This window comes from Bacillus sp. BF2-3 (assembly GCF_008368795.1).
GTDB lineage: Bacteria > Bacillota > Bacilli > Bacillales > Bacillaceae_G > Bacillus_A > Bacillus_A cereus.
Genome location: NZ_QOSA01000049.1, coordinates 36,684 through 94,354 on the forward strand (window position 1 = coordinate 36,684; position 57,671 = coordinate 94,354).

A 57,671-nucleotide genomic window follows, 5' to 3' on the forward strand; every position below is an offset into this window, starting at 1 on the left:
CTCCACCATCACCAGTCGGCCCCGTCGGTCCAGTAGCCCCAGTGTCACCAGTCGGCCCCGTAAGTCCAGTAGCCCCAGTGTCACCAGTCGGCCCCGTAGGTCCAGTAGTCCCAGTGCCACCAGTCGGCCCCGTAGGTCCAGTCGGCCCCGTAGGTCCAGTTGGTCCAGTTGGCCCGGTAGGTACAGTCGGCCCCGTAGGTCCAGTCGGTCCAGTCGGCCCGGTCGGCCCAGTCGGAAGGGTAAACGGTGGTATCGGTGGTAATGTTGGTCCTACAAGATTAGGGTCAAATGCACTAGCTGATAAAGATTCATCGGGATTTAATCCATTTGAATAATTATTATTTGACATAAATTCACCTCCATAAAGCGTTCATTATATAGTAGATGCAAAACCGAAAGAAAATGACACGGACATTTGAATTATTGAAAAGAAATCTTAAACTACTTGAACAATTTAAAAAAATGGAAAGTTTAGTATATGTATAACATATGATTGATTTGGAAGAGGGTGATTATGTTGAACAAGCAAGGAATTACAATTAGTTTATGTATGATTGTTCGAGATGAGGAGGAGACAATAGCCCGTTGTTTAGAAACAGTTGAAAAAATTGTGGATGAAATTATAGTAGTTGATACAGGTTCCGTCGATCGAACGAAAGAAATCGTAGAGAAATATACTTCTAACATATATGATTTCCAGTGGATTGATGATTTTGCAGCAGCAAGAAATTTTTCTTTTTCAAAAGCGACGCAAGAGTATATATTGTGGCTAGATGCAGATGATGTCTTATTAGAAGATGCTCAAGAAGCATTGAAACTTTTAAAAAGAGAATTAGATCCTAAAATTGATGCTGTTTCGATGCCTTATCACCTTGCAATGGATTCTAACGGGAAACCTTTATATTGTACAAAAAGAAATCGACTTGTAAAGCGTGAAAAACAATTTCAATGGTTTGGAAAGGTTCATGAGTATTTAGCTATTTCTGGTGAGGTTTTTAGTAGTAATGTTGCTATTACACATAAAAAAGAAAAAAAAGTAACAAATCGTAATTTGAAAATTTTTCAAAATACTGTAGCGGCAGGTGAAGAATTAAGTCCGAGAGATTTATTTTATTACGCAAATGAATCTACGGATAACCAAAAATACGATGATGCAGTTCTTCTATATGAAACATTTCTTAATCAAGACGAAGGATGGTATGAAGAGAAAATTTATGCATGTGGTAAGTTAGGAGATTGCTATGCAAAGCTCGGAATGTGGGAGAAGGCAATCGAATCTTGTGTGAAGTCGTTTCGGTATGACGTCCCTAGAGGAGAGAATTGTACAAGAATAGGATATATATATATGGAACAAGAAAAATATAATGAAGCGATATTTTGGTTTAAACTTGCTACGGAAGTACCAATGGCAACGGAAAGTCCTTTCCATAGTCCAGCTAGCTACACATGGCTACCCTATTTACAAATGTGTATTTGTTATAGCAGGTTAGGGGAGCAGGATAAAGCGTATTATTACAATGAATTAGCAGCTTCTTATGTTCCGAATAATGCTGCAATTGAATATAACCGTAAATATTTTCGGGGAGTTTTTGATAAACCATATAAAGTGTAATAGGTTTCGTTTTTTAGAAATGATTTATCGCTATTCTAACTCTAATAGATTGGTTATATATTAGAGTATCAGTAACGTAACCAATATAAATAAAAGATTTTATACTGCTATTTGCGGGCTAATAATCATTGGGGGATGAACAAAATCTGCACTTTATAGAATTCATATGAGATTTATATTTCTAATTCAATTTGCATAAGGAGTGTGTGAAATGAATCGCGAAAAAAGTTCTTTATATGAAGAAAAATCCGAGCATTATTATAATGCAGCGAATCCGAATTTATTAAAGCATATAAAAAAGGAATGGAAAGAAGTTCTTGATATTGGTTGTTCGAGCGGTGCATTGGGAGCAGCTATTAAAGAAAACGGTACACGTGTATCAGGAATAGAGGCATTTCCAGAGGCGGCAGAAAAAGCGAAAGAAAGACTAGATCATGTTATTTTAGGGGATATAGAAAAAATAGATCTTCCTTATGAGGAGGGGCAATTTGATTGCGTCCTATTTGGGGATGTATTAGAGCATTTATTTGATCCGTGGGCTGTGATTGAAAAGGTTAAGCCATATATAAAGCAAAATGGTGTGATTTTAGCAAGTATACCAAACGTTGCTCATATTTCAGTATTAGCTCCCTTACTTGCTGGAAATTGGACGTATACAGAATATGGTTTATTAGATAAAACACATATTCGTTTCTTTACATTCAATGAAATGCTAAGAATGTTTTTAAAAGCAGGATATTCAATTAGTAAAGTAGATCGTGTATATGTTGATCATAAAATGTATGAGCCGCTTATTGAGGAGTTATATGGAATTTGTAAAAAATATCGTCTTGGAAGTGGCTTCATGGCTGAGACAGTTGTATTTCAGTATATTATTGAAGCTGAAAAATCACAATTATGAGTGCTGCAGACAAAACAATATTATTTGTTACATGTATAAATGATCGGAAATTGTATGCAAACTGCGTGCGACATATATTGCAATTGTTAGTACCGCCAGGGTATATTGTCCAATTTATGCCGATTCGAAATGCGAAAAGTATGACGAGTGGATACAATCAAGCCATTTCGCATCCAGCGAAGTATAAAGTGTATTTACATCAAGATGTTTTTATTATAAATAGGGCTTTTTTATACGGATTACTTCAATTATTTGAGAAACATGAAAACCTTGGGATGATTGGGATGGTTGGAGCGCAATATGTTCCTCCGACTGGCGTATGGAACGAAGGGCGTGGAATTGTAGGGAAAGTCATTGGTTATATGAATGATTTGTTTTATATGGCAAGTTTAGAACAACCGTATCATGAATCAAAAACATTTATTCCTGTAGAATGTATTGATGGTTTATTAATGGCCACACAATATGATGTTCCGTGGCGAGAAGACTTATTTGACGGATTTGATTTTTATGATGTATCTCAATCATTTGAATTTAGAAAAGCAGGATATACAGTTGGTGTACCTGTACAGCGCGATGCTTGGTGTATCCATTATCATTTTGATGTGAATATGACGAACTATGAAAAGTATCGGAAAATATTTGTGGAACAATATATGTCAGATGTAAATAAGGAAGAATAAAAGGGGGGACAAAAATGAAAGATCATACAATATTAGTCGTTGTTTGTGTAAATAATGAGGAGCTTTTCAAACAATGTGAGAGCCAAATAAGAAACATTTTTGTTCCCCCAGGTTATGTCGTGCAAATTTTTCCGATACGAGATGCACAAAGTATGGCAAGTGCATACAACCGAGCCCTTTCATATCCAGCGAAATACAAAGTGTATATACATCAAGATACATATCTTATTAATCGAGACATGTTTTCTGCACTTATATCTCTTTTTAAAGAAAATGAAAAGCTTGGTTTAATAGGAGTCGCTGGGGCTCAGTTTTTACCGAATAACGGGATATGGTGGGAAGGAAAAAATTTAGTAGGGAAAGTGATTGAGTATAGAAGACGGAATTATCAATTATTAAATTTAGATCAGGTTTTTTATGGTAATCAACCATTTTTGTCAGTTCAGGCAATTGATGGCTTATTCATGGCAACGCAGTATGATATTCCGTGGCGAGAAGATTTATTTCAAGGGTTTCACTTTTATGATGTGTCACAGTCTTTAGAGTTTCAAAGGGCTGGTTATTTAATTGGTATCCCAAATCAAGCAAATTTATGGTGTATTCATTACAACGGGGATGAGTTTGATGCGGATACATATGAGAAGTACCGGAAAGTGTTTGTAGAACATTACAAAGATATATTATCTCCATCATAAAGGAGAGATGCAAAGTGAAAGGAATTATTTTAGCAGGTGGTACTGGATCGAGATTATATCCAATAACGAAAGTAACGAATAAACATTTACTTCCTGTTGGTCGGTATCCAATGATTTATCATGCGGTATATAAGCTAAAACAATGCGATATTACAGATATTATGATTATTACAGGTAAAGAGCATATGGGGGATGTTGTTAGCTTTTTAGGGAGTGGTCATGAATTTGGGGTTTCCTTTACGTATCGTGTGCAAGATAAAGCGGGCGGGATCGCACAGGCGTTAGGGCTTTGTGAAGATTTCGTCGGGAATGATCGTATGGTAGTTATATTAGGGGATAATATTTTTTCAGATGATATTCTTCCGTATGTTGAAGAGTTTGCAAATCAAGAAGAAGGTGCGAAAGTGCTATTGCAATCTGTAGAAGATCCCGAAAGATTTGGCGTAGCACATATTCAAAACCGAAAAATAGTTGAAATTGAAGAAAAGCCGAAAGAGCCGAAAAGTTCTTATGCGGTTACGGGAATTTATTTGTATGATTCGAAAGTCTTTTCTTATATTAAAGAATTAAAACCTTCTGCGCGGGGAGAACTTGAAATTACAGATATAAATAATTGGTATTTAAAACGAGGGATACTTACTTATAATGAAATGAGCGGTTGGTGGACTGATGCGGGAACTCATGCTTCGCTTCAAAAGGCGAATACGTTAGCGCGTGATATTAATTTTGGGAAACAGTTTAACGGAGAATAGGTGAGAATATGAAAGTTGTAGAAACAAATTTTACCGATGCAAAATTGTTAGAACCGAGGTTGTTTGGAGACGAGCGTGGCTTTTTTTCAGAGAGTTATAATAAGCAGGTGCTAGAAACATTAGGGATAACGTATTCATTTGTACAGGATAACGTATCTTATTCGGCTAAGGCAGGAACGATTCGGGGACTACACTTTCAAAAAAAACCGAAAGCACAAACGAAACTCATTCAAGTTATGCAAGGGGCAATTTATGATGTTATCGTTGATTTACGAAAAAAATCACCAACATTTAAACAATGGAAAGGATATATTTTAAGTGCAGATAACCATCGGCAATTACTAGTGCCAAAAGGGTTTGCGCATGGATTTTGCACGCTTGTTCCGCATACTATCGTTATGTATAAAGTAGATGAATATTATAGCGCAGAGCATGACTCAGGATTACTTTGGGAAGATAAAGATTTAGCAATTCCTTGGCCAGTAACCGATCCTATATTGTCCGATAAGGATCAGATATTACCATTATTAGAGGAATATGAAGATAGTTTTTAAGTAGGAGCGTTGTTTATGAATATATTAGTAACAGGTGGGGCTGGATTTATTGGAAGTAATTTCGTTCATTACATGCTACAAAGTTATGAAACATATAAAATTATTAATTACGATGCATTAACATATAGCGGGAATTTAAATAACGTAAAATCTCTTCTGGATCACCCGAATTACTCTTTTGTAAAGGGAGAAATTCAAAATGGAGAGCTATTAGAACACGTTATAAAAGAGCGGGACGTACAAGTGATTGTAAATTTTGCAGCTGAATCACATGTGGACCGTAGTATTGAAAATCCGATTCCTTTTTATGATACAAATGTAATTGGGACGGTCACTTTATTAGAACTAGTTAAAAAATATTCGCATATAAAACTTGTGCAAGTATCAACGGATGAAGTGTATGGCTCTTTAGGAAAAACAGGGAAGTTCACAGAGAAAACGCCGTTAGCTCCAAATAGTCCATATTCTTCAAGTAAGGCGAGCGCGGACATGATAGCTCTATCTTACTATAAAACATATCAATTACCGGTTATAGTAACGCGTTGTTCTAACAATTATGGACCGTACCAGTATCCTGAAAAATTAATTCCATTAATGGTTACGAATGCACTAGAAGGAAAAAAACTACCGTTATATGGTGATGGTTTAAATGTAAGAGATTGGTTACATGTAACGGATCATTGCAGTGCGATTGACGTTGTTTTGCATAAGGGACGTGTCGGAGAAGTATATAATATAGGTGGAAATAATGAAAAAACAAATGTAGAAGTTGTGGAACAAATTATTACTCTTTTAGGAAAAACAAAAAAAGACATTGAATATGTTACAGATCGTTTAGGGCACGATCGTCGTTATGCGATTGATGCAGAGAAAATGAAGAATGAATTTGATTGGGAACCGAAATATACGTTTGAACAAGGATTACAAGAGACGGTGAAATGGTATGAAAAGAATAAGGAATGGTGGAAACCACTAAAAGATTAGTAAGGGGCATGTTAAATGAAAGAGAGGGTTATCATAACAGGAGCAAACGGTCAATTAGGAAAGCAACTATTTGAAGAGTTAGACTCTGAAGAATATGATATATATCCATTTGATAAAAAGTTATTAGATGTGACAAATATATCCCGAATACAACAAGTGGTACAAGAAATAAAACCACATATAATTATTCATTGTGCTGCCTATACGAAAGTAGATCATGCGGAGAAAGAACAGGATCTTGCATATAGAATAAATGCAATCGGAGCTCGAAATGTAGCGGTTGCTTCACAATTAGTAGGGGCGAAGCTAGTTTATATTAGTACTGATTATGTATTTCAAGGCGCCAGACCAGATGGATACGACGAATTTCATAGTCCAGCGCCGATAAATATATATGGGGCCTCTAAGTATGCGGGGGAGCAGTTCGTCAAAGAGTTACATAATAAATATTTTATCGTTCGCACATCGTGGCTATATGGTAAATATGGGAATAATTTCGTGAAAACGATGATGCGATTAGGAAAAGAAAGAGATGAAATATCTGTTGTAGCGGATCAAGTTGGCTCTCCTACGTATGTGGCGGATTTGAATATGGTTATTAATAAGCTCATTCATACTTCTTTATACGGTACATACCACGTATCAAACAGAGGCTCATGCTCTTGGTTTGAATTTGCACAAAAGATATTTTCGTACGCCAATATGAAAGTGAATGTATTACCTGTTTCAACGGAAGAATTCGGGGCTGCGGCTGCGAGGCCCAAATATTCTATTTTTCAACATAACATGCTAAGATTAAATGGTTTTTCACAAATGCCGTCTTGGGAAGAAGGATTAGAGCGGTTTTTTATAGAAACCAAAAGTCATTAACAAATTTCTGTTAATGACTTTTTTGTTTGCCTTTAAGCGGTTTTATGGTACTATAATTATAGTATCAGGTACTAATAACAAGTATAAGTATTTCTGGGAGGATATATCATGGAACTATTACAAGGGAAAACATTTGTTGTTATGGGCGTTGCGAACCAAAGAAGTATTGCATGGGGAATAGCTCGCTCTTTGCATAATGCAGGTGCAAAATTAATATTCACATATGCAGGAGAACGTTTAGAAAGAAACGTTCGTGAATTAGCGGACACATTAGAAGGACAAGAATCACTTGTATTACCTTGTGATGTAACGAATGATGAGGAACTTACAGCTTGCTTTGAAACAATTAAACAAGAAGTAGGTACTATTCACGGTGTAGCACATTGTATTGCTTTTGCAAATCGCGATGACTTAAAAGGTGAATTTGTAGATACTTCTCGCGATGGATTTTTACTTGCACAAAATATTAGTGCATTCTCTTTAACAGCTGTAGCAAGAGAAGCAAAAAAAGTAATGACAGAAGGCGGAAATATTTTAACGTTAACATACCTTGGCGGCGAGCGCGTTGTGAAAAATTATAACGTTATGGGTGTTGCGAAAGCTTCATTAGAAGCGAGCGTGAAATATTTAGCGAACGATTTAGGTCAACACGGTATTCGTGTTAACGCTATTTCTGCAGGACCAATTCGTACGTTATCTGCAAAAGGTGTAGGCGATTTCAACTCAATCTTAAGAGAAATTGAGGAGCGCGCACCACTTCGTCGTACAACAACGCAAGAAGAAGTTGGCGATACAGCAGTATTCCTATTCAGTGATTTAGCTCGCGGTGTAACAGGAGAAAACATTCACGTTGATTCAGGGTATCATATCCTAGGATAAATATAATATTAAATTTTAAAGGACAATCTCTAAATGATGAGATTGTCCTTTTTATTTGTTCTGAGAAAGAACGATTTTTAACGAAAGTTCTTATCAGGTGATGAATATAACTATAATAGTACACGATTTATTTAGCTACGTATGGAAGTGGGAGGGACGAGTGTGAAGAATAAAAATAAAAGTTCAACAGTTGGAAAACCGTTGTTATATATCACGCAAGTAAGTTTAGAACTTGCTGCACCGAAAATAAAAAGGATTATCCTGACAAACTTTGAAAATGAAGATCAAAAAGAAAAAAGTAACATACAGGAAAATGTTGTAAGTAGTGCTGTGGAAGAGGTAATAGAACAAGAACAACAAGAAGAACAGCAAGTGGAAGGGAAAATAGAAGAAGAGGAAAAAGAAGAGCATGCAGAACAAGAAGAGCAAGAACAAGAACCAGTAAGAACCGTCCCACATAATAAATCATTTAAGGATATGAATAATGATGAAAAAATTCATTTTTTACTAAACCGCCCTCATTATATTCCGAAAGTAAGGTGCAGAATAAAAACAGCTACAGTTTCTTATGTTGGATCGATCATATCGTATCGTAATGGCATTGTATCTATTATGCCGCAAAATAGTATGAGAGATATTAGGTTGTCTATAGATGATATCCAATCGATTAGTATGGCCGGCTTTTAAATATGTAAAGGTGGTAGAAACTTTCTACCACCCCAATAGTTTTTTAGTTTACTTCACTTATTAGATAGTAACGTCGCGTAAGCATTGAATCGCACAGAAACAGCTTAAATCAACAGTAATGCAAGTAGATGTTGATACTAGTCTTGCATTTGGTACAGCTAAAAACGTACAAATTGGGTCATCAGTAGGTGGTACAGGAGAGCTATCACCTAATACTACACTTAATACACGTAGTACAGCACAGCTATCATCATCTACACTTTCCACACGGAAAATGGGAGATCTGCAGCTAGTAAGGCTTGAAGATGGTGCAAATGCTTCAAAAGGATCTCCAGTTTTTGTGTATAAAATAAAAGGGCGTGTATTCGCTACTGATGCAGTATTGTGTGCACCTAAGAATGGGATTTCACAACCAGATCCACATGTTGTTGTAGAACAATCTTGTAATTCATTGATGAATTTTACAACGTCAACTACACAATGAGAAGAGCCATGGTGTTTATTTTCGTTACAACTCATTAATGTCACTCCTTATCTTCTTGTTTGTATTTACATTAATAAGATATTGGAGTCGAGGAGATTTGGTCACAATCTCAAGACCTTTTTTTTTAAATAGGCGAAAGAGGATAAGGGAAGGTGGAATTATGCTGTTTACAAGCTGGCTTTTATTTTTTATTTTTGCGTTAGCTGCTTTTAGGCTCACTCGTTTAATTGTTTATGATAAAATTACAGCTTTTTTGCGAAGACCATTTATTGATGAATTAGAGATTACGGAGCCGGATGGAAGTGTATCAACGTTTACAAAAGTGAAAGGTAATGGATTAAGAAAGTGGATTGGCGAATTGTTAAGCTGTTATTGGTGTACAGGTGTATGGGTTAGTGCTTTTTTATTAGTCTTATATAATTGGATCCCTATCGTTGCGGAACCGTTACTTGCATTATTAGCTATTGCAGGAGCGGCAGCCATCATTGAAACAATTACAGGATATTTTATGGGAGAATAATATATTTTCATAATACGAGAAAAAGCGGAGTTTAAAAGAATGAGGGAACGGAAATAAAGAGTTGTTCATATAGTAAATAGACAGAATTGACAGTAGAGGAGATGTTTGCTGTGAGCAATAATCCAAGGCAAAATTCATATGACCTGCAGCAGTGGTATCATATACAGCAACAACACCAAGCACAACAACAGGCATATCAAGAACAATTACAACAACAAGGATTTGTGAAGAAAAAGGGATGCAATTGTGGGAAAAAGAAGAACACAATAAAACAATATGAAGAATGAAACACTCATGCTACTGTGAGTGTTTTTTATTATATATAAAAAGCGGTATTTCTGTATTAGAAATACCGCTTTTTACTAGCTAATTTGTGCAACTGTTAATGCTGCAGCACGAATGTCTACAGTTCCAATTAACTGAACTGGCACAATTTGAATTAAGTCACCAGGATTTAAGTTAATAAGAATAACACCGCTGGATACGTCTACTTCACCAGTACCAATAACGTTAGAACGAACTGCTGTACCTGATCCAGGAATAATATTAGCTGGTGTATTTAATGATAAGAAGAAACGACCAGCTTCTGGTGCAACAGGTGAGTTATCAAGACTAATTGTTAATGTATAACTGATTTGATAAATACCAGCTCGTAGAATTCGAATGCCATCTCCGACACTTACTGTATCATTTATTACAGGAACAGTAATATTTGGGTTTGGACTTACGCTAGGTAATAATAGTGGTGTAAATAGTGAAGCAAACTGAGGTGCAGACGCGTTGAAAGCAAAACCAAAGGCAGGTAGTGTACTAGCTGGCTTCGCCTCGCAATCGATTTTAGTAAATTCGCAATCAGAAGAGAACATGTTTTTCACTCCTTTATCTGTTTCTACTTTCAGTTAATGAAAAGGACAGGTTCTATGTTCTAGACAAGTTCCCAATTTTAAGAAATTTACATAAGAATACTCGTTAAGCATGGATTGGGTGGATCTGCCACCCAATCCATGCTTAACTCATTATTTAGTTTTAAATAGAAACATCGCGTAAGCATTGAATAGCGCCCAAGTTTAAGAAATTTACATAAGAATACTCGTTAAGCATGGATTGGGTGGCAGAATTATCTGCCACCCAATCCATGCTTAACTCATTATTTAGTTTTAAATAGAAACATCGCGTAAGCATTGAATAGCGCAGAAGCAACTTAAATCAACAGTAATGCAAGTGGAGGTTGATATTAGTCTTGCATTTGGTACAGCTAAAAACGTACAGATTGGGTCGTCACCAGGTGGTACAGCGGTACCATCACCTAAAACTACAGTTAATACACGCAATACAGCACAGTCATCATCATCTATACTTTCTACGCGGAAAATGGGAGAACGGCAACTAGTAAGGCTTGAAGATGGTGCAAATGCTTCAAAAGGTTCTCCAGTTTTTGTGTATAAAATAAAAGGACGTGTATTCGCTACTGATGCATTGTTATGTGCACCTAAAAATGGAACTTCGCAACCAGATCCACATGTTGTCGTTGCACATTCTTGTAGTTCATGTATAAAACGAACAACATTCGATACACAGTTGAAATCACACTCATGTTGATGATCTTCATTACAATTGCAGCTCATTATGTTCACTCCTTCTCGTGAGTTCTGACATACACTATTACAATATGAGTGGAATATGGCTGATATTACGTTAATTCTCACGATAAAAACAAGGAATTTATATAGGAGGGATGTACATAACGTGATATAAAAAAAGACATCCTTATTTAGTGGATGTCTTTTCAGGTAAATCTTTTCGCACAGTATATAAAAAACGAGATATATCTAATTTCTTTCCTCTGAAAAATTGCGGAGAAGAAATATAAAGTTCTTCTTTCGCACGTGTAATGGCGACATACAGTAATCGGCGTTCTTCTTCTAACGCTTCAGAAGTTTCCGTAACACGATCATTTGCATCTTTTAAAGAAGAAGTATGAGGCAGGATTCCATCACTTGCTCCAAGTAAAAAGACACATGGAAATTCAAGGCCTTTTGCGTTATGGATTGACATAAGTGAAACGGCATCTTTTTGCGGCATTGTTTTTAATGCTTCCATTTCTTTTTGACCTTGAATCGCCTCGTCGATAAATTGTAAATAAGCTGGAATATCGGTGAAACGAGTTGCAGACTCCATTAATTCTTCCAACATTTCTTCTTGTATGTCTTTATGCATCGTAAAGGAAGAACGATCGTTACTTTGTAAGTACTCTAAATATTTTCCTTTACCATGAATGATTTCTTTTAATGCTTTTTTCGGTTCTAATTCTTTAATAAACTTAATAAAATCGATGCGCTCATTTACCTTTTTCACTTGAAAAGGTTTTAAGCTTGGATTTAATAGTAAGAAATGAAGAAGAGAAGGGAAGCGTCCCTCACCATATTTCCATTGTTCACGTTCAATAAATGAAATACAATCATCACGTCCGATATACATCGTCGGCAATATGTTTGAAAGTGATTCTAGTCGAAACGGCTCAATCACGAGTCTTAAATGATCTAATACAGGCTTGATTAAAGAATGTTCATAAAATGATTGGCTCGCCCCGTGTTTAATAAACGGGATTTTATGAATGGTAAGCTGATCAAGTAACGAACGACTTACAGAATGTGTACGATACAGTAAACAAAAATCTTTAAAGTTACGTTCACCACTCTCTACTTTTTCTTGAATAAGCTGCAAAATTTGATTTGCTTCGTCAAGAGTCGTAGCAGGTCTTGCATAAAAAGGTTGTACACCTTCCTCACGAACAGAGTATAGCTCTTTATCAAAACGTTCTTGATTTAATTTTATAACTTCATTTCCAAGCCCGACGATAAAGGGATTGGATCGATAATTCGTATTTAGTGCAATGATTGTTGTGTTATCAAATTCTTTTGGAAAAGATAAAATAATTTGGTGACTTGCCCCTCGCCAACCATAAATTGCTTGATCATCATCACCTGCGATGAACAAATTATTTCTTGGCGTGGCTAACAATTTTACAATTTCATATTGTGCATAGGATGTATCTTGAAACTCATCGACTTCAATGTAGTGAAACCGTTGTTGTAATTGAGTTAGTAAAGGAGCATTATTTTCTAACATATAATATGTTTCCAATAAGATGTCATCGAAATCAATATAATTGTATCTTTGTTTTACCTCTTCAAAACGTTCGTATACTTCTTTAAATTCTTGTTCGACTGGTGTTTTCGCTTTTACATCTTTCGGACGATTTAATTTGTTTTTCTCAAGTGAAATCATCGCGAGCATCGTTTCCGCATCATAATCGTCTTTTAAACGCAATTCTTTTAAGATTTTCTTTATCATAATTTGTTTATGTTTTTCATTTGCTAAAATTTGCTGATTATACCCTTGGCTACGAAGCAATTTTAAGAAAACAGAGTGGAATGTACCAGCAACTACGTAGCTACTTGCTGCATGATTCATGCCTGGTAACTTCGCAACACGACTTCGTATTTCTTCAGCTGCTTTTTGTGTAAATGTAAGTAATAAAATATTTCGTGGATGAACTTGTTTTACATTTACTAAATAACCAACGCGAGTTGTTAAAACAGATGTTTTCCCGCTTCCAGCACCAGCTAGTGTAAGAACAGGACCTTCTGTTGTGCGCACGGCTTCTAATTGTTTTTCGTTTAAAAAAACATTTTGTTGTTCAAGAGCGCGGAAATAAGCCGCATCTACATCTTCTTCCATAATTAAATGGGTAGATGTTTTCGGAATATGATATGTCGCACGCGGAATATCAGCGTGTGTTAACGATTTTTGTGAAAATTTTTCTTGTGTCATATGTTCACCTTCAAAACTATAGCATCAACATTTAACTTTAGCGGAAGAAAAAGAAAATAGCAATGTAAAAAAACAGGAGGGGTTACCTCCTGTTTTCAAATTACAATTTTTTTATCATTACGACGTGCGGGATATTTGCTTCCATAAATACATCAGAACTTGTTACATATCCAAGTTTTTTATAGAAATCTTCAGCATGTGTTTGAGCGTGAAGTTTCAATTTTGGTAGCGAATTTTCTTTTGCATACGCTTCAAGAGAATCCATAACAATTTTTCCAATCCCTTTTTTGCGATGGGAATTTAGCACGCAAATGCGTTCCATTTTTCCTATACCATCAAGGATGCGAAAACGTCCAGCACCAACTGGAACATCATTGTCATATATAACAACGTGTGTTGAAGTTTCTTCAAACTCATCGTACTCTTCTTCAGCAGAGACACGTTGTTCATTTACAAACACTTGTTTACGTACAGAGAATGCATCTCTTAGTTGTTCGTCCGTTTGTACAATCTGTGCGTGCAAATTAGTTGTTCCCCTTTCCAAGACGGAATGTTTCGTGTACAGTCCATGTTCCATTTTCTAATTGATATAGAAGATGGAAACGATCAATTGGTTGTTCGTAATAGAAATCTTTCATACGTAATCGGCCCAACACATCAGCATGCTCTGCATCTGATAAGCCTTGTCCGATTGTTAAATGAGGTACGAAAGCATATTCGCGTTCTTGCGTGAATAACCCGCTATGCATTTCTTCATTTAAGAAAGTAAGTTCAGGTGTTTTTTCTACTTTAAAGTAAAGGACGTTATTAACAGGTGCGAAAGAACCAACTTTCCCAACATGAAGGGTGAAAGGGTTCGTTTTACTTGCGATTGTATGTAACTCGTTTACAATCGACTCTAATTGTTCATCTTGCGTCTCAAAGGGTGTTTTCAATGTAATATGTGGCGGAACTAATGCGTAGTGCGGGTCATAACGTTTACGCAATCCGTTCGCTTTATCTTGAATCATTTTAGATGGAAAAATTACAATGCCTAATTTCATGTTCCAATTCCTCCCTTTGTAAGTCTAGTTAGATTTTGAGATAAATAAATCTCTTTATCTATTATATCAAATTATTCTGAATACTGCTCTCTATTATTTCATTGATAGAATATGAGAGAAGGCTTTCGGTAAATCAGTCTGCCAATATTTCCAAGTATGATTGCCTTCAAATTCCTCGTAATGCGTGATGAAGTTTCTATCTGTAAGAAGCGTATTTAACTCACGGTTCGGCCCTACGAAATCAGATACTTGTCCATCAGTACGCTTTACAGCCGTTTCTTCTGTACCGATGACGTGATACAGTTCTAACGCCTGTGGATCTTTGAATTCTTTTGCTAAGTTCATCACTGTCTCATCCACAAATGGTGATTGCATAACGACTTTACCGAATGTATGCGGATACATAAGTGCAGTCATAAAGGAAACTGTTCCGCCAAGAGAATCACCAATTAAAACACGACCTTTTCCCATTTGATACGTTGGATAATTTTCATCAATATATGGTGCAAGTTCATGAGCAAGGAAACGAATATATGCAGCATTTTTCACTTCATTTGGGAAATATTTTTCTTTACGATCATGTACATTTTTATATGGAATACCGACAATAATTGTACGGTCAATTTCTTCGGTTTCACGAAGGCGCTCAATTACACGGTGCGCTTTACCGAGCTGAAAATAATCTCTACCATCTTGTGCAATTACAACTGTATGTTTGTGCAGTGGTGTGTAATTTACTGGTAAATAAACGAGAAGTGTAACATCTTCTTGAAGTGATGCGCTATAAAATGAAATTTCTTCAATTCTCCCTATTGTTTGACTCATGTAGATCCCCCTAAATAAAAATTTACTGTAACGATTGTAAGAGCGACGCTTGTAGTGAAAAGGAAAGAAATATTCACTAATTGGTGCCTTAATTTCTATTTTACCATAATGGTACGAAGAATCTAAAAAATTAGTATTTAAGTTACGAAAGAAAACGGATATAATGAAGTGGGATTTTTGACAGGTGAGAGGGGAGACAGGATTTGAAACAAGAAAAATCAATCGCACTACCATTGGCTATTTCTATAATTGCCATTTCTTTTGCAGCAGTTTTTGTAAAGATGTCCTCAGCACCATCTTCAATATTAAGTATGTACCGCTTATGGATTATCGTACTTATTATGCTGCCTATCGTATGGAAAAAAAGAGAGGAATTTAATAGGATTCAAATGAAAGATTGGGGCTTTTTAATTGGATCTGGTTTCTTTTTAGCACTTCATTTTCTTTTATGGTTTGAATCTTTAAAGCATACAACAGTTGCTAGTTCAACAATTATTTTGGCGCTTCAACCAATCGTATCTTTAGTTGGAGGTTTTTTTCTATTTAAAGAAAGAACAACATATTCAGCCATTGCAACGATGGGAATCGCTATTTTGGGAGTAATGTGCATTGGTTGGGGAGATTTAGGTTTAAGTAAGCAAGCAATTTATGGTGACATATTATCCTTTCTAAGTGTAATAGCGGTTGTCGGTTATTTATTTATCGGGCAAACGACAGTGAAGAAAGTATCGCACTGGATTTATAGCTTTACAGTCTTTGCGTTCGCAGGTCTTTTTATGGGGATTTATAATGTCATATTACAAGTACCCTTTACAGGTTATACGAAGTGGGATTGGACTGTTTTTCTTTTACTTGCGGTTGTGCCGACAGTGTCACATGTAATTAATAACTGGCTATTAAATTATGTAAATGCAACGACAATTTCAATGAGTATTTTAGGAGAACCTGTTGGAGCATCTATACTTGCGTTCTTCTTACTTGGAGAAAAATTAAATGCAATGCAAATTATCGGTAGCATGCTCGTATTGTTTGGTGTATCTGTTTTCTTACTACAGCAACAAAAGCGAACAGCAAAAAATGTCGTAAACGAGCCGGTGTATACACAGGAATTATAGTGTTAGGGGAGAAAAGAGAAGTTGTGATACTTCTCTTTTTGTTTTATAGAAATACGGGTGTAGAAGGGGGAGGAAAATGGAATTTCCATCAAAAAAAGATGTATGGTTACATCCAATTTTTTTTATTGTTGCAGGCGTCTGTTTTGCTCCTATATTTGCAGGGAGAGAATATTTCCTTTTGCTTTTTACAATTCCATTAGCAATGTTGTTTAGTTGGAGTTGATTTTTGGCAAAATATATTGCCAGGAAAGAAACAATTACGATTAGATCGGGTCTCGTTACAAAACGTATATTTATACGAGATATAAAACAAATTTCAAATACGAAAAATCCAATAGCAGCTCATGCATTATCATTTGAACGACTTGAAATTGTTTACGATACACATAAAAACAGAAATTATTTCTCCAAGAAATAAAGAACAATTTATTAACCTTGTAAAAAGTAAAAACTCAAATATTGAAACAAAGTAAAAGAGTGGCTACGAAGCCACTCTTTTACTTTGGGTTTGTCATATAAGGTTGTACGTGAATGACACATAGGTCACGGAATTTGCCTTCAGCAGTTGTGACAATTACGACTGCTTTACCTGCACTTTTTCCAGTAATCGTCACGGTGTCACCTTTTGGATATATGGTGATGATATCAGAATTCATATTTGACCAAATAAGCTCTTTATTCGTTGCTTGTATTGGCAAAGTAGAAGCTGCTAACACAATGTTTTGTCCCGTTTTTATTTTTAATTTATGTTTTTCCATATGAACACCGATGACTGAAATAACAGAAGGAGCAATTGAAATTTTAGGCGGGTTAGGTTGCATGTTTAAACAAGACGCAGAAGTATTTGTGATAGGTGAAAATTTTCGTGTTTGTTGTTGCTGGAAAGCTGCTAACATGTTGGAGTCCCCTTTCTGTATAAGTGCTGATACTCATACTATAAAGGAGTAGTGTTATGTTAAATTTAACGAAACATAAAGAATTTGTTAAATTTGATAAGAAGATTGTCGAACTGTAAAAAATCTCTGCTGTTACGATAACAGCAGAGATTTTTTTATAAATTATGACGATGTTGTTTTTCGAAATCCTCAAATTGCTCTTCAACTTCTTTTGAAGGTTGTGTTAGTAAACTAACAATTACGATGGCTAGTAAACTAATAGCGAAACCTGGAATCATTTCATATAAGAAATCTTTTAAGAATTTGAATTGAGTCCATATAATAACAGTAGCGGCACCAGAAATCATACCAGCAAGCGCGCCCCATTTCGTCATACGTTTCCAATATAAGCTTAATAAAATAGCAGGTCCGAATGAAGAACCAAAACCAGCCCAAGCGTATCCAACAAGAGCTAAAATCGTATCATTTTGTTTAAACGCTAAAGCGCACCCAACTAATGCAATAACAAGTACAGCCATACGACCGACAAATACAAGTTCTTTATCAGATGCAGAACGTTTGAAGAATGTACGATATAAGTCTTCCGTTACGGCACTAGAAGTAACGAGTAACTGAGAGGAGATTGTACTCATAATCGCTGCTAAAATTGCGGCTAATAAAAATCCAGTAATAAGTGGGTGGAATAAAATTTTCCCAAGTTCAAGGAAAATTGTTTCTGGGTTAGATAATGTTAACTCTTGTTGTGAATAGTAAGCAATACCAATAAGACCAGTAAACATAGCTCCGACAACAGAGAAAATCATCCAGCTCATACCAATTCTTCGTGCGCTTTTAAGTTCTTTTACAGAAGCGATTGCCATAAAGCGTACGATAATATGAGGTTGTCCGACATAACCAAGGCCCCATGCGAATAGAGAAATCATTCCTAAAGTAGAGGCACCTTTAAAAATATCTAGACGTGTTGGATCTACAGATCGAATTGTATCAAATGCAGGTCCAAGTCCGTTCGAATTCATAATTGTTACGATAGGAACAAGAATAAGAGCAACTACCATAATGATTCCTTGCACGAAGTCTGTCCAACTTACTGCTAAGAAACCACCAAATAATGTGTAAGCTACAACAACGCCTGCTACAATGAATAATCCAACATGATAGTTCATGCCAAATGAATTTTCAAATAATACAGCGCCTGAAACTAATCCTGAAGCTACATAGAAAGTAAAGAAAATCATAATAACAAGTCCAGATACTAAACGTAGCATATGAGATTTGTCGTGGAAACGGTGTTCCAAAAATTCTGGGATAGTAATAGAGTTATTTGCAATTTCTGAGTAGGTACGTAAGCGAGGAGCGACATAAAGCCAGTTTGCGTATGCGCCTAGTGTTAGGCCGATCGCAATCCAACTACTACTTAATCCAACGCTAAACATTGCACCGGGTAATCCCATTAAAAGCCAACCACTCATATCGGATGCTCCAGCACTTAATGCTGTTACTGCGGGGCCTAGTGTACGCCCGCCAAGCATATAATCTGTTAAGTTGGACGTTCGTTTGTAGGCGAAATAGCCAATTACTAACATCCCGAGCATGTAGATAGAGATCGAAGTTAAAGTTAACATCTGCGTACTCATGTAGTTCCCCTTCCTTTTGTCATGTCTTTTGATGCGTTATGCATATTTATAATCTATCATGATTATTCTGAAAAATCCATATAGAAATATGAATTTTCAGAAATGTAAGCATTTTTTGATGTCATTTTACTTTTTTAATATATAATATTCATACAAAAAACCTTATTTTTAATAGAGTATTTATTATATTTACATAAAAAGAGGTTGTTTTGTCAATATAATATTGAAAGGAAAGAAAAATAAAATTTTTAAAAAAGTATTGACTTGTGAAAAAAGTCAGGTCTATAATGAGTGCAACTTAAAAAAATGCAAGCGTTGATGAAGAAGAGTACACATGATGAACATGTCAGAGAGCTGATGGTTGGTGCGAATCAGTATGGAATTGATGTGGAATGGGCTTCGGAGCTTCCAAACCGAAACGAAAGAAGTAGGCTTTGGCGACATGATCTCATCGATACAAGAGACACGTATTGTTTTTGATACGGTAAAGTGCGTTACATTTGTAACGAATTAAGGTGGCACCACGGGAGTACCCGTCCTTTCTATAGGATGAGTACTCCCTTTTTGTGTATAAAAAATTAAATAAATGAAATCGTTTAAGTAAGAAGAGTACGTATATTGGAGACGTTACAGAGAGCCGGGAATAGGTGGGAGCCCGGTACGGTGCCATATACGGAATGGGCTTACGAGAGGTATGCTGAACAATTGTTTTCAGTAGGCAACCCGGGTTCCGCCGTTACAAGGATAAGGTATAAATTTTGTACCTGAACAAAGCGGGATGCTTTTGCATCCAACACGAGGTGGTACCGCGGTATATTTATCGTCCTCTACATATTTTCGATATGTAGAGGACTTTTTTATTTTTCAGAGCGAGGTGAAGGACATGATGACGAAAGAAGAATTTATAAAACAAAAAAGAGAGAGAAAGACATTTTTAGTAATCGATGAAGAAGAAGGAGATAGCATTACGCCAATTTCTTTATATAGACGTATGAAAGGGAAGAAGAAATTCTTATTAGAAAGTTCACAGCTTCATCAAGATAAAGGGCGTTATTCTTACTTAGGATGTAATCCTTATGGAGAAGTGAAAAGCGTGGGTACGGAAGTGGAACGAACGATTTTCGGCCGGGCAGAAAAGTTACAAGGTAACGTACTACAAGTGTTAGAAGAAGTAATTGCACCATCACAAGTAGACAGTCCATTTCCATTTTGCGGAGGAGCAGTTGGTTATATTGGATATGATGTCATTCGGCAGTATGAAAACATTGGAGCGGATTTACACGACCCATTAAATATTCCGGAAGTACACCTCTTACTATATCGTGAGTTTATCGTTTACGATCATTTACGCCAAAAGTTGTCGTTTGTATATGTATGCAGGGAAGATGATTCAGCAGATTATGAGGAAGTATACGAAAGGCTACGAGTATACAAAGAGGAAGTGCTACAAGGAGAAGAAACTGAAGTAAATGCAATACAATCCACATTATCATTCACTTCTTCTATAACGGAAAAAGAGTTTTGTGGGATGGTAGAAATGGCGAAAGAACATATAAGAGCCGGAGACATATTCCAAGTCGTACTGTCACAGCGTTTACAAAGTGAATGTATTGGTGATCCATTCGCGTTATACCGAAAACTTCGAATTGCAAATCCATCACCATATATGTTCTATATCGATTTTCAAGATTATGTTGTACTCGGTTCTTCGCCGGAAAGTTTGCTATCAGTAAGGGAGGATAAAGTAATGACGAATCCAATTGCTGGTACAAGACCGAGAGGGAAAACGAAGAGGGAAGATGAGGAAATCGCAAAAGAACTGTTAGACAATGAGAAAGAGCGAGCAGAGCATATGATGCTTGTAGATCTTGGGCGAAACGATATTGGTAGAGTGAGCGAAATCGGCTCGGTTACGATAGATAAATATATGAAAGTAGAAAAATACTCTCACGTTATGCACATTGTATCTGAAGTTTACGGAACATTGCGAAAACAAATGAGCGGATTTGATGCATTAGCGTATTGCCTACCAGCAGGAACGGTTTCTGGGGCTCCGAAAATTAGAGCGATGGAAATTATAAATGAGCTAGAGAATGAAAAAAGAAATGTATACGCGGGTGCAGTTGGATACGTTAGTTTTTCAGGAAATCTTGATATGGCGCTCGCTATTCGAACGATGGTCGTAAAGGATGAAAAAGCATATGTTCAGGCAGGAGCGGGAATTGTTTATGATTCAGACCCAGTAGCTGAATATGAAGAAACGTTAAATAAAGCGAGAGCGCTTTTGGAGGTAATGAAATGATTGTACTTATCGATAATTACGATTCGTTCACATATAACTTGTACCAACTGTTAGGCGAACATGAAGAAGAAATTGTAGTTGTAAGAAATGATGAAATAACGATAGAACAGTTAGAAGAGATGAATCCAAGAGGAATTGTACTTTCACCAGGACCAGGAAAACCAGAGGGTGCTGGCATTTGTATCGACGTCATCCGTCATTTTTATAAGAACGTTCCCATATTAGGGATTTGTCTTGGCCACCAAGCGATCATAGCTGCATTTGGAGGAGACATTGTTAGAGCAGAACGTATTAGACACGGAAAAACATCGCGTGTGAAACATAACGGAACGTCAATCTTTTCATATGTGATGCAGCCGCTAACAGCAATGCGCTATCATTCTCTTGTTGCAGAGCAAACAAGCTTGCCAGAGTGTTTTGACATACTAGCGACAGCGATGGACGATGGAGAAATTATGGCAGTTCGTCACAATTATTATCCGCTCTTCGGATTACAGTTTCATCCGGAATCAATCGCAACAGAAGAAGGCGGAAAGTTAATACTTGCCTTTTTAACAGAAGTAAAAGGGGAGGAAAGAGTATGAATAACTATCTTCGTAAATTAGTGGAGGGTCAACATTTAACAGAAGAGGAAATGTATAAAGCAGGACTACTTTTATTAAGTGAAAACATATTAGAAAGTGAAATTGCAGCTTTCTTAGTCTTACTGAAAGCGAAAGGTGAAACGGCAGAAGAAATATACGGTCTCGTTCGAGCTCTTCGCGAAAAGGCATTGCCGTTTTCGAACCATATACAAGGAGCAATGGACAATTGCGGGACGGGTGGTGACGGTGCTCAAACGTTTAATATTAGCACAACATCAGCATTCGTACTGGCAGGAGCAGGTGTAAAGGTTGCAAAACATGGTAATCGTGCTGTTTCTAGTAAAACAGGAAGTGCAGACTTATTAGAAGAACTGGGTGTAAATATTAGTAGTACGCCAAACGAAATTGATTATTTACTAGAGCATGTGGGCATTGCATTTTTATTTGCACCAGCGATGCATCCAGCACTAAGGCGCATTATGAAAATAAGAAAAGAGTTAAACGTGCCGACGATCTTTAATTTAATTGGTCCTTTAACAAATCCGGTAAATTTAGAAACACAATTTGTCGGTATTTATAAACGAGATATGTTATTACCAGTTGCGCAAGTATTACAAAAGTTAGGCCGGAAACAAGCGCTTGTCGTAAATGGAAGTGGTTTTTTAGATGAAGCATCATTACAAGGGGAAAATCACGTAGTCCTTTTAAAAGATAATGAAATAGTGGAAATGAGTATTGATCCAGAAAAGTATGGTTTTTCAAGAGTGAAAAATGAAGAAATTAGAGGGGGGAATTCAAAAGAAAATGCAAAGATTACGCTTGAAGTATTGAGAGGAGAAAAGAGTGTTTATCGCGATACAGTTTTATTAAATGCAGGTCTAGCTCTTTTCGCAAATGGAAAAACGGAAACGATTGAAGAAGGAATTAAACTCGCGGCACATAGCATTGACTCTGGAAAAGCATTAGCCAAATTAAACTTATTAATTGTAGCAAGCAACGAAAAATTAGAAAGGGTGAACTAAAGTGGGGACGATTTTAGATAAAATTGTAGAACAGAAGAAAAAGGAAGTTGCGGAGTTATATGAAATATATACACCAGTAAAAACAAAAAGAAAGACACATTCACTTGTAGAAGCGTTACAGCAGTTTACTGTCATTGCAGAAGTAAAGCGAGCATCACCATCAAAAGGAGATATCAATTTACACGTTGACGTACGAAAACAAGTGGGAACATATGAGAAATGTGGTGCAGGAGCAGTATCTGTTTTAACAGATGGTCAATTTTTTAAAGGATCGTTTCACGATTTACAAACAGCAAGAGAAGAAAGTAACATTCCGCTTTTATGTAAAGATTTCATAATCGATAAGACTCAAATCGATAGAGCGTATGAAGCGGGAGCAGATATTATTTTACTAATCGTAGCAGCGTTAACGAAAGAGAAGTTAAAAGAGTTGTATAGCTACGTGTTAGAAAAAGGATTGGAAGCGATTGTTGAAGTTCATGATGAACAGGAATTAGAAACTGCGATTGTATTAAATCCGCACGTTATTGGCATTAATAATCGTAATTTAAAAACGTTCGAAGTAGATTTAAGCCAAACTGAAAAGCTTGGAAAAAGATTGAATGAGGAGAAACTACTTTGGATTAGTGAAAGTGGCATTCATTCAAAAGAGGATATTATTCGTGTTAAAAGAGCTGGAGCCAAAGGTGTATTAGTTGGAGAGGCGCTTATGACATCATCTTCTATTAGTAGTTTTTTTGAAGATTGTAAGGTGAATATATGAAAGTGAAAATTTGCGGCATCACTGATGTGGAAACAGCGAAAAGTGTGTGTGAATACGGAGCAGATGCACTCGGATTTGTTTTTGCAGAAAGTAAACGGAAAATCACTCCAAAGAGAGCGAAAGAAATCATTCAGGAGCTTCCAGCCAACGTGTTAAAAATCGGTGTTTTCGTAAATGAATCAGTAGAAGTGATCCAGAAAATTGCAGATGAGTGCGGGTTAACACATGTACAACTACATGGGGATGAAGACAATTATCAAATTAGAAGATTGAATATTCCGTCTATAAAATCGCTGGGAGTAACTTCAGAGAGTGATATGGAAAACGCTCAAAGGTATGAAACGGATTATATATTATTTGATAGCCCGAAAGAAAAGTTTCATGGAGGAAATGGAAAGACATTTTCATGGGAACTACTTGGGCATATGCCAAAAGAATTGCGAAAGAAAATGATATTAGCTGGTGGATTAAACGCTCTTAATATAGAAGAAGCAATTCGAACTGTTCAGCCATACATGGTCGATGTGAGCAGTGGAGTAGAGACAGAAGGAAAGAAAGATGTAGAGAAAATAAAACAATTTATTATAAAAGCGAAGGAGTGTTCCAAATGAACTACGCATATCCAGATGAAAAAGGACATTACGGTATATACGGAGGACGATATGTTCCAGAAACGTTAATGCAATCTGTACTAGAACTAGAAGAAGCATATAAAGAAGCGATGCAAGATGAAGCATTTCAAAAGGAATTAAATCATTATTTAAAAACGTACGTCGGAAGAGAAACACCGCTATATTATGCTGAAAATATGACGAAGTATTGCGGTGGTGCAAAGATTTATTTAAAACGTGAAGATTTGAATCATACAGGAGCTCATAAAATTAACAATACAATCGGTCAGGCACTACTTGCAGTGCGAATGGGCAAGAAAAAAGTTGTCGCTGAAACAGGAGCTGGACAACACGGAGTTGCAACAGCTACTGTATGTGCTCTTCTCGGATTAGAATGCGTCATTTTTATGGGAGAAGAAGATGTAAGACGTCAAAAATTAAATGTGTTCCGAATGGAATTACTCGGAGCGAAAGTAGAAAGTGTAGCGGCAGGTAGCGGTACATTAAAAGATGCGGTAAACGAGGCGCTTCGTTACTGGGTTTCACATGTGCATGATACGCACTACATTATGGGATCTGTTCTCGGACCACATCCATTCCCGCAAATTGTCCGTGATTTCCAAAGTGTAATTGGAAATGAAACGAAAAAACAATATGAGGCGTTAGAAGGAAAGTTACCAGAAGCAGTCGTTGCTTGTATTGGCGGTGGTAGTAATGCGATGGGGATGTTTTATCCGTTCGTACACGATGAAGAAGTTGCTCTTTACGGCGTAGAAGCAGCTGGAAAAGGCGTTCATACAGAAAAGCATGCAGCAACTTTAACGAAAGGAAGCGTTGGCGTTCTCCACGGATCAATGATGTATCTTCTGCAAAACGAAGAAGGACAAATTCAAGAAGCACACTCTATTTCAGCAGGACTTGATTATCCAGGTGTTGGTCCAGAACATAGCTTGCTAAAAGATATTGGCCGCGTTTCCTATCATTCGATAACAGACGAAGAAGCATTAGAAGCATTTCAATTATTAACGAAAAAAGAAGGCATTATCCCGGCGTTAGAAAGCTCGCATGCTGTCGCATACGCATTAAAATTAGCGCCGCAAATGAAGAAAGATGAAGGGCTTGTCATTTGTTTATCTGGCCGCGGTGATAAAGATGTAGAGAGTATAAAACGTTATATGGAAGAGGTGTAAAAAATGGGAGTAGAAAAAATTAAAGCAGCGTTTGAAAATGGCAAGAAAGCATTTATTCCGTACGTAATGGGCGGAGATGGTGGCCTTGAAAAATTAAAAGAAAGAATTCGTTTTCTTGATGAAGCAGGAGCAAGCATCGTTGAAATTGGTATTCCGTTTTCAGATCCAGTCGCAGATGGCCCAACGATTCAAAGAGCAGGGAAACGAGCGCTAGATAGCGGCGTAACATTAAAAGGCATTTTTCAAGCGTTAGCAGAGGTAAGGAAAGAAGTACAAATGCCTTTTGTTCTTATGACATATTTAAATCCGGTACTTGCATTCGGAAAAGAGAGATTCATTGAGAACTGTATAGAAGCAGGTGTAGACGGCATCATCGTTCCAGACTTACCGTATGAAGAACAAAATATTATTGCGCCGTTACTTCGAGAGGTAAACATTGCGCTCATCCCACTGGTTACCGTAACGAGTCCTATTGAAAGAATTGAAAAAATTACGAGTGAATCAAAAGGGTTCGTTTATGCTGTTACAGTAGCGGGCGTAACGGGAGTACGTCAAAACTTTAAAGAGGAGATTCATAGTTACTTAGAAAAAGTAAAATCACACGTCAACTTACCAGTAGTCGCTGGATTCGGCATCTCAACAAAAGAACATGTAGAAGAAATGGTTACAATATGCGACGGAGTTGTCGTTGGAAGTAAGGTCATTGAGCTTTTAGAAAATGAAAAGCGAGAAGAAATATGTGAATTAATATATGCAACAAAACAAAAAGAAGAGGCATAGTCTCTTCTTTTTGTTTTGCGTAATAAATGTTAAAATATACAGAAAATACATATAAATTAGAGGGGGAGAAGGCATGCTAAGACGTAAATTACTATATCTATTTTTAACTGTACCGTTATACGCTTGGCTCATTAGCATGACGAAAATAGAGTTAATGGCTCTATTTTTAGGGTATGTATTCATCTTTTCCAACTTAAATCGCATTCAAGAACAGTCTATTTTAGAAATATGTCTATTTTCGATTAGTATAGAATTATTTAGTATCGTTTCGATTGTATTATTAAACGAATTATTTCTACGGATTCATTCATTTACATTAATGAAATTTTGGAATATTATATTGCAAGCAATATGTACTTACATTGTGTTTGTTGTGTTGAAAGAAATAGTTGGAAAGCAGACAGTTTTTCAGGATAATAGAAAATGGGAGTGAATGAAAAGGAGCCGTTTGGTTCCTTTTTTGAATCTGTTTTAAAAACAATTGAAAATTATAGCATCTGTTATATAATAGTTAAAAATTGTATTTTAAACGAAATGAGATGATAACATGGCCATATTGTTGGCACTTATCCCAATTATGATGATTTTCATTTGTTTATTTTTATTTAAACAAACGTCATTAAGGTCCTCGTTAATTTCTTATGCTGTGTCTGTTGGAATCGTTTTACTCTCGCCAACGTTTCAATTAGGGATAAGTGAAACTGTACACGCAACGATTAAAGGATGGTTAATTTGTTTTATTGTCGGGTACGTTTTATTTTTCGGTATTTTTTTATTTCACCTCATGAACAAAATGGGGTACATCGATCAAGTGGCACGTTTTCTAGAAGCAGTGACGCAAGATCGCTTATTACAAATGCTGCTTATGTGTTTTGGCATTTGCCCGCTTATTGAATCAGTAAGTGGATTCGGTATCGGCTTCATGGTTGCAGCACCTATTTTTCTTTCACTAGGATATAAACCATTTCAAGCTGTACTACTCTCATTCATCGGCTTACTAGCTAGTTCATGGGGCGCAATGGCAACTGGTACGATTATCGGTTCGCAGCTAATAAATATGCCTCTTACAACACTTGGCACAAATACAGCGCTACTAAGTATTCCGATGTTTGCTTACTTCGTTATTCTTTCTTTACACGTTGTTGGCGGCTGGCAAGCGGTTATAGAAAAGTGGAAAGAAGGAGTAGGATTCTTTCTATTATTTTCTCTCGGAATCTATCTTTCTAACGCATACGTAAGTGTTGAACTAGCCGGGATATTAAGTTCTATCGTTACGATTACATTTGGCTTTCTTATCATTAAATTAAAAGGAAAAAGTGGGCAAAATCTTATAACAGAGCATGCGGCTGCAACGGAGAGAGAAGTATCCATTATAAAAATTATTAGCCCTTATATATTTCTAACAGTTTGTATTTTACTTTCTCGCCTCGTTCCAGCATTACATGATTTGTTCAGATCATATGCGGTTCTTGATTTGAAATCATACTCTTACAAACTAGAGTTACTATATTCACCAGGATTTTGGCTCGGTATGACTTGCTTATTTACTATTATTTTCTTCCGCATCCCGTCTAATATTATTAAACAATCACTCTCACAAACGATCAAACAATGGATTCCTTTTGCGATTACGACGACAATGTTTATCGCCATTTCAGAACTAATGGGTGCATCAGGCATGCATTCATTACTCGCAAAGACAGCTGGTGATACATTTGGAACATTTTTCGTTTTCGTTGCGCCGTTTATTGGCGCTATTGGTGGATTTTTAACAGGTAGTAACGCAGGATCAAATGCAATGTTTATAAAACTACAAATGCAAACCGCACAAAACGTAGCACTCCCGTGGCAATATGTCACAACACTTCAAAACACCGCATCATCAGTAGCGACAATCGCTTGTCCATCACGGATTACACTAGGTGCTTACTTATGTAATATCCCTTACCGTGAAAATGAACTATTAAAGAAGACGACGTTAATGATCTTTGGTGCGGTTTTGCTTGTAGTGGTAGAGGTTATTGTTTGGTATATGTTGAGAAATTAAAAATCCTCCTAACATAGGAGGATTTTTTTTATGAATGGATAATGATTTAAATATGAATAGCTTCTACTCAATGAATAGGAGATGAAATGTATGCCCCTAAAAAACTACGGTGTATTAAAAGGTACAGTTATACAATCAAAGATGGGAAAAGGGAAAACTCCTCATTATCAAGTTCATTTACAAGATGAAGCAGAAGTAGATTATCGCATTGCAATTAACGTAAAGTCGCAAAGTTATCCGTCAGAAGTTTTATATTTTGCGAGCGACAATATTCGGTCAGAGGCGATTCATATTTTACCGACATTACCATTCGGTTTTACAGAAATAAAAAACAATGAACCGAAAGTAGCTTTAGATTATATAAGAGGAAATCTATTTGACTCAAATCAAATGATTCCTTTACCTCCCGAAAAAGCAGGAGCAGATAATGATTTAAATGAAAAAATAGAACGTTATATAAAACGAGCGATAGAAGAAAAAGCAATTATTTACGCGTTTGGCGAAAGATGGGGACCAGAAGAAAATACACCAGATTCCTATTTTCATTTCAAACCGGGAAACGGTATACATGATATTCATATGAATCAAGGGAATGTAGAAAAATGGCAAGGTGATGATGGAATATGGCAAGATGGAGGGATACTCATTCACTTTGAAAAGGAAGAAGAATGGATTGGTATCTTTCTTGCATTCCAATCACAGTCATGGTGTACCGATGAAGAAGGGCATGCTCGTGTTCCGGTTGAACATTGTGATTATAAGAGGAATAATTAATAAGAAGAGGGCGTTCAAAAAGAACGTCCTCTTCTTATTTTATAAAACGAAAAACTAACAAGTGTAGAAATACAAGAGAAAAGCAGTGCTACACTAGAAAACGCAATGAGATACATATTATATTTCATAACCTGTCCAATTAGCTGGTTACTGTCGTATTGAAACAGTCCCGCTATGATGTTGAATAAAAATAAAACGATAAACATGACGATAACTCCGTCTATTGATCCTTTAATGTCTGGTTTACTTAAAGCGATATGTGCGGAAATGCAAATGGCGATAAATAAAAATAACCAAAAGGAAGGATTCAATAAATTGCCGATTGTAAATAAGTTTTTCAATAATACAAACGTCGACAAGAGCATGTTTTGAATCATTTCTACATTAATAGAAGTAGAAGCAATCGTTTTTTCGAGAGTTGTATTAAATAAAAAATATGATTCTGGTACGAAATAGCGCATTAAAAGGATTAATGCAGTAATACCAGAAATAATAGGCCCAATGCCGATAAAGAAATTCCCAATTCGTTGATACACACTTTTTTGATTGTATTGATGTTGTACGTAACCTAAAGCCCCTTGACTTGTATCTGTCGGGAAGAACTGCGTTGCTACAATCTTATGACGGAACAGCACGCACATAATGGCATGTCCAAGTTCGTGAATAGGAACACCAATCCAAGCCGTTAATAGGAATCCTTTTCTTCCGAAAGCTCTCGACCAATACATCCGTGTGAGAGATTCTAAATAGCCTAATAGAAATCCAATTACAATGATAACGCCAATTAAAGATAATAATTGGATTACGCTTGTAAGGAGTATTTGAAAAATTGAGTTTACCAATTCCATTGCCAGTCATCCAATCTGTTAAAAATATTATTTATTCTGTTTCATAATAGCATTTTTTTTCAAGATTACTAGCACATATATTTTTTTTCGGAAGAAGGATTTCAGAATCTTTTTCTTGTAGTCATGTTTTATGTCCAAAGTCATATATTGAACTTGTAACACCCTATAAGGTATATGCTTAAGGAGGGATAAGAGAATGAAATGTCCGTCATGTCATACAGAAAATTCAGCGGAGGCAAAGTTTTGCGGGAATTGTGGACATTCGTTAACGGAAGAAGTAGTGGCAAGTAGTGGCCAAGAAGAAGGGCCGGAACAAGCACGTGCGGCACAAGCAAAGGAAGCTCGGCCAAATGAAACGGTAGAGCAAGCGAAACGGTTCGCGAGCGGCTATTTTCAATTTTTTAAACATGCATTACAAGCACCGACAGCGATTATGAAAAGCGGCGCTATTGAAGTGCGAAATGGAATTGTAAGTCTTGTTCTTATTTGTTTTTTAGGAGCATGTATTTTTTATAGAATGATGAGTGCAGCATCAGCAGTTACGAGAACATTTGCACCAGATATATCTACTCCCACGTTTTTTGGAGAATCTATAACGGTCTTTTTCTTTTTATTAATTTTAACTTTATTTGTCGGATTTATTATTTTTGTAAGTGGTAAGATGATGAAATCGTCTTTTTCGTTTCTTGAAGTATTTGGTATATGGGGAACGATAGCGACGCCGACTATTGTCATATTAGTCCTTTCTTTTCTTTTTAGTTTCTTATTAATCTTTTTCTTACCTATATTATTATCCGTAGCTGCAACTTATATAGGGATTAGTATAACTGTAGCCGTATTAAAGCTAGACAATGGCGGATTAGATCTCGTTTACACACTTATTATTGCAAATGTTTTAATTGGAATTGCAACGTTCATTGTACTTTGGTCTTACATTAGTACGATAATTCAAGCCTTAACAAAGGGAATAACTGGCTTCTAATGAAAAGGTGGTTGACTGAATGAATGTATGTACAAAGTGCGGAGCTCAGTTTGAAGATGGTGTGCAATTTTGTCAAAACTGCGGGTCGAAGAGGGGACGTCCTGTAGTAAAGAAGAACATGAGCGGTGGTGCAAAAGTTGGCATTACACTGTTAGCGCTATTTGTTATAGTGATTATTGGATTGTATTTGTGCGGATCGTCGTATTATACGCAGCTGGCACAAGTAGACCGGATGATTACGATTTTACAAGAGCAAGACGGAGAGAAATTAGCTGAGATCGTTACGGCAGATGATCCATCGGTTATGATAACGAGAGAGAGTGTAACGCCCCTATTTTCATATATAAAAGAAAATCCATCTTACGTAAATGAATTAAAAGGATATTTGAGACAAGGTGAAAAACAACGGGACGGAATAGAAAGAGCTGATTTTTCATTAACGAAAGACGGAAAGTATTTCTTTATATTTGATCGATATAAATTGAAAGCGAAGACGTACTATACAACTTTGCTTACAAATGAAAAAGGCGTATCGTTAAAAATGAACGGAAAAGAAATTGATAAGACAGATGACAAAAAGTTTGAGAAGCAATATGGGCCATTTCTTCCGGGAAATCAAGTGTTTCAATCAGATTATAAAAATGACTATGTAAAATTATCTCGTGAGGAAAAGGTTGTACTTATGAAACAGAGCCAAAATAACGTAACGATAGATTTAACGTTGCAAGGTCAATATATTACAGTTCAAACGAACGCGCCGGGTGCAACATTGTACGTAAATCAAAAACCGGTTACAGCGCTGGCAGGAGAAGAAATTACATGGGGGCCAGTAGCGACTGATGGAAGTGCGACGATTTATTTAGAACGAAATGGAGAAAGCGGACGGGAAACGACACAAGTAGAGACGGTAACGGCACTTTCGTCTTATAATCTTCCATTCCAAAAGAAAAGTACAGAAAAAACAGTTGTTTATAATGTTACTCCAACGCCCGCGACTGGGTATGTATATAATGGTTTCATCTTTCCTGATAGTGATATTCGAAAATTAACGAGCGCAGATTTAACATATTTATCGAAAGAGCAGTTGAAAATTGCTAGAAATGAAATATATGCAAGGCATGGACATATTTTTCAAACGAAAGATATGCAAGCGTATTTTGCAAAACAGTCTTGGTATAGAGAAAATCCTTATTTTAAAGGAAAGTTAACAGATATCGAAACTTATAATATTGAACTAATCAAATCAAGAGAATAGAACACAGGAAAAAAGGTACAGTGCATAACTGTACCTTTTTATGGTTTTTTATCTGAACCAGGATCCCTTGAGAAAAAGATATGAAAGAGAAATGTGACTTTACTTGCTCCTCCTGATGTACTTGCTTGCACATCAGATAAACCATTAGATGTTAAAACACCTTCAGAATGAGGGGGTACGACTATTTTGAGATTATCATCTGATTCTGATGATGCAGTAACTGTTATTGTATCATCAGATAAGTTCAAAATTTTTACAGTGCCGATTGGTAAGATGGACTTGCCAGCGTGTGATGCTGAAGCGAAGCGAGAGCCTTTCCAAATCGTTTGTGGGAAAGTCTCATCATTAGATAACCAAGCACGAGCACTATAGATGGTTGCGTTAATAGAGAATTCTTGATCAAGCGACAAGGCGGGTTTTGGTTCTTTCGGTTCCTCTGGAGTTTGAGCGAGAAGGCCGGCGCACATGTATGTTTCACCTACTTTCAATTGTTACTGTTATAGCATATTAAACATATTGTTTATAAGACACGACAGTTACCTATTCAAGCATAGGTTTGTGCACAAAATTTGAAGATGAAATTCTCTTTCTTTACAATGGAAGTAGGTGTTATTTCTATAAAATATGGAAAACGTAAAGAGTATGTAAAAAAGAAGGAGTGGTAAAGTGAACTATGTCATTATTGGCGGAGATGCAGCTGGTATGAGTGCAGCGATGCAAATTGTTAGAAACGATGAAAATGCAAATGTTGTAACTTTAGAAAAAGGTGAAATTTATTCATACGCTCAGTGTGGATTACCGTATGTCATTAGTGGTGCTATCGCTTCAACTGAAAAGTTAATCGCGCGTAACGTAAAGACGTTTCGTGAGAAATATGGAATTGATGCGAAAGTGCGTCATGAAGTAACGAAAGTAGATACGGAAAAGAAAATGGTGTACGCAGAGCATACGAAGACGAAAGATGTCTTTGAATTTCCGTACGATCGATTATTAATTGCGACTGGAGTGCGTCCTGTTATGCCAGAATGGGAAGGACGGGAATTACAAGGCGTTCATCTTTTAAAAACAATTCCTGATGCTGAGCGCATATTAAAAACGCTAGAAACGAATAAAGTTGAAGATGTAACGATTATTGGCGGTGGCGCAATCGGACTTGAGATGGCAGAAACATTCGTCGAACTTGGTAAGAAAGTAAGAATGATTGAGCGAAATGATCATATCGGTACGATTTACGATGCAGATATGGCAGAGTACATACATAAAGAAGCAGATAAGCATCATATTGAAATTTTAACGAATGAAAATGTAAAAGCGTTTAAAGGGAATGAACGAGTAGAAGCAATTGAAACGGATAAAGGTACGTATAAAGCAGATCTTGTTTTAGTGTCGGTAGGAGTGAAGCCAAATACTGATTTTCTTGAAGGGACAAATATACGTAAGAATCATAAAGGGGCAATTGAAGTAAATGCATATATGCAAACGAATGTGCAAGACGTATATGCAGCTGGTGATTGCGCAACACATTACCACGTTATAAAGGAAATTCATGATCATATCCCGCTCGGAACGACTGCCAATAAACAAGGGCGACTTGCTGGACTGAATATGCTTGATAAACGAAGAGCCTTTAAAGGTACGTTAGGTACAGGTATTATTAAATTTATGGATTTGACGCTTGCAAGAACAGGATTAAATGAAAAAGAAGCGAAAGGGCTACACATCCCGTATAAAACAGTCAAAGTAGATTCGACTAATATGGCGGGCTATTATCCAAATGCAAAACCACTTTACTTGAAATTACTATACCGTTCTGACACGAAACAATTATTAGGCGGACAAGTAATTGGAGAAGAAGGTGTAGATAAACGGATTGATGTAATCGCAATGGCACTCTTCAATAAAATGAGCATTCACGATTTAGAAGATGTCGACTTAAGTTATGCCCCACCATATAACAGCGTTTGGGATCCAATTCAGCAAGCGGCAAGGAGAGCAGAATAGCACTTTTTAAAGTGCTATTTTTTTTACAATGAGGGAGTAAATAAAGTTTCACTTTATTTTGAATATACCGTTTCCCCTTGAAAACATATTACGTATCGCTTATATTTTCATATAGTATTTATTTTTTAAACGAAGCAATGAACGAACCAGGGGGCGCAGTATGGCAATTAACATGAAAACAATCGAAGAATGGATTGCTGAATCAAATGCAAGACATGAAGAAGACTTTGGACACGTTGTGGAAGAAATGAAAGAAGTATGTGTCGGACTTGATAACGCGACATTAATTTATACGAAAAATGTATTTTGTTTCGGTAAAAAAGTAGAAGTATTTTTCTTCTTCCAAGACCATGTCGTGATTGGACAAGAAAAAGACGAATATGTTGAGATTGAAAAATTAAAGTATGATGCCATTACAAATAGTAACTTAAAAACAAATGACAAAAATACTACGTTAGAATTAAAGTTTGCTAACGGACAATCTATCAATTTAGATAGTTTAAATGATAACTACGGTACGAAAAATTGGTTATTTGCTAGACAAATTAAGAGTATTTTTAAGTTAATCTAGTAAAAAAGCACGCCGTCCATCGGCGTGCTTTTAACTATGCAAAGCCCCTTTTAACCAATTCCGCGCCCGATATGCCCCAACTGGAACTTGAATAAGAGATGTTTCATTCCCAGCATCAATACCGTACAATTGATCACATGAATTTGTATCAAAACTTAGTAACGGATGCCCGCCCATCCCCATCGCGGTCGCTGCAAAAACGAGTTTATGAACAAGTATACCTGCTTCCATTTGATGAATACGGTACCCTCTATAGCCTAATGCATTTGTATAATAATCTTTCTTTCCGACTACATGTAGGCAAAGTGATACTTGAAAAAGGTTTACGTTATCCATCGTCATACTAGATTGAAGAGGATAACGAAGGTCCCCATATCGAAGTGGTTGTATGGAATGCGTTTTACTGTTATAAGTGTAAGCGCCGTTTTTTATATCTTTTACATTATAGAAACATCCATATAATGAGACGCGCGCATTTTCATTTATATACTTACCATCAAGGTCGTTGGAATAAGGGAGGGAGAGGGTCGCTTCTTGTAGTAAAGTAGCGAGCTCGGCTGCATCCCATTTCGTTAAAGTAAAGTCAGCATCAGGGGAATACCGTTTTCTGCAAAGTTGCAAGAAATCATAAGATAAACGCTCTACTTTCGGCAGTTGTACAGCATGCTCATGATATTGATAGTGCTCTTCATGAGCTAGTGTTTGGAAGTGTGCTGTCGATTCGATCATAGAAGCTTCATTTATTTTTGTTATCATCGGATATTCATCTACATGTTTTGAGCGAACGAAATGTTCATGTGCGAGCGGCGGAATTTGTTGCAACAACTCATGAGAAGTAACTGTTTTATTTTCATGGTAATCATTGTGAAACCAATTAGTTTCTGGCTCTGTACTTAAAGGAATAACGGCATACACACTTTCTTCACCTTCTGACAATCCGAGTAAATGGTTCAGTGCACGGTCTAGAAATTGAAAGTATACGCCGTTCGTATAACCGAACTGTTTGGCACATTCAAGTAATTGTCCAATGAGAACCCCGCTATCTAATCCTTGAAGGCGATATGAAAAGTTATTGTATTTAAAGAAGTTTTTCCAAAACATAGTGGATACGAATGCGGCACCGAAACAATCCTGTATATTACAGCGATTACCGAGTGCGTCTGCTAAATAAGAATCGAAATTTCCTTCGCGAAGTAAAATAAGCCGGTGATGCGCGGCGTCATAATGGTAAATGCCGTCTGGATAATCGTCAATCTTTAAATAGATATACAATTCATTCGGATATAAAGCACCGCCTGAAGGAATGGATCTACGTAATACATTTCTCTCGCTATTTAGCTGACATAATTGTGTTACACCAAATGAATACCAAAGGTAGTGACCAATCTCATTTAGAGTAGGTGTAGTAGAAGAGTTCGATAAAGATAACGGGATTTCTAAGGAGAGCGGGATGGTAGGTACATTTCGATATAATTTATAAGGAAGCGGTGCGTCTTTCCAGTCCACCTCATGATTCGGCATAATTTCATCGATAGAGAAATGGAGATGATGTAAAAAAGTATTTAGCTGCATGAAATCCCTCCTTTACTATGGAAACGGATGTGGATGTGGATTTAATCTTTCATTTGTTAAAGGTTCGTCTGTATATCCAAGTGTCATCGGTACGGTATATATCCGGTCCAGTCCTGTAACCCGAGTAAGATGGTGTCCGAACGTCATCGGTAACATACCTGGAATAATAACTTTTACACAGTGTAGTCCGTTCTTTTCTATAAGGGGAACGGTTTGATCTACAACGATTACTTCAAGGTCAGATTGATGCAAACGATTTAAAAGTTGGTGGAGATCGGATGTTAAATCCATATCAAATGATTGTGATACATTTATTTCTTGGAACGTTTGCACCGGTGCATCTTCTCGTAAAAGGAAGTGAAGACGTTCTTCCGTTTCTTTCAATCCGTACAGCATACTATGGTCTTCCATTTTATTAACGAAATAAGGATCTTGTAAGCACTTTTCGTAGTATTCTCTTTTGTGCTCGAGCTCATCGTCTGTTATAAGTAACATGCCTGCTATTTCTTGAATGGCACTTTTTAAAGCTCGAATAGGATCTAAATGAGCGCCTCCTGCACAAACAACGTTCATTCCATTTTCACGCGTATTTTTTGCAATTACCCATAAGCTAGGGATGCCGTGTTCCATCGTCGCGTTAAAAGCGTGTAATTCATATCCGGTAATCGTACGTAACCGCTGAATCATTAATTGTAATTCTGTATCATTTGCTGAACTCAGATCAAGGCGGGGAAGAGGTAATTCTGCATACCAAGTGAGTAAGAAGGCATCACGCTCTACAATTTCTAAAATGCCGTGAAAAATCGCTTCTTCTAAACTACCGCCAATTGCACATCCATTTGATGTTTCATATACGAAAGCGTCTCGATGACCGAGGCTATAATAAGCAATTGATTCAGGAACTAAAAGCGGTCTGTTTTGTGATAAAGAATATCCCCATACCCAGTTTTGCTCATAATCAGGATCAAACGGTTTAAATGGAAAATTATCACGATTGTAATGTTCATTTGTATGTACACCGAGCGAGAGGGGATTTAGTGCGTGTTCTTCTAAATCATGAAAACTACCATGCACATTTGTCTTTTTCCCGCGAGGCGACATCCCGCAATATCGTTCTAAACCTTCTAAAATAGCAGTTGCTTCACTCACTGCAAATGAATGAGTTCGGCCTGCAACACCTTCATTTCCGAACATTAATGGCATGTTTATAATGACGTCAGCGAATGGTAATAATGAATGCTGCATTTTGCCGTTCAACATACCGACCCGATAATCTAAATAGTCTCTCGTTAAAAATGTGTTTAATTCATGAATGGAACGGCAGCGATACGTTTCGGTGCTTACTTTTAAACTCGGTTGTAAAGAAATTTCCGCCGCATCCGCAGTATCATTAGGTAAATTACTACATACAGGACAGAGAGGATCTGGAAGAAAAGAATGCCGCGTACATTGTAATGTTTGTAAGTTTAGTAAAATAAGTTCATTTTCTAAAGAAGAATGGTTATGAGTTAATATTTTTTCTGTTTCTGCGCAAATAAGATGGCACATTTGTAACATTCCATTTTGGGTGGCACGTACATCACGCCTCGTTACATCATCTGCTTTAAAGGCATATTTCCGCTGTAGTTCCCACATTTCTTTTTGGTCAAAGCCAGCGATAAAACGGCGTCCATCAGAACAATGGGAACATCCGGGCGTAAGAGGATGAACGTAAGGACCGATAATACCTTCGCCAAATGAAGTAAAACCACGTAGCCATGGAATATGATTTGACCGAAAAATTAGCTCAGCGTCATGATGAATAGTAGAAGGAGATCCGTCATGTAATACGAGAGCGAGATGAATATTTTCAGGAAGTACTTCTGGAAGGGTATGCTGACGAATGATGGAATATTGTTTGCATAATTGATCATGTACATAGTCTGCAAGAAGGCCATCTCCTATAAGCAATATATTTTGAGTCATAGACCGTCCTCCTTTGCAATTAATACCCCATACACACCGTCTAAGTTTTCTTTCAAAAATGGTTCGATTGCTAAATCAAACACGAAGGGATAAAAATTATGTTCTTCTAAATGCTGTAAGGCAAGCTGTAAAGATTGCACACTTGGAATTTCTTCTTCCGCTTGTATTTCCACTCTAAAAGAATCCGTGTCATATAAAATAATAGATGATTCAGGCAAGATATTAGCTCTGTAAGGAGTCTCTTCACTTTGAATGTGGAGCAGTGATAGTTGTAGTGCGTTCCGTAAGGCTAACGTCATATTAATATTAGATGCACCGTACCATCTATCATTTATACCAACCCAAATGACTGGAAAACTGAGAATCTCTTCACTCATTGCAATTTTAGGTGTTTCATGAATTGTAGCAAGAGCATCGTAATAAAATCTACAATGTTTATCGTGAATATCAGTTAAATCAATCGTTGTAAGTTCTTCTAGCATATGTGACTGCCGCTCATACAGTTTATTGTTTAAATGTTGTTGTAGTGCCCGGTAAAATCCTTCTGTCATCGTTTCTCCAGCACCGATACCGATATCGTTATGTTCAGGAATAAGGCGGTGAATGATTTCTGCTACATATGTTTCAATTCCTGTTAAACCGGCTTCTCGGCGTGCTTCATTATGAGTCAATCCACTGCAAGTCATAAGAGGCAGAAGGGGAGCTGGGCCATCTGATAGTGGAGTGGCTACTTGAATATAGCACTGTGATAACGGTAATTGATATGAATCTTGTTCATCCCATACATGGAATATACCGGCTTCTTTAGAAGTTAATGAGTCGAAAAAGCGGAATATATCAGTTGAAGTATGTTGGCCATACCGATGCTCAAGTTTTTCAGAAAGATTTTCTATCGTATCAATTGTAAAACTTTCATCAGTTGCAAGAGGGTGTTTTATAAAAGGATGCCACGTTCCTTCAAGTGTTTCATAGTTTAATAAAAAGAATTGTGCTTCTTTTTCACGATAAGAATCATCCGCGACATGTTTAAACAATTCAAAAACGATTACATTTGCTAACATGGCAGATGTAATTTGTGAGAAGGAATCCGATGAATTTTCATTTTGCAAAGTCGTTTCATGTAGCCGATGCCATGCGGATTCCCAGCATTCATCACGATTTTCCATTACGACAGGTCCAGCTATACCGAGTGTTGATAAACAAATAGCTGGTATAAAATTCTTTTTCGTTTCTCTACAAATAGTGTGAACTGTTTTTAAACCGTCAATGTCTCCATTTTGAGAAACATATAAAATCCAATCAAAAGGTTCGAATACTTCATGTAAGGGACGGTCAATTGTAGTATCGATTTCTTGAAGGAGTACACTGTTATCAACTTCATATGCACGTTCTATTAGCTCATGTATTCTGTCATAGTTTGTTTCATCTCGATCTGTAACGAGGTAATGAAATGTAGGTAAACCAGATTCTAATAAAGAAGAAACTAAGGAAGTGAGCATATCCCCAGAACCAAGTACAAGGACATTTGCTCCGCGGTACGTTTCGAATTTTAAAGCACCTGAATGAGAATCGGCTTCTAAAAATTCAATTTGCGAAGCATATCTGTCGAGTAATGTACTGTTTAATTCATGAGGTGCATCTTGATTTGCATCACGCACGAAACCATTTTCATATAAAATCTCTCCAATTTCAAATACACGGTTTTGATAGGGGAGAGGGAGGCCATCGGTTATTTCTGCTAAAGAATAATTCCCGTTAAACATTGGCATTAATTTTTCAATCCAGTCATAAATTCCATCACCGTCCATGCGAAATGAACTGGCGTTATTTCGAAAATAGACACCCCCGTTTGAATCGGGGAGGAAGAAAGTATCCTTATTTACTTTAAGTTTTGCATGAATTGGAAGGTTATTCATTTTAATCCTCCTTACGTTTAGGCATACATTATTACCTTATGTCATGAAATTTGTCCCGTATGAACACAATAAAAAAGGCTGTAGAATGAATCATTCTACAGCCTTTAATAGATTTTTAATCTATCAACCTTCTAATAATAATGACTTTGGATCTTCAAGCATATCTTTAACAGCAACAAGGAAGCTAACTGCTTCTTTACCATCAACAATACGGTGATCGTAAGATAAAGCAATGTACATCATTGGGCGGTTTTCCATACGCTCGTTATCAATTGCAACTGGGCGTACTTGGATTTTATGCATTCCTAAAATACCAACTTGAGGGCTATTTAGGATCGGTGTTGACATTAGAGAACCGAATACACCACCGTTTGTAATTGTAAATGTACCACCTTGTAGTTCTTTTAATGAAAGTTTGTTATCGCGTGCTTTTTTACCTAATTCACGAATTTCGCTTTCGATTTCAGCGAAGTTTAATTGGTTAGCATCGCGTACAACTGGAACAACTAATCCATCTGGAGCTGCTACTGCAATACCGATATCATAGAATTTTTTAATGATAAGCTCGTCACCTTGAATTTCAGCATTTAATAATGGGAATTGTTTTAATGCTGCAACAACTGCTTTTGTGAAGAATGACATGAAGCCAAGACGTACATCATGTTTTTTCTCGAAAGCATCTTTGCGTTCTTTACGTAATTCCATGATCGCACTCATATCAACTTCGTTAAATGTTGTTAACATTGCAGATGTTTGTTGAACTTCTACAAGACGTTTTGCAATTGTTTGACGGCGGCGGGACATTTTCACGCGCTCAACTGGTTTTTCGAATTCCGTTTTTGCAACTGGAGCAGGAGCTGGACTCTTTGGAGCAGCTGGTGCTTCTTTTGGTGCTGCAGCATGAGCTTGTACATCATGTGGTCTCACGCGTCCAAGTGGATCTGTACTACGTACGTCGTTTAAGTCGATTCCTAATTCACGAGCCATCTTTCTAGCAGCTGGTGATGCGATAGGACGGTTTGTATTTGGTAACCCTTGTAGTGTTGTAGTTTGCTCAGCACTTGGTGCCGCAGCTTTCGGTGCTTCAGCTGTTTCTTGTTTTGGTTGCTCAGCAGCCGGTGCAGGTGTACTTACTGCAACTGGTGCTCCATTAGCATCTAAAATTGCGATAGTTGCGCCAACTTCAACTGTATCCCCAGGTTCGCCTAGTAACTTCGATACAATACCTGAATCTTCTGCAATGATTTCTACATTGACTTTATCAGTTTCAAGCTCAACAACGCTGCCACCTTTCTCAACTTTGTCGCCTACGTTGATAAGCCATTGTGAAATAGTTCCTTCAGTAATAGATTCTGCAAGCTCAGGTACTTTAATTTCGATCATTTTAAATGTCCTCCCCTTATTTGCCTAACGGTGTGTTTTTTCTTCTTTTGTCTTCGGTAATCTCCATTTGTTAGCCTGGCCTTGGGCAGATATTCTGCCCAAGGAACAAGCTAGAAACCTTCATTGTTACTTTTTAGTTGCTGTAAACTTCAATTTCTTGTTTATCTTGACGGAAGTTATACTTCACATCTAAAGCATGTGCAACAATTAGCTCTTGCTCAGCTTTGTGAGCGAATGGATCGCCGCCAGATGGACTAGAGCGATCAGGACGTCCAATGTAGCCTGTTTTCACTTTATCTCCAGCAAGTTCGAACAGAATTGGAGCCATGTAATGCCATGCGCCCATATTACGAGGTTCTTCTTGAACCCAAATGATTTCTTCTAAGTTTTTAAAGCGTTTAATAATAGATTGAACTTTCTCAGCAGGGAATGGGTACAATTGCTCAATACGAACGACATGAACTTCGTCTAAGTTGTACTCATGTTTACCCGACTCGATTTCTGCTGCTAAGTCAATCGCCATTTTACCTGTGCTTAAAACAAGACGTTTTACTTTATTTGGTTCCATGCCAAGGTTTTCTTGTTCTAAAGCAGGTTGGAAACGTCCTTCGCTTAACTGACTAGCAGTTGAAAGCGTAAGTGGGTGACGTAATAAACTCTTCGGCGTCATCAATACTAATGGTCGAACAGCTTCTGTTCCTAAGATAGATGCTTGACGACGCAGGATATGGAAGTATTGAGCCGCGCTCGTTAAGTTTGCAACTGTCCAGTTATTCTCAGCAGCTAACTGTAAGAAACGCTCTGGACGTGCACTAGAGTGCTCTGGTCCTTGACCTTCATAACCGTGTGGTAATAGAAGAACTAAGCCAGATTTTTGACCCCATTTTGCTCTTCCAGCTGAAACATATTGATCAAATAATGCTTGCGCAGTATTTGAGAAGTCACCATATTGCGCTTCCCACATAACAAGAGTTTCTGGAGCGAATACGTTATAACCATATTCGTAACCAACAACAGCAGCCTCTGATAACGGACTGTTATGAACAGAGAACGATGCATTAATGTTTGGTAAGCGATGTAACGGTGAATATGTTTCATTTGTATCAGTATCGTGTAATACGATATGACGGTGTGCGAATGTACCACGCTGTGAATCTTGACCAGTTAAACGAATTGGCGTACCTTCTTGTAAAATAGAAGCGAATGCTAACGATTCAGCAAGTGCCCATTCAATTTTACCGTTCTCTTCAAGAGCATCTTTACGGCGCTCAAGAATTTTCTTCACTTTCGGATATACGTTAAATCCTTCTGGCCAAGATAGTAGACCTTCATTAATTGCACGAAGTGAGTCAATCTCAACACCAGTATCAATTGGTTGAATACCTTTTGCAACAACATCTGGTACTTTAACGTGAATTGTTGCGTCGCTCGTATCAGCTGGTGGTACTTGTGCATAGTCGGATTTTAATTGCTCTTGTGTAAACTGTGTAATTGTTTCAACCTCATCTGCATTTAGAACACCAGCAGCTTGTAATTGATCTGCATAAATTGCCCTTACAGTTGGATGGTTTTTAATTTTTTTGTACACTTGTGGTTGCGTAACTGCTGGATCATCCATTTCGTTATGACCGTAGCGGCGGTAACCAATTAAATCGATTAAGAAATCTTTTTTGAACAACATGCGATATTGAATCGCAAGGTTAGCAGCTGCAAGACAAGCTTCCGGATCATCAGCGTTCACGTGAACAATCGGAATATCGAAACCTTTTGCAAGGTCACTAGAATATTTCGTAGAACGAGAATCATAGCTATCAGTCGTAAAACCAACTGCATTGTTTGCGATAACATGAATCGTTCCGCCTGTTTGATACGCGTCCAATCTGCTTAAGTTGAGTGTCTCAGATACAATACCTTGACCAGGGAATGCAGCATCACCATGAACTAAAATTACGAATGATTTTGAAGTATCTTGATCTGGAAGACCAGATTTTTTACGATTCTCTTGAGCAGCACGTGCGAAACCTTCTACTACAGGATTCACGAACTCAAGATGACTCGGGTTATTTGCTAATGTCACGCGAGTGCTAACTTCTTCGTTACTAACGACTTGTTCTCTACCTAGGTGGTATTTCACATCGCCAGTCCAGCCAGAATTAGCCACTGCGCCTTCTATTTTTGCATGTTTGAACTCAGCAAACATGTGGCTATATGGTTTTTCTAATACGTGAGCAAGTACGCTTAGGCGACCGCGGTGAGCCATACCAATCATGACATCCTCAACGCCGTTTTTAGCACCTTCTAGAACAATTTCATCTAAAACAGGTACAAGCATATCAACGCCCTCGATAGAGAAACGTTTTTGCCCAACGAATGTTTTATGCAAGAATTGCTCGAAACCTTCAACAGCTGTTAAACGTTTTAAAAGAGCAGTTCGTTTTTTATTTGATAGTGGTTGACGCAATGAATTTGATTCCACCATTTGATGCAACCACGCGCGTTCTTCACTATCTTGTATATGAGAAAATTCATAAGCTAAAGATTTTGTATAAACGTCTTTTAATCTATGAATTACATCAAGTGCAGTGTGAATACCTTCTGGTGCATCTGGCCATACTGTTTTCGCTGGAATCGCTTTCAAGTCAGCATCGCTCAGTTCGTTCAATGCTTTCTCAAGAAGAGATTGTCCATTTGCAGCATCTTCCATCGGGTTGATGTGAGCCAACGTGTGCCCGAAAGAACGAATCTGCTCAACAAGTTGAACGACTTTAAGAATTTTTTCAATGTTACCTGTGTTTTGAGGAGAAAAATGTGTTGCTGTGTTGTCCCCTGTTACGACATCATCTTGAAACGAAGGAGCTCCAAAAATTTCAAAAAGCTCTTGTAATTCCGGATCAACAGAACCTGCTCCAGTTACGTAAAGATCATACTGTTCAATAACATAACCAAGGTTCGGACCGTGGAACTTGGCCCAAGGGTTTGTCGTTGTATTCTTCCTCGTCATTTGTTTAAACCTCCCAATGCATATAATCCTTTTCCATACAAAGGTGCATTTTGCTCTTTTTCAATAAGTAATGAATCAATAATCAATGTAAATGTTTTCTTTACTCTTATGTTATTACAATAATTTACATAATACCAAACACTATTACTTATCTGTTTTGTAAAAAAACATTCACAATAACTTATCACCCAAGTTAATCTTTCATGTTATAAAGTAATTTTACAGAAAAATGGGGTGGATATATTTGGTATGCCTATACTAATAGCTATAATTGTTGCATTTAAATATAGGTATAATAGTTAGAATGTTTCGATAAAATTAGTTTGAATTATGTATATTGAAATAATAAGCGCTTTCATAGATATTATACAACAATATAACGGAATATAGTATAAAAAATAAAAAATTATGAATTTATCGTAAACTTTATTTAGATAGTGTTAAATATTGAAAGGAAAGTGAAGGATTTCTACAAAAAAAGTTGCTAAACATAAAAAATGCTCCATAAACAGTTAGTTTCTATAAATATGACGAAAAACACCGTAAAACCAATAACACATTTCATCTAATAAAGAAGAGAATGAAATATTTTAAAAGGATAAAACAAATATGAAGATATTAAATTTTAAAAAAGGTGAGGAGGAAATATAGTAACGATTACATACAGTGTTCCATGTTTTATTACAAAATAGACGTGCTCAAATCGAACAAGTTTCTTCTATATAAATAGAGTGAAAAATGATTGGAATAAATGTAAAGGAACCTTGACGTAAAGTTTACTTTACATATATACTCGATATATGGAAGGAGGGAGAAATTTCCTTGGAAAATAAAATGGTCGAATACCGAAAAAAATTTGGACTATCTCAAGAAAAGTTGGCTGAGAAACTTGGAGTTTCCAGACAAACCATCATTTCAATTGAAAAAGGGAAATACGATCCATCACTTCCGCTAGCCTTTGAAATAGCAAAAACATTTCAAACAACGATAGAACATGTATTTATTTATGAAGGAAAAGAAGAGGTGGAATAGGGATGAATTATTCACAAAAGTACTTTGTAATTATGGGGATTATTTTTCTATTTATGAGTGGATTTATGATATTAACAGGTATAATGACGCATTCTGCACCGCCAAGTCCTACTTATACGTTACTTGCAATGATGGTTATGTGTTTCTGCCTTAGTTACTTACACCCGCAATTTAAAGAAAAAGATGAGCGAATGAAACTCATTCGTTATAAAGGAATGTTCTTCAGCTTTTTTGCGTTAACGGCATATTATCTTCTTTTCTCTATCAGCTTAAACTTAAAAATACTTACACTATCTGCTACTGAATTATTGAATATACTTATGGCACTTACGATGAGTACCGTCTTTATCTCATTTGTTGTTTTGGCAAAAAGATATTAAGATGGAAGAGAGAAAGGAAGATTAACATATGCAAATGATGTATGCTTTTGGCATTGGGCTTGTATTATTTTTAGCAGTATTCTTATTTATTCGTAAAGACGTTCAAGGCGGAACGTTAACGAAACGAGGATTTTATAAAATGATCGGCTGTTTAGTTGTTATGTTTATAGCGATTATTGTAATGATTGTTTTAATAAGTCGGTCACTATAGAATGTAAAAACGGAACCTTACTTCGGTAAGGTTTTTTCTTTATTGTTAAACCCGAAAATTACCACTAAATCCATTTACTATAAATGACTTGTATTATACAATCCAATGAAATGATAGATAAGGAGTGTAGTATATGAATAAAAAAACTATCTTCTATTTATTAACTTGTCTACTACTTGTAGCTAGTACTACTTATATAATATGTAACAAACGAGAACAAGTGCCACCTATGTTAGTATGGGACGAACAAGAATACTATGTTACGAATGAATCTGCCAAAATAGAAGAAGTTGGGCAAAAACTTGGCGAAGTAACAAAGAAAATCAAACGAAGTAAAAGACCTACTAAAAATAAAGAATCTAATACATTACAAGAGAAAACAGAAGTATTCACAATGATTGAGGAAGAAAAAAGTGATTACCCGCCTTTAATCATAAAGGAAGCTTATAGTGATAAATATAGGGTAGTGAGGCCGATTTTGAAGCAAGTATTATGATGAAAAGGAGATTCATATGCAGACAGTAATTTCGTATCCGTGGGTGTTAAGAAAAATATTTGTCTTTTTCCTCCTATCGGTGCTGTTTACATTTTGATGAATAGAGGAGCGATACAAAAGAGAGATTTTATATTTATTATTTGCTGCTATGAATATATCACTTTGGTTATTGCTTATGATTTTTGATTGGAGTATGTGGATGGTAGTAGGGCATTATTTGTTTGGAGCAGTTGTTATTGTTTTTTCGAATATGAATAAGAGCTAAGCCAGCAACCTTAAAGTTGCTGGTTTTTATTTTGCTATTTATAATGAAGAAACAAATTTTTAATAGAGAGTAGTGGGCGTTATGAGATGGAAAGAAGGAACGTTTGAAAAAATAGACACGAATAACTCATCTGTTGAGCAACTTATAAACACGTTTAAGGAACAAAACTTAATTGGTGGAGCAATAATAAGCTGTTTTAAAGTGCATAACGAAAATTTTTTTAAAGAAATACCACATTCGAAAGATGGACATGAGCACTTCTTTAGAAGAATCTTCAACTCTTTAGATATAATCAATAACTTAGAAGAGTTAAAAATACATACATCAGACAAATATAAGTTTCGTTTTAAAGAGCAGCTGGTAGTTATGCTTGATGGTAGCATTGCTGCGCAAATTTTGTGGGGCGGAGCATATGAAGGGTTTAAGGAACGACCAGTTATCGCAAAACAATTAGCAGTCAATGTATGTCAATATATGTTCCAAGATCGATACGAAGATATTAAAGTGTTCGAAAGCTATCGCCCTTGGACAGATTGGTTTTACGATGTTGCGTGGGATGTTACTTGGATGGTGTTAGATAGTAGGGAACAGAAAATGTGGTTCATTTGTGCTACGGATACAGATTGATAGAAGAGGGACCTTGTAGGAATGCTGCAAGGTCCTTTATCTTTTGGGAATTAATAGAAAACGAATCATATAAATGCTATACTAAAAAATGTTTGTAATGTCAGTTTCATAATATTGTATGATGCTGACTTACTAGAAAAGATAAGAGGAGAATGAGCGTGCAAAAGATAAAGAGATTATTGCTATTAATGATGGTAGTAGGATTAACAGCAGGTGTTTTAGCAGGGTGTGCAAATCCGAAAGATACTACAGAAGAATTTTTAACAGCGATACAAAAAGGTGATGTAGAAAAAGCTCGTACATTTGTTGAGAGTGACAAGGAATTTAATAAACTAAATGAAAAAACAGATGATGCTGAGGCAAAAGCAATGCTAAGTGCAATTACAAAGAACTTTAAATTTGAAAAGCTAGAAGAAGTATCGAAAAAGGATGACAAAGCAGAAGTGAAAGTGAAAATTACATCTGCTGATCTATCCGTTGCTGTAACAAAAGCAGTGGGAGAAGTTATGCCAATGGCCTTCGCTAGCGCATTTAGTGAAGACAAAGAACAATCTGAAAAAGCAATCGAAAAAACAATGACCTCAACCATCATCAAAAACTTAGCAGATAAAGATGCAGCAATGGCAACTCGCGAAGTTACCTTGAACTTAAAGAAAGACAAAGATGGTGACTATAAAATCGTTGCTGACGATAACTTGAAAGAAGTATTGTTTGCCAATGCAAAGTCTTTGGAGAAGATGTTTGGTGGGAAGTAATTGAATTAGATAGAAAAGAGACACTATATCACGTAGAAGGTTGATATGGTGTCTCTTTTTTATATGACCCCGGAGAGGCTCGAACTCACGACCTCCACCCTGTCAAGGTGGCGCTCTCCCTGCTGAGCTACGGGATCCCAACTATAAATGTTACCATCAGCAATGTGTTTTCATTTCATTCGTGTAATCGGAGGATTTGTATAATCTGTTGAATATTGTAACATTTGATGTATTCCTATAATAGCAACAAACTTTAGTAGTGTAAAGATGTAATTTTCTGAATATTATTATTCCAATTTTTATATAAAAAAATAAGCTCCGAAGAGCTTATTTTAATAATAATATTACCGCAATTATTAATGATATTATCAAAAATACAATCATAAATAATGGAGCTTGTTCATGAATTATCTTCCTGTAAGTGTCATTGAAGCTGTATAAATTGTATCTACAGAACCGTCAACATTTTTAATTTCAACTTTGTAACGATATTCCCCGTTTTCTGAAAGTTGTCCACCCCAACCAGTGGTATTGTAAAATTCTTCGTTTGTTCCAGCTGGTAATTCGGAGCCAAAATTGAAGTCAGTTTCATAGTAACCCCAGCCACTTGTCCATTTCTTTTCAATAGTTACACGATAGCGCACATCTTCAGCTCTATCATTTGTGATTTTTGCAATCATATTTTGGCCGTAGCTGTACTCTGTAGCGTGTAATTGAATTGTGAAACCATTCAACGTTTCGCTAGGACCACAAATATAACGACAGAACTCGCTTGCTCCGTCAGCATGTGCCTTCGGTGTATCAATGTTCATAGCTGTTAAACCGCCTAAAGCTAAAGCTCCTGTTAATAATACTTTACCAAATGCCTTCACTTGAAATTCCCCCTAAGTATATTCTCAATTCGTTCGATAGATATCACATTAAGTAGTTTTATAACATTAATCTAATCGAACACTTTTTTCCTCGAGTGTATTCGCTATGAATCTTTCATCTTGTAGTAATCTAACCTCTACATAAAATTTCATAGTTTTGATTTCATATATGTATCATGATTTACATAGAACAAATCTGTTAATACGTTTTGGTTATTTGCTTATCCCACTACTCTTTATTACCTTTTATTGGTAAAACGTTGGTTTTATTATATACCATTATTATCTATTTACAAGAGAAAACAATACTGTATGCAAAAATGCATAATAAAAAACACTACTTGTATTCTGAATTACAGAATACAAGTAGTGTTGGGTTTCAATTAATATTTAATTGGAACCTAATGCTAATTTTTTATGTTTAACAGTATACATATATCACTGTTTTTTTAGTCATAATTGATAAAATTTGTTCAGGGGACGCTCTTCCTGTTGAGCTATGGGATCTTTAAAAGGGAAAGTATAAGCGATTATGAGAGTAATGTATGAAGGGATAATGATGAGAAACGAATTTAGTAGAAAGTAGTCTTTGGATGTAGAGGTTATATTATTTCCGATACCAATCCAAAGGACCTTCATCACTCAAATCAACAAGAAAAGGGAACAAGAAGTGTAAAGGTAAGCTTATAAGTTCTGGCATAGCGTTCACTGTTTTCTTTGATAGATATTGCCTCCCAAAACAATACGGACAATCTTTTTCAAATGTCACGAGTATTGACCATACATCTTTTACTTTCCACTTCGTTTTACAATACGTACAACGCGCCATTGAGTTCCTCCTCAGTTTAAGGTGTTTTCTAATATATTCTACTTTATTGTACGAAAGTCATTTGAATTTGATGTGGTAAAATGCAAAACAAGCCTAACCTCGTTCTACATTCAGGGAGGGGTTAAGCTTGTTTTAATTCCGTTCAATGTCTCTTTGTATCAGGCTGTTTATACATTGCCTAGATAGCTTCGTGTTAAATTCGGGAGAATAATTTTTCCATCTTTACTGTATTTTTCGAATAGCTCTGATAGGAGAAAAATAAAGTTTTTATACTGTTCGTCATTTTCTTTCGGAGCATAAGATGCTGATAAATTCCTTCCCAAAAACCCTTCATAATCAAAAAGTAAATCATTTTGATATTCTTTAAAATCATACTTTCCATCTTTAAAAAAGTTGTTAAATACTTCTGGAGTTTCATCTATTCCACCGCTAAAGCCTTTAAAGTTTGGACAGGTTTTCTGGCAAATTTCTGCATTCTCTTTAATAAGTGGACTAGTTAAATCTCTACTATTCCAAACAAGTGCAACATTTGCTTTTTGTTTTAAAATTCGTTGGCATTCGATTTTGAAAGCCTCTTTATCAAACCAATGAAATGCTTGGGCAACAGTTACTAAATCTACACTATTTTCTTTTAAAGTGGTATTTTCAGCAGTTGCTTTTATGGATTGAAAACGAGAATATAGTTTTAATGATTGCTCAGCCATCTTTCTCATATCATCATTTGGCTCAACTCCAATAACATGTAAACCACTTTCAAGCAGCTGGTGGCTAAATATCCCCGTACCTGAACCAATATCAGCCACAATCCGATTCCCTTTCAGTTGGTTAGCTGAAAGCAAGTAATCAATATATTCATTAGGATAACTAGGGCGATATTTTGCATATATATCGGCCCTGTCAGTAAAATTTTCTGTTGTTTTCACAGTACTACCTTCTTTCTTACGATATGATGTACAGAAATAGAAATTAAATATGAATTCAGGCATCAGTCTTTAAGTCTACAACTTAAGAATCCAGCTAAATAGAGGGCCTCAGTTTCTTTATTCAAATATCCTTTATCCGTTTAGTATACTATTTTAGATAATATCTTCCAAAAGACTAGAATGGCTTACTCAATTATGTTTTAAAGTGTATACTTTTATGGATTTATTTAATAATTTATGAGCGATTGTATGTCGTATTACGTTTACGTAGGTAAGAGATTTTTATTTTTGCTATTTAAATTGGCCAATATATCCTTTTTACAATTTACTGAAAATCATGTATAACAGAGATACATGATTATTTTATCTCGCTATTTGCGGGCAGTAAGATCCCTTACCTCGAAATTCAGCAAAAGTAAAGAAGTTAGGTTCGGGTCGGAATGCCCGTAAAAGTCCGATTCGTGAGGGTTGATGAAAGTTTCACTTTATAAATATTCAGAAGTAGAGGGAGAAAAGTTGTAATGGTAAGAAAAACGTTCAAGATGCGCGTGTCTAAAAATAGAACGATTTCGATTAATGGATCGATTCTTGATGTGGATGTTACACATGATGAATTTTTACAAGAGTTTGTTGAGTGGGTTGATTCTAAAGGTTGGTCGTTTATGGGAATAACAGATGAGATTACGCCCGAGGAAGCTAGTCAAAAGTTAATAGATTCGTTGATTGATGAGAAGGATAAGAAAGAGTAATTCCTTCTTATTTTTATTGTATATTTATGTTCTTTATCGTAAAAGTATGATATAGTAAAAAATAGTGAAATTTCTTCCAATATAATACAAATTACATATGATTGGTAGATTTATTATTTTGTTAAGGAGTAAATGGAAAAGGGAGAGTCATATGGTAAATTTTAAGAAATTTTTGGTTTTTATTACAGTTATTTGTTCGTTTTTTTTGACGCCCATAACATTGCGTGCTGAGACGAATATTGGAGTAAATCCAGAACAAGTTGCACCACCACCTGCGGAAGGACCGAATGTTTTTAGTCAGTTTGCAACGACAATTGATGCGAAAACAGGAGATGTTTTGTATGATAAAAACGCATATCACCGAGCATATCCTGCTAGTACGACGAAGGTGTTAACAGCGATTTTACTCATGGAGCATACAAAGCCAGAGGATCAATTTACATTTTCACAATTAGCATTAGATCAAGAGAAGAGTAATTATCAAATTGAGTTTCAACCTGGAGAGACAATTAATAGAAATACTGCGCTTATGATTTTAATGGTGCTGAGTGCGAATGATGTGTCGTATGCGATTGCGGAGCGGATTGGCGGGAGTGTTGGGAATTTCGCTAATATGATGAATGAGAAAGCGAAGCAATTAGGAGCGAAAGATAGCCACTTTGTAACACCGAATGGATTGCATGATCCGAACCATTATACGACGCCGTATGATATGGCTATGATTACGAAGGGTGTGCAAAAGTATCCTGAAATTTTACAAGCGATGAATACGAAAAGAACGACAGTTACGACGTCTAGGCAGACGGTGTCTATTTTTAATAAATCTAATTTTTTTGAAAATCCATATAGCATTGGCGGTAAGACAGGGTTTACGAATGAAGCACGTAATACACTTGTTTTATTAAATGAGAAAGATGGAAATCGTATTATAAGCGTAGTAATGGCTTCTCAAAGACCTGAAATTTATGAAGATTTGAAGCAGATGGCGGAATATTCTTTCGGTCAATTTACGAAGCAAATGGTGCTTGATAAACATAATTGGCATCAAAAAACAACATATTTAAATAAAGATGTTAATTCTGAGTTGGAACAAAGTGCGGAGCTTATGCTTAAGAAAGATGAAGGGAAAAATGTGAAAACTATTTTCCGGGCGGCTTCATTAGATAAAGAATCTTTATATCATAAAGGAATACATCGTGGTGAGGTAGTTGGTGCAGTTGATATTACGAAAAATAATCAAACAATTGCGACGGTAAATGTTCTTTCAACAGAAGATGTCACTTTTACGATGCCTAAAAAAGATACAACTATGCCTGAAGTAAAAGACTCAAATGTGAAAGTAATAAGTGTTGGGATAGGTGCGATTATATTATTTGGAGCAATTTTATATGTAGTGTTGCGCCGAAATACAAAAGGAATGAAATCAGAAGGTAAATAAATTACTAATAAAAAGACTGTGTAAAATTTTGGCACAGTCTTTTTTCTATATTTTAAATAACTAATAATTGTAAATTTTCTTATTGCAATAACTTAAAGTTCGTTATATCATTTACTTGTGTTCTTGTTAAAGAACAAAGTGGATATTGCATACTTCAAATAATATAAAACAACGGAGAGGGAGAGAGACGATGAAATTAATATGGAAGATAATTAGCAACGCGATCTCATTTGTTTTATTTGCATTGATGGTTTTTTTAGCTTTTGTAGTTATTTCTTCAAAAGCAAGCGGTGGTGATCCGACAGTGATGGGATATCAATTTAAGAGCGTTCTTTCAGGATCAATGGAGCCGACGTTTTTAACAGGATCAATCATTGCAATAGAACCAAACAAAGATGGTTCTAAATATCAAAAAGGTGATGTTATTACCTTTAAAGAGAAAGATCAAAAAATTATCACTCACCGTATTATCGGTGTGAAAGATACAAATGGAAAAGTAATGTATGAAACAAAAGGGGATAACAACAACGGACCAGATTTAGAGCCAGTACTTGCAGAAAATGTAGTTGGAAAGTATGCAGATATTACAGTTCCGTATGTTGGTTATTTACTGAATTATGCGAATTCAAAAGCGGGAGCAGCATTGCTTCTTATTATTCCAGGAGTCTTTTTGCTTGGTTATTCCGCTATTTCTATTTTTGGTGCTATTCGTAGCATTGACGGAGAAAAGAAAGATAAAAAAGTAGAACAATCCGTCTAGTTCGTTTGGTTATACTTTCCGTTTAGGAAGTTAACAAATATATATTAAGGGGATATGGACATGACTTTAAAGAAAAAATTAGGAATGGGTATTACATCAGCAGTATTAGGAGCAGCTTTAGTTGGTGGAGGAACATTTGCATTTTTCAGTGATAAAGAAGTGTCAAACAATACATTTGCGGCTGGAACACTGGATTTAGCATTAAATCCATCAACAGTTGTTAACGTATCGAATTTAAAACCTGGGGATACAATTGAAAAAGAATTTAAACTAGAAAATAAAGGTTCTTTAGATATTAAAAAGGTTCTACTGAAAACAGATTATAATGTAGAAGATGTAAAGAAAGATAATAAAGATGATTTTGGTAAACATATTAAAGTAACATTCTTAAAAAATGTAGATAAGCATGAGACAATTGTGAAACAAACTACTTTAGATAAATTAAAAGGTGACACACTTACAGCTGTAGATAATGATTTATCGGCTTGGTTCTGGGATGAAAAAGGTATTTCAGCAGGTAAATCTGATAAATTCAAAGTGAAATTTGAGTTCGTTGATAATGGAAAAGATCAAAATCAATTCCAAGGCGATAAGTTACAATTAAATTGGACGTTTGATGCACAACAAACAGCAGGTGAAGAAAGATAATAATAAAAAGGGCTATCACATGGATAGCCCTTTTTCTATTTTTCTAGTATTTGTCTATCAATTTTAATAGTTCTTTACTATAATATAGATAATGTTCTGTATAAAGAACGTAATGTTCGATGGGAGAGATTAAGATGCTGAAAAGACCGCGTAATTTTAAAAAGATGCTTATATTGCCGTGTATGTGTTCTATTACGTTTTATTTAGGATCTCAAATTATGACGCATACAGAAGCGGCGTTCATTCATGAAACGAAAGTAGAAGCGACGCTTTCTACAGCAATTATATTTCCGAAAACAGTTAATACGTTAAAAGAGCAATCTGAGAAACATAAACAGTTTATTGAGCGTGAGTATGGAACGATGAAGGGGAAATCGAAAGCAACTTCTATTGAAGAAATAAAACAGGCGATTTCTGTATGGCAACAAGGGCGTGAGAAAATTGTTGCTGAGAAGGAAGCTCTGCAAAATGTATATACTGAAATAGAAGCTCCTTACAATCAAATACAAGAAGAATTAAAGGTAAATAAAGATGAGTCGATGCAGCAAGTGTCCATATATGTAAATGAAGGCTTTCGCAGTATCAAAGAGAAGCGTGACTATATTGAGAAAGAAATTAGCTTGAAAGCTATTGATGAGCAAATTCAGGCTCTTCAGCAACAATTAAACGTTGCAATTGAAGCGGAAGGACAAAAGAAAGCAGAGGAACAGAAGAAAGTAGAAGAACAAAAGAAAGCCGAAGAACAAAAGAAAGCAGAGGAACAGAAGAAAGTAGAAGAACAAAAGAAAGCCGAAGAAAAAAAGAAAGTAGAAGAACAGAAGAAAGCCGAAGAACAAAAGAAAGCCGAAGAACAAAAGAAAGCCGAAGAACAGAAGGAAGTAGAAGAACAGAAGAAAGTAGAAGAACAGAAAAAAGTAGAAGAGCAAAAGAAAGTGGAAGAACAGAAAAAGCTAGAAGAGCAGAAGAAAGCGGAGTAACTGCTTTAGTGAAACAGCCAGAAAACAAGAATGTGGTGTAAGAGAGAGTGAACGAATAAGCAAGACTAGTAATATTTATACGAGTGTGAGGGAACGTTAGCCCTCACCTCTTTGTTTTTCTTTTTTCTTATAGTATTAAATGATTTGAGTGTGAAAAAAGTTATAAATTATCATTGTTTTTTCCGAAAAGTCTAAAAAATATTGAGAAATAAAAATAACTGAAAATATTAATAAATATGTGTTGTGTTTATATAGAGTTGTTCGTTATAATGAACATAAGGTTTTTAAAAAAGAACGCATATTAGCTAAGCTAATATAGTTTTCTTTACATCTCTTATTGAAAAATAAGTGATAAAAATATAAAAAAAAGCTAGGGGGAATTGATTGTGAGTCTGAAAAAGAAATTAGGTATGGGAGTTGCATCAGCAGCATTGGGGTTAGCTTTAATTGGTGGAGGAACATTTGCATTCTTTAGCGATAAAGAAGTATCAAACAATACATTTGCAGCTGGGACGTTAGACCTTACATTAAACCCTAAGACGCTTGTAGATATTAAAGATTTAAAACCAGGGGATTCTGTTAAGAAAGAGTTCTTATTACAAAACAGCGGTTCGTTAACTATTAAAGACGTTAAATTAGCAACAAAGTATACTGTTAAAGATGCAAAAGGTGATAATGCTGGTGAAGACTTTGGTAAGCACGTTAAAGTAAAATTCCTTTGGAACTGGGATAAACAAAGTGAGCCTGTATATGAAACAACTTTAGCAGACTTACAAAAAGTTGATCCAGATCTTTTAGCTAAAGATATCTTTGCTCCTGAGTGGGGAGAAAAGGGTGGATTAGCAGCTGGTACAGAGGATTATCTATGGGTACAATTTGAATTCGTAGATGATGGAAAAGACCAAAATATCTTCCAAGGTGATACATTGAATTTAGAATGGACATTCAATGCCAACCAAGAAGCTGGGGAAGAAAAATAATAAAAAAGCGGGTATTCCCGCTTTTTTTTATAAAGAAAAAGAAGTGCTGGTTGTAAGCACTTCTTTCTATTATTATTTTTGATTTTGCTTCCACTTTGTAAATTCAAGAAATTCACGAAATTGTTCTTTGGAGACACCAGAGTTCATTGCATCTTTAACGAGTTGTGTCCATTCGGAGTCTAGGTTAGTTTCCTTTGTTGTTTCATCATGAAGTAAAGTATCAACTGGAATTTGTAGAACTGCTGCGATCTTTTCAAGAAACTGAATGGAAGGGTTTTTTTGTAAATTTCGTTCTATAGAACTAATGTAAGATTTAGCAACGCCAGCTTTTTCGGCAAGTTCAGTTAATGAAATCCCTTTTTGTAAACGAAGGCGTTTTATACGTTCTCCAATCATATTTGCGCACCTTTCTATCAATATGTAGTTGTCTTATGATGTCATTATTATAACATAAACTTCGTTAAAAAGAACAAACCTATTGAGCCTGACTGGATGGCTTCATACGTTGGAAAAATTGCTCGATGTCTTGCATGGCGATACCAGCATCTAGAGCTTCAAGTATTAAATCAATCCATTCTTGATCCAGTGCGTCTGTCTTATCTTTGTACAAATGTAATTCCTCCCTAATTATCGGTCATAATTGCTGCTACAGAATACATGATAATGCAATCGGATTTTGTGTTTTATATAGTGAATTATCAAATATTGTGTAGATGAAACAAAGATAAAATCCCCATTAAACTCCCTCTATGGAAATTATAAATTGTTCGATAAAAACTTTCAATATTTTCAGAAAACATTGTTGAATTGTGATATATTCGTATGCTAACTATGAAATTTTTACAAATATATTAAAAATATTACATAATATGACTAAATATTGAAAAAATATTGAATTTTTAATAAAATTCAATTTGTAATACATATTATTTATTAGGGGAGGAAATAAGGGATGAACAAGAAACCGTTCAAAGTTTTGTCATCAATCGCTTTAACAGCTGTATTAGGCCTTTCATTCGGAGCTGGTACTCAATCTGCATATGCTGAAACGCCTGCGAATAAAACAGCTACGAGCCCAGTTGATGATCACTTAATTCCGGAAGAACGTTTAGCAGATGCGCTAAAAAAACGTGGGGTAATTGATTCGTCAGCTTCAGAGAAAGAAACAAAGAAAGCTGTCGAAAAGTATGTAGA

At 36.2% G+C, this 57,671-nt stretch carries 61 protein-coding genes, 1 tRNA gene, 3 pseudogenes and 2 other annotated features (1 of these 67 only partly in view); of the genes and pseudogenes, 42 read left to right on the forward strand and 23 right to left on the reverse strand.

Translation table 11 applies throughout. From position 1 onward, the window contains the following. Positions 1 to 349: pseudogene (gene bclA / locus DN401_RS30365) on the reverse strand (collagen-like exosporium glycoprotein BclA); the annotation flags it as partial. A 165-nt stretch (positions 350 to 514) separates the two neighbouring features. Between bclA and DN401_RS26605 the strand changes: the two are divergent. The 10 genes from DN401_RS26605 (at position 515) to DN401_RS26650 (ending at position 8,617) form a co-directional block, all read left to right on the forward strand. Next, positions 515 to 1,612: a glycosyltransferase gene (locus DN401_RS26605; protein WP_000932913.1), complete on the forward strand. Its 1,098-nt coding sequence runs from the start codon at positions 515 to 517 to the stop codon at positions 1,610 to 1,612. A 211-nt stretch (positions 1,613 to 1,823) separates the two neighbouring features. Further along, the gene (locus DN401_RS26610; RefSeq protein WP_001078432.1) at positions 1,824 to 2,513 is read left to right on the forward strand and encodes a class I SAM-dependent methyltransferase; all 690 of its coding nucleotides are present in this window, start codon (positions 1,824 to 1,826) and stop codon (positions 2,511 to 2,513) included. Then, positions 2,510 to 3,196 (forward strand): glycosyltransferase family protein, encoded by a 687-nt coding sequence (locus DN401_RS26615; RefSeq protein WP_149288054.1) that lies wholly within the window; start codon positions 2,510 to 2,512, stop codon positions 3,194 to 3,196. The genes DN401_RS26610 and DN401_RS26615 overlap by 4 nt, the downstream gene beginning before the upstream one ends. Before the next feature lie 14 nt (positions 3,197 to 3,210). Next, positions 3,211 to 3,891, forward strand: coding sequence for a glycosyltransferase family protein (locus DN401_RS26620; RefSeq protein ID WP_000651521.1), 681 nt, complete (start codon positions 3,211 to 3,213; stop codon positions 3,889 to 3,891). 14 nt (positions 3,892 to 3,905) lie between these two features. Beyond that, a complete protein-coding gene (locus DN401_RS26625) occupies positions 3,906 to 4,643 on the forward strand; it encodes a sugar phosphate nucleotidyltransferase (protein ID WP_149288055.1) in 738 nt (245 codons plus the stop codon). Between the two features lie 8 nt (positions 4,644 to 4,651). Beyond that, on the forward strand, positions 4,652 to 5,197 hold the full coding sequence (rfbC, locus tag DN401_RS26630; RefSeq protein ID WP_000869415.1) for a dTDP-4-dehydrorhamnose 3,5-epimerase: 546 nt from the start codon (positions 4,652 to 4,654) through the stop codon (positions 5,195 to 5,197). Between the two features lie 15 nt (positions 5,198 to 5,212). Continuing rightward, positions 5,213 to 6,181 carry a dTDP-glucose 4,6-dehydratase gene (rfbB, locus tag DN401_RS26635; protein ID WP_001024160.1) on the forward strand — a complete coding sequence of 323 codons (969 nt, stop codon included), beginning with the start codon at positions 5,213 to 5,215 and terminating at the stop codon, positions 6,179 to 6,181. Between the two features lie 15 nt (positions 6,182 to 6,196). Further along, positions 6,197 to 7,051, forward strand: coding sequence for a dTDP-4-dehydrorhamnose reductase (gene rfbD, locus DN401_RS26640; RefSeq protein WP_000664653.1), 855 nt, complete (start codon positions 6,197 to 6,199; stop codon positions 7,049 to 7,051). Positions 7,052 to 7,159: 108 nt separating this feature from the next. After that, positions 7,160 to 7,930, forward strand: a complete 771-nt coding sequence (gene fabI, locus DN401_RS26645; RefSeq protein ID WP_000421886.1) for an enoyl-ACP reductase FabI — start codon at positions 7,160 to 7,162, stop codon at positions 7,928 to 7,930. 141 nt (positions 7,931 to 8,071) lie between these two features. After that, on the forward strand, positions 8,072 to 8,617 hold the full coding sequence (locus DN401_RS26650; RefSeq protein ID WP_081097594.1) for a spore coat CotO family protein: 546 nt from the start codon (positions 8,072 to 8,074) through the stop codon (positions 8,615 to 8,617). Positions 8,618 to 8,677: 60 nt separating this feature from the next. Here DN401_RS26650 and exsY read toward each other — a convergent pair whose 3' ends face one another. Further along, on the reverse strand, positions 8,678 to 9,136 hold the full coding sequence (exsY, locus tag DN401_RS26655; protein ID WP_001277738.1) for an exosporium assembly protein ExsY: 459 nt from the start codon (positions 9,134 to 9,136) through the stop codon (positions 8,678 to 8,680). A gap of 125 nt (positions 9,137 to 9,261) precedes the next feature. Here exsY and DN401_RS26660 point away from each other — a divergent pair, with 125 nt between their 5' ends. Beyond that, positions 9,262 to 9,621: a DUF1360 domain-containing protein gene (locus DN401_RS26660; protein WP_000899664.1), complete on the forward strand. Its 360-nt coding sequence runs from the start codon at positions 9,262 to 9,264 to the stop codon at positions 9,619 to 9,621. Between the two features lie 101 nt (positions 9,622 to 9,722). Continuing rightward, positions 9,723 to 9,908: a hypothetical protein gene (locus tag DN401_RS26665; RefSeq protein ID WP_029948404.1), complete on the forward strand. Its 186-nt coding sequence runs from the start codon at positions 9,723 to 9,725 to the stop codon at positions 9,906 to 9,908. 75 nt (positions 9,909 to 9,983) lie between these two features. On the opposite strand, the gene exsF is transcribed toward DN401_RS26665, so the two are convergent. The 6 genes from exsF to DN401_RS26695 form a co-directional block, all read right to left on the reverse strand. Then, positions 9,984 to 10,487 carry an exosporium protein ExsF gene (gene exsF / locus DN401_RS26670; protein ID WP_000492939.1) on the reverse strand — a complete coding sequence of 168 codons (504 nt, stop codon included), beginning with the start codon at positions 10,485 to 10,487 and terminating at the stop codon, positions 9,984 to 9,986. Positions 10,488 to 10,778: 291 nt separating this feature from the next. Further along, the gene (gene cotY / locus DN401_RS26675) at positions 10,779 to 11,246 is read right to left on the reverse strand and encodes a spore coat protein CotY (protein WP_001277719.1); all 468 of its coding nucleotides are present in this window, start codon (positions 11,244 to 11,246) and stop codon (positions 10,779 to 10,781) included. A gap of 142 nt (positions 11,247 to 11,388) precedes the next feature. Continuing rightward, positions 11,389 to 13,455 carry an ATP-dependent helicase gene (locus tag DN401_RS26680; protein WP_000191204.1) on the reverse strand — a complete coding sequence of 689 codons (2,067 nt, stop codon included), beginning with the start codon at positions 13,453 to 13,455 and terminating at the stop codon, positions 11,389 to 11,391. Positions 13,456 to 13,555: 100 nt separating this feature from the next. After that, positions 13,556 to 13,978 carry a GNAT family N-acetyltransferase gene (locus DN401_RS26685; RefSeq protein ID WP_000543296.1) on the reverse strand — a complete coding sequence of 141 codons (423 nt, stop codon included), beginning with the start codon at positions 13,976 to 13,978 and terminating at the stop codon, positions 13,556 to 13,558. Between the two features lies 1 nt (position 13,979). Further along, positions 13,980 to 14,498, reverse strand: a complete 519-nt coding sequence (locus DN401_RS26690) for a YjcG family protein (protein ID WP_046198577.1) — start codon at positions 14,496 to 14,498, stop codon at positions 13,980 to 13,982. Positions 14,499 to 14,591: 93 nt separating this feature from the next. Then, positions 14,592 to 15,323 (reverse strand): alpha/beta hydrolase, encoded by a 732-nt coding sequence (locus DN401_RS26695; RefSeq protein ID WP_000084013.1) that lies wholly within the window; start codon positions 15,321 to 15,323, stop codon positions 14,592 to 14,594. A 203-nt stretch (positions 15,324 to 15,526) separates the two neighbouring features. Here DN401_RS26695 and DN401_RS26700 point away from each other — a divergent pair, with 203 nt between their 5' ends. Together DN401_RS26700 and DN401_RS26705 are read left to right on the forward strand one after the other, a co-directional pair. Continuing rightward, positions 15,527 to 16,438: a DMT family transporter gene (locus tag DN401_RS26700; RefSeq protein ID WP_000806939.1), complete on the forward strand. Its 912-nt coding sequence runs from the start codon at positions 15,527 to 15,529 to the stop codon at positions 16,436 to 16,438. Positions 16,439 to 16,514: 76 nt separating this feature from the next. Further along, a pseudogene (locus tag DN401_RS26705) lies at positions 16,515 to 16,911 on the forward strand (PH domain-containing protein). Positions 16,912 to 16,935: 24 nt separating this feature from the next. On the opposite strand, the gene DN401_RS26710 reads toward DN401_RS26705, so the two are convergent. Both DN401_RS26710 and putP read right to left on the reverse strand, forming a co-directional pair. Beyond that, complete coding sequence (locus DN401_RS26710) at positions 16,936 to 17,334, reverse strand: Ig-like domain-containing protein (protein ID WP_000878731.1); 399 nt, start codon at positions 17,332 to 17,334, stop codon at positions 16,936 to 16,938. A gap of 155 nt (positions 17,335 to 17,489) precedes the next feature. Next, positions 17,490 to 18,968, reverse strand: coding sequence for a sodium/proline symporter PutP (gene putP / locus DN401_RS26715; RefSeq protein WP_000107208.1), 1,479 nt, complete (start codon positions 18,966 to 18,968; stop codon positions 17,490 to 17,492). A 306-nt stretch (positions 18,969 to 19,274) separates the two neighbouring features. Next, positions 19,275 to 19,512 (forward strand) — a binding site (T-box leader). 42 nt (positions 19,513 to 19,554) lie between these two features. Next, positions 19,555 to 19,799 (forward strand) — a binding site (T-box leader). Positions 19,800 to 19,851: 52 nt separating this feature from the next. Between putP and trpE the strand changes: the two genes are divergently transcribed. The 10 genes from trpE to DN401_RS26765 all read left to right on the forward strand — a co-directional run bounded on the left by trpE (position 19,852) and on the right by DN401_RS26765 (position 29,041). After that, the gene (gene trpE / locus DN401_RS26720; RefSeq protein ID WP_121868125.1) at positions 19,852 to 21,270 is read left to right on the forward strand and encodes an anthranilate synthase component I; all 1,419 of its coding nucleotides are present in this window, start codon (positions 19,852 to 19,854) and stop codon (positions 21,268 to 21,270) included. Further along, entirely contained in the window at positions 21,267 to 21,854 is a 588-nt protein-coding gene (locus DN401_RS26725; RefSeq protein WP_060852302.1) for an aminodeoxychorismate/anthranilate synthase component II, read from the forward strand. Before trpE ends, DN401_RS26725 begins: the two co-directional genes overlap by 4 nt. Beyond that, entirely contained in the window at positions 21,851 to 22,876 is a 1,026-nt protein-coding gene (trpD, locus tag DN401_RS26730; RefSeq protein WP_060852301.1) for an anthranilate phosphoribosyltransferase, read from the forward strand. Before DN401_RS26725 ends, trpD begins: the two co-directional genes overlap by 4 nt. A gap of 1 nt (position 22,877) precedes the next feature. After that, positions 22,878 to 23,639 carry an indole-3-glycerol phosphate synthase TrpC gene (gene trpC, locus DN401_RS26735; protein WP_127063869.1) on the forward strand — a complete coding sequence of 254 codons (762 nt, stop codon included), beginning with the start codon at positions 22,878 to 22,880 and terminating at the stop codon, positions 23,637 to 23,639. Further along, a complete protein-coding gene (locus DN401_RS26740; protein WP_127063870.1) occupies positions 23,636 to 24,250 on the forward strand; it encodes a phosphoribosylanthranilate isomerase in 615 nt (204 codons plus the stop codon). Before trpC ends, DN401_RS26740 begins: the two co-directional genes overlap by 4 nt. Next, positions 24,247 to 25,440 carry a tryptophan synthase subunit beta gene (trpB, locus tag DN401_RS26745; protein ID WP_016124290.1) on the forward strand — a complete coding sequence of 398 codons (1,194 nt, stop codon included), beginning with the start codon at positions 24,247 to 24,249 and terminating at the stop codon, positions 25,438 to 25,440. Before DN401_RS26740 ends, trpB begins: the two co-directional genes overlap by 4 nt. Positions 25,441 to 25,443: 3 nt before the next feature. Then, positions 25,444 to 26,220 carry a tryptophan synthase subunit alpha gene (gene trpA, locus DN401_RS26750; protein ID WP_016124291.1) on the forward strand — a complete coding sequence of 259 codons (777 nt, stop codon included), beginning with the start codon at positions 25,444 to 25,446 and terminating at the stop codon, positions 26,218 to 26,220. A gap of 73 nt (positions 26,221 to 26,293) precedes the next feature. Continuing rightward, complete coding sequence (locus DN401_RS26755; RefSeq protein ID WP_000946131.1) at positions 26,294 to 26,653, forward strand: DUF4029 domain-containing protein; 360 nt, start codon at positions 26,294 to 26,296, stop codon at positions 26,651 to 26,653. A 114-nt stretch (positions 26,654 to 26,767) separates the two neighbouring features. Further along, a complete protein-coding gene (locus DN401_RS26760) occupies positions 26,768 to 28,267 on the forward strand; it encodes an L-lactate permease (RefSeq protein WP_127063871.1) in 1,500 nt (499 codons plus the stop codon). Positions 28,268 to 28,357: 90 nt separating this feature from the next. Beyond that, complete coding sequence (locus tag DN401_RS26765; RefSeq protein WP_001128618.1) at positions 28,358 to 29,041, forward strand: DUF2278 family protein; 684 nt, start codon at positions 28,358 to 28,360, stop codon at positions 29,039 to 29,041. A 14-nt stretch (positions 29,042 to 29,055) separates the two neighbouring features. On the opposite strand, the gene DN401_RS26770 is transcribed toward DN401_RS26765, so the two are convergent. Beyond that, on the reverse strand, positions 29,056 to 29,889 hold the full coding sequence (locus tag DN401_RS26770) for a hypothetical protein (RefSeq protein ID WP_098212796.1): 834 nt from the start codon (positions 29,887 to 29,889) through the stop codon (positions 29,056 to 29,058). A gap of 196 nt (positions 29,890 to 30,085) precedes the next feature. Between DN401_RS26770 and DN401_RS26775 the strand changes: the two genes are divergently transcribed. Next, on the forward strand, positions 30,086 to 30,871 hold the full coding sequence (locus DN401_RS26775; RefSeq protein ID WP_098212795.1) for a zinc ribbon domain-containing protein: 786 nt from the start codon (positions 30,086 to 30,088) through the stop codon (positions 30,869 to 30,871). Between the two features lie 19 nt (positions 30,872 to 30,890). Continuing rightward, entirely contained in the window at positions 30,891 to 32,126 is a 1,236-nt protein-coding gene (locus tag DN401_RS26780; protein WP_127063872.1) for a TcaA 3rd/4th domain-containing protein, read from the forward strand. Between the two features lie 38 nt (positions 32,127 to 32,164). Here the strand turns inward: DN401_RS26780 and DN401_RS26785 are convergent, their stop codons facing one another. Then, entirely contained in the window at positions 32,165 to 32,593 is a 429-nt protein-coding gene (locus tag DN401_RS26785) for a hypothetical protein (RefSeq protein WP_000332414.1), read from the reverse strand. Positions 32,594 to 32,792: 199 nt separating this feature from the next. Between DN401_RS26785 and DN401_RS26790 the strand changes: the two genes are divergently transcribed. Next, complete coding sequence (locus tag DN401_RS26790) at positions 32,793 to 34,127, forward strand: CoA-disulfide reductase (protein WP_001110229.1); 1,335 nt, start codon at positions 32,793 to 32,795, stop codon at positions 34,125 to 34,127. A 160-nt stretch (positions 34,128 to 34,287) separates the two neighbouring features. Beyond that, positions 34,288 to 34,698: a DUF3908 family protein gene (locus tag DN401_RS26795; protein ID WP_000996782.1), complete on the forward strand. Its 411-nt coding sequence runs from the start codon at positions 34,288 to 34,290 to the stop codon at positions 34,696 to 34,698. Positions 34,699 to 34,728: 30 nt separating this feature from the next. On the opposite strand, the gene DN401_RS26800 is transcribed toward DN401_RS26795, so the two are convergent. The 5 genes from DN401_RS26800 to odhA all read right to left on the reverse strand — a co-directional run bounded on the left by DN401_RS26800 (position 34,729) and on the right by odhA (position 44,535). Further along, positions 34,729 to 36,270, reverse strand: coding sequence for a SagB family peptide dehydrogenase (locus DN401_RS26800; RefSeq protein WP_001176760.1), 1,542 nt, complete (start codon positions 36,268 to 36,270; stop codon positions 34,729 to 34,731). A 15-nt stretch (positions 36,271 to 36,285) separates the two neighbouring features. Then, the gene (locus tag DN401_RS26805) at positions 36,286 to 38,235 is read right to left on the reverse strand and encodes a TOMM precursor leader peptide-binding protein (RefSeq protein WP_127063874.1); all 1,950 of its coding nucleotides are present in this window, start codon (positions 38,233 to 38,235) and stop codon (positions 36,286 to 36,288) included. Beyond that, positions 38,232 to 40,151 carry a putative thiazole-containing bacteriocin maturation protein gene (locus DN401_RS26810; protein ID WP_001061553.1) on the reverse strand — a complete coding sequence of 640 codons (1,920 nt, stop codon included), beginning with the start codon at positions 40,149 to 40,151 and terminating at the stop codon, positions 38,232 to 38,234. The genes DN401_RS26805 and DN401_RS26810 overlap by 4 nt, the downstream gene beginning before the upstream one ends. A 123-nt stretch (positions 40,152 to 40,274) precedes the next feature. Beyond that, positions 40,275 to 41,534, reverse strand: coding sequence for a 2-oxoglutarate dehydrogenase complex dihydrolipoyllysine-residue succinyltransferase (gene odhB, locus DN401_RS26815; protein ID WP_000569900.1), 1,260 nt, complete (start codon positions 41,532 to 41,534; stop codon positions 40,275 to 40,277). Positions 41,535 to 41,667: 133 nt separating this feature from the next. Beyond that, positions 41,668 to 44,535 carry a 2-oxoglutarate dehydrogenase E1 component gene (odhA, locus tag DN401_RS26820; RefSeq protein WP_149288056.1) on the reverse strand — a complete coding sequence of 956 codons (2,868 nt, stop codon included), beginning with the start codon at positions 44,533 to 44,535 and terminating at the stop codon, positions 41,668 to 41,670. An 822-nt stretch (positions 44,536 to 45,357) separates the two neighbouring features. Between odhA and DN401_RS26825 the strand changes: the two genes are divergently transcribed. From DN401_RS26825 to DN401_RS26850, 7 genes and pseudogenes are all read left to right on the forward strand, one after another. Beyond that, complete coding sequence (locus DN401_RS26825) at positions 45,358 to 45,567, forward strand: helix-turn-helix transcriptional regulator (protein ID WP_000428509.1); 210 nt, start codon at positions 45,358 to 45,360, stop codon at positions 45,565 to 45,567. 2 nt (positions 45,568 to 45,569) lie between these two features. After that, a complete protein-coding gene (locus tag DN401_RS26830; RefSeq protein ID WP_001109913.1) occupies positions 45,570 to 45,947 on the forward strand; it encodes a hypothetical protein in 378 nt (125 codons plus the stop codon). Between the two features lie 28 nt (positions 45,948 to 45,975). Next, positions 45,976 to 46,158 carry a DUF3976 domain-containing protein gene (locus tag DN401_RS26835; protein ID WP_001178303.1) on the forward strand — a complete coding sequence of 61 codons (183 nt, stop codon included), beginning with the start codon at positions 45,976 to 45,978 and terminating at the stop codon, positions 46,156 to 46,158. A gap of 133 nt (positions 46,159 to 46,291) precedes the next feature. Further along, positions 46,292 to 46,654, forward strand: coding sequence for a hypothetical protein (locus DN401_RS26840; protein ID WP_127063875.1), 363 nt, complete (start codon positions 46,292 to 46,294; stop codon positions 46,652 to 46,654). Between the two features lie 16 nt (positions 46,655 to 46,670). Further along, positions 46,671 to 46,919, forward strand: a pseudogene (locus DN401_RS30370) (hypothetical protein). A gap of 81 nt (positions 46,920 to 47,000) precedes the next feature. Further along, positions 47,001 to 47,546 (forward strand): hypothetical protein, encoded by a 546-nt coding sequence (locus tag DN401_RS26845; protein WP_127063876.1) that lies wholly within the window; start codon positions 47,001 to 47,003, stop codon positions 47,544 to 47,546. Positions 47,547 to 47,704: 158 nt separating this feature from the next. Further along, positions 47,705 to 48,301: a DUF4878 domain-containing protein gene (locus DN401_RS26850; RefSeq protein ID WP_121868128.1), complete on the forward strand. Its 597-nt coding sequence runs from the start codon at positions 47,705 to 47,707 to the stop codon at positions 48,299 to 48,301. A gap of 64 nt (positions 48,302 to 48,365) precedes the next feature. Here the strand turns inward: DN401_RS26850 and DN401_RS26855 are convergent. The 4 genes from DN401_RS26855 to DN401_RS26870 all read right to left on the reverse strand — a co-directional run bounded on the left by DN401_RS26855 (position 48,366) and on the right by DN401_RS26870 (position 50,925). Next, positions 48,366 to 48,438 (reverse strand) — tRNA-Val (locus tag DN401_RS26855). Positions 48,439 to 48,708: 270 nt separating this feature from the next. Next, positions 48,709 to 49,173 (reverse strand): hypothetical protein, encoded by a 465-nt coding sequence (locus tag DN401_RS26860; RefSeq protein WP_033695726.1) that lies wholly within the window; start codon positions 49,171 to 49,173, stop codon positions 48,709 to 48,711. A 607-nt stretch (positions 49,174 to 49,780) separates the two neighbouring features. After that, positions 49,781 to 50,002, reverse strand: a complete 222-nt coding sequence (locus DN401_RS26865) for a hypothetical protein (RefSeq protein WP_000090221.1) — start codon at positions 50,000 to 50,002, stop codon at positions 49,781 to 49,783. 167 nt (positions 50,003 to 50,169) lie between these two features. Next, positions 50,170 to 50,925: a class I SAM-dependent methyltransferase gene (locus DN401_RS26870; protein ID WP_000858661.1), complete on the reverse strand. Its 756-nt coding sequence runs from the start codon at positions 50,923 to 50,925 to the stop codon at positions 50,170 to 50,172. Positions 50,926 to 51,446: 521 nt separating this feature from the next. On the opposite strand from DN401_RS26870, the gene DN401_RS26875 reads away from it, so the two are divergent. The 6 genes from DN401_RS26875 to calY all read left to right on the forward strand — a co-directional run bounded on the left by DN401_RS26875 (position 51,447) and on the right by calY (position 56,477). Then, positions 51,447 to 51,674: a hypothetical protein gene (locus DN401_RS26875; protein WP_000251856.1), complete on the forward strand. Its 228-nt coding sequence runs from the start codon at positions 51,447 to 51,449 to the stop codon at positions 51,672 to 51,674. A 151-nt stretch (positions 51,675 to 51,825) separates the two neighbouring features. Continuing rightward, on the forward strand, positions 51,826 to 53,112 hold the full coding sequence (locus tag DN401_RS26880) for a D-alanyl-D-alanine carboxypeptidase family protein (RefSeq protein WP_100654923.1): 1,287 nt from the start codon (positions 51,826 to 51,828) through the stop codon (positions 53,110 to 53,112). 190 nt (positions 53,113 to 53,302) lie between these two features. Then, on the forward strand, positions 53,303 to 53,872 hold the full coding sequence (gene sipW / locus DN401_RS26885; RefSeq protein WP_000767792.1) for a signal peptidase I SipW: 570 nt from the start codon (positions 53,303 to 53,305) through the stop codon (positions 53,870 to 53,872). A gap of 60 nt (positions 53,873 to 53,932) precedes the next feature. Further along, positions 53,933 to 54,520, forward strand: coding sequence for a CalY family protein (locus tag DN401_RS26890; protein ID WP_000172852.1), 588 nt, complete (start codon positions 53,933 to 53,935; stop codon positions 54,518 to 54,520). A 134-nt stretch (positions 54,521 to 54,654) separates the two neighbouring features. Further along, positions 54,655 to 55,497, forward strand: a complete 843-nt coding sequence (locus tag DN401_RS26895) for a DUF4047 domain-containing protein (protein WP_149288057.1) — start codon at positions 54,655 to 54,657, stop codon at positions 55,495 to 55,497. Positions 55,498 to 55,883: 386 nt separating this feature from the next. Next, positions 55,884 to 56,477 carry a biofilm matrix protein CalY gene (calY, locus tag DN401_RS26900; protein ID WP_000053713.1) on the forward strand — a complete coding sequence of 198 codons (594 nt, stop codon included), beginning with the start codon at positions 55,884 to 55,886 and terminating at the stop codon, positions 56,475 to 56,477. A gap of 72 nt (positions 56,478 to 56,549) precedes the next feature. On the opposite strand, the gene DN401_RS26905 is transcribed toward calY, so the two are convergent. Next, positions 56,550 to 56,873, reverse strand: a complete 324-nt coding sequence (locus DN401_RS26905) for a helix-turn-helix domain-containing protein (RefSeq protein WP_000578885.1) — start codon at positions 56,871 to 56,873, stop codon at positions 56,550 to 56,552. A 79-nt stretch (positions 56,874 to 56,952) separates the two neighbouring features. Then, positions 56,953 to 57,087, reverse strand: coding sequence for an anti-repressor SinI family protein (locus tag DN401_RS26910; RefSeq protein ID WP_000276219.1), 135 nt, complete (start codon positions 57,085 to 57,087; stop codon positions 56,953 to 56,955). 342 nt (positions 57,088 to 57,429) lie between these two features. On the opposite strand from DN401_RS26910, the gene inhA1 reads away from it, so the two are divergent. Continuing rightward, positions 57,430 to 57,671, forward strand: partial view of a M6 family metalloprotease immune inhibitor InhA1 gene (inhA1, locus tag DN401_RS26915; protein WP_001035936.1) — the 5' portion only. The gene runs 2,149 nt beyond the window's last position; only the first 242 of its 2,391 coding nucleotides appear in the window; it begins with the start codon at positions 57,430 to 57,432; its stop codon lies beyond the right edge, outside the window.

Coding starts and splice junctions, on each gene's coding strand:
- DN401_RS26605 (WP_000932913.1), top strand. CDS start 515: ATGTTGAACAAGCAAGGAATTACAATTAGTTTATGTATGATTGTTCGA.
- DN401_RS26610 (WP_001078432.1), top strand. CDS start 1,824: ATGAATCGCGAAAAAAGTTCTTTATATGAAGAAAAATCCGAGCATTAT.
- DN401_RS26615 (WP_149288054.1), top strand. CDS start 2,510: ATGAGTGCTGCAGACAAAACAATATTATTTGTTACATGTATAAATGAT.
- DN401_RS26620 (WP_000651521.1), top strand. CDS start 3,211: ATGAAAGATCATACAATATTAGTCGTTGTTTGTGTAAATAATGAGGAG.
- rfbC (WP_000869415.1), top strand. CDS start 4,652: ATGAAAGTTGTAGAAACAAATTTTACCGATGCAAAATTGTTAGAACCG.
- rfbB (WP_001024160.1), top strand. CDS start 5,213: ATGAATATATTAGTAACAGGTGGGGCTGGATTTATTGGAAGTAATTTC.
- rfbD (WP_000664653.1), top strand. CDS start 6,197: ATGAAAGAGAGGGTTATCATAACAGGAGCAAACGGTCAATTAGGAAAG.
- fabI (WP_000421886.1), top strand. CDS start 7,160: ATGGAACTATTACAAGGGAAAACATTTGTTGTTATGGGCGTTGCGAAC.
- DN401_RS26650 (WP_081097594.1), top strand. CDS start 8,072: ATGGAAGTGGGAGGGACGAGTGTGAAGAATAAAAATAAAAGTTCAACA.
- exsY (WP_001277738.1), bottom strand. CDS start 9,136: ATGAGTTGTAACGAAAATAAACACCATGGCTCTTCTCATTGTGTAGTT.
- DN401_RS26660 (WP_000899664.1), top strand. CDS start 9,262: ATGCTGTTTACAAGCTGGCTTTTATTTTTTATTTTTGCGTTAGCTGCT.
- DN401_RS26665 (WP_029948404.1), top strand. CDS start 9,723: ATGTTTGCTGTGAGCAATAATCCAAGGCAAAATTCATATGACCTGCAG.
- exsF (WP_000492939.1), bottom strand. CDS start 10,487: ATGTTCTCTTCTGATTGCGAATTTACTAAAATCGATTGCGAGGCGAAG.
- cotY (WP_001277719.1), bottom strand. CDS start 11,246: ATGAGCTGCAATTGTAATGAAGATCATCAACATGAGTGTGATTTCAAC.
- DN401_RS26680 (WP_000191204.1), bottom strand. CDS start 13,455: ATGACACAAGAAAAATTTTCACAAAAATCGTTAACACACGCTGATATT.
- DN401_RS26690 (WP_046198577.1), bottom strand. CDS start 14,498: ATGAAATTAGGCATTGTAATTTTTCCATCTAAAATGATTCAAGATAAA.
- DN401_RS26695 (WP_000084013.1), bottom strand. CDS start 15,323: ATGAGTCAAACAATAGGGAGAATTGAAGAAATTTCATTTTATAGCGCA.
- DN401_RS26710 (WP_000878731.1), bottom strand. CDS start 17,334: ATGTTAGCAGCTTTCCAGCAACAACAAACACGAAAATTTTCACCTATC.
- putP (WP_000107208.1), bottom strand. CDS start 18,968: ATGAGTACGCAGATGTTAACTTTAACTTCGATCTCTATCTACATGCTC.
- trpE (WP_121868125.1), top strand. CDS start 19,852: ATGATGACGAAAGAAGAATTTATAAAACAAAAAAGAGAGAGAAAGACA.
- DN401_RS26725 (WP_060852302.1), top strand. CDS start 21,267: ATGATTGTACTTATCGATAATTACGATTCGTTCACATATAACTTGTAC.
- trpD (WP_060852301.1), top strand. CDS start 21,851: ATGAATAACTATCTTCGTAAATTAGTGGAGGGTCAACATTTAACAGAA.
- DN401_RS26740 (WP_127063870.1), top strand. CDS start 23,636: ATGAAAGTGAAAATTTGCGGCATCACTGATGTGGAAACAGCGAAAAGT.
- trpB (WP_016124290.1), top strand. CDS start 24,247: ATGAACTACGCATATCCAGATGAAAAAGGACATTACGGTATATACGGA.
- trpA (WP_016124291.1), top strand. CDS start 25,444: ATGGGAGTAGAAAAAATTAAAGCAGCGTTTGAAAATGGCAAGAAAGCA.
- DN401_RS26755 (WP_000946131.1), top strand. CDS start 26,294: ATGCTAAGACGTAAATTACTATATCTATTTTTAACTGTACCGTTATAC.
- DN401_RS26760 (WP_127063871.1), top strand. CDS start 26,768: ATGGCCATATTGTTGGCACTTATCCCAATTATGATGATTTTCATTTGT.
- DN401_RS26765 (WP_001128618.1), top strand. CDS start 28,358: ATGCCCCTAAAAAACTACGGTGTATTAAAAGGTACAGTTATACAATCA.
- DN401_RS26770 (WP_098212796.1), bottom strand. CDS start 29,889: ATGGAATTGGTAAACTCAATTTTTCAAATACTCCTTACAAGCGTAATC.
- DN401_RS26775 (WP_098212795.1), top strand. CDS start 30,086: ATGAAATGTCCGTCATGTCATACAGAAAATTCAGCGGAGGCAAAGTTT.
- DN401_RS26780 (WP_127063872.1), top strand. CDS start 30,891: ATGAATGTATGTACAAAGTGCGGAGCTCAGTTTGAAGATGGTGTGCAA.
- DN401_RS26785 (WP_000332414.1), bottom strand. CDS start 32,593: ATGTGCGCCGGCCTTCTCGCTCAAACTCCAGAGGAACCGAAAGAACCA.
- DN401_RS26795 (WP_000996782.1), top strand. CDS start 34,288: ATGGCAATTAACATGAAAACAATCGAAGAATGGATTGCTGAATCAAAT.
- DN401_RS26800 (WP_001176760.1), bottom strand. CDS start 36,270: ATGCAGCTAAATACTTTTTTACATCATCTCCATTTCTCTATCGATGAA.
- DN401_RS26805 (WP_127063874.1), bottom strand. CDS start 38,235: ATGACTCAAAATATATTGCTTATAGGAGATGGCCTTCTTGCAGACTAT.
- DN401_RS26810 (WP_001061553.1), bottom strand. CDS start 40,151: ATGAATAACCTTCCAATTCATGCAAAACTTAAAGTAAATAAGGATACT.
- odhB (WP_000569900.1), bottom strand. CDS start 41,534: ATGATCGAAATTAAAGTACCTGAGCTTGCAGAATCTATTACTGAAGGA.
- odhA (WP_149288056.1), bottom strand. CDS start 44,535: ATGACGAGGAAGAATACAACGACAAACCCTTGGGCCAAGTTCCACGGT.
- DN401_RS26830 (WP_001109913.1), top strand. CDS start 45,570: ATGAATTATTCACAAAAGTACTTTGTAATTATGGGGATTATTTTTCTA.
- DN401_RS26835 (WP_001178303.1), top strand. CDS start 45,976: ATGCAAATGATGTATGCTTTTGGCATTGGGCTTGTATTATTTTTAGCA.
- DN401_RS26840 (WP_127063875.1), top strand. CDS start 46,292: ATGAATAAAAAAACTATCTTCTATTTATTAACTTGTCTACTACTTGTA.
- DN401_RS26845 (WP_127063876.1), top strand. CDS start 47,001: ATGAGATGGAAAGAAGGAACGTTTGAAAAAATAGACACGAATAACTCA.
- DN401_RS26865 (WP_000090221.1), bottom strand. CDS start 50,002: ATGGCGCGTTGTACGTATTGTAAAACGAAGTGGAAAGTAAAAGATGTA.
- DN401_RS26875 (WP_000251856.1), top strand. CDS start 51,447: ATGGTAAGAAAAACGTTCAAGATGCGCGTGTCTAAAAATAGAACGATT.
- DN401_RS26880 (WP_100654923.1), top strand. CDS start 51,826: ATGGTAAATTTTAAGAAATTTTTGGTTTTTATTACAGTTATTTGTTCG.
- sipW (WP_000767792.1), top strand. CDS start 53,303: ATGAAATTAATATGGAAGATAATTAGCAACGCGATCTCATTTGTTTTA.
- DN401_RS26890 (WP_000172852.1), top strand. CDS start 53,933: ATGACTTTAAAGAAAAAATTAGGAATGGGTATTACATCAGCAGTATTA.
- DN401_RS26895 (WP_149288057.1), top strand. CDS start 54,655: ATGCTGAAAAGACCGCGTAATTTTAAAAAGATGCTTATATTGCCGTGT.
- DN401_RS26905 (WP_000578885.1), bottom strand. CDS start 56,873: ATGATTGGAGAACGTATAAAACGCCTTCGTTTACAAAAAGGGATTTCA.